General features: G+C 44.0%; 63 protein-coding genes (1 of these 63 only partly in view). 31 read left to right on the top strand and 32 right to left on the bottom strand.

Annotated features, from left to right (window positions below; all coding sequences use genetic code 11):
- Positions 1-49, bottom strand: the start of a protein-coding gene (gpmI, locus tag A3729_RS14005) for a 2,3-bisphosphoglycerate-independent phosphoglycerate mutase (RefSeq protein WP_068553192.1). 1,484 nt of this gene lie to the left of the window's left edge; 49 of the gene's 1,533 nt are visible here — the first part of the coding sequence; its start codon is at positions 47-49; its stop codon lies off the left edge, out of view.
- Between the two features lie 335 nt (positions 50-384).
- Here gpmI and A3729_RS14000 point away from each other — a divergent pair, with 335 nt between their 5' ends.
- The 4 genes from A3729_RS14000 (at position 385) to A3729_RS13985 (ending at position 2,335) form a co-directional block, all read left to right on the top strand.
- Positions 385-801 (top strand): rhodanese-like domain-containing protein, encoded by a 417-nt coding sequence (locus A3729_RS14000; RefSeq protein WP_068508189.1) that lies wholly within the window; start codon positions 385-387, stop codon positions 799-801.
- Between the two features lie 24 nt (positions 802-825).
- Positions 826-1,077: a glutaredoxin 3 gene (gene grxC, locus A3729_RS13995; protein WP_068511259.1), complete on the top strand. Its 252-nt coding sequence runs from the start codon at positions 826-828 to the stop codon at positions 1,075-1,077.
- 145 nt (positions 1,078-1,222) lie between these two features.
- Entirely contained in the window at positions 1,223-1,741 is a 519-nt protein-coding gene (secB, locus tag A3729_RS13990; RefSeq protein WP_068511257.1) for a protein-export chaperone SecB, read from the top strand.
- 105 nt (positions 1,742-1,846) lie between these two features.
- Positions 1,847-2,335 (top strand): tRNA (cytidine(34)-2'-O)-methyltransferase, encoded by a 489-nt coding sequence (locus tag A3729_RS13985; RefSeq protein ID WP_068511345.1) that lies wholly within the window; start codon positions 1,847-1,849, stop codon positions 2,333-2,335.
- On the opposite strand, the gene A3729_RS13980 is transcribed toward A3729_RS13985, so the two are convergent.
- Together A3729_RS13980 and traF are read right to left on the bottom strand one after the other, a co-directional pair.
- Entirely contained in the window at positions 2,305-3,552 is a 1,248-nt protein-coding gene (locus A3729_RS13980; protein ID WP_068511343.1) for a multifunctional CCA addition/repair protein, read from the bottom strand. The two genes, A3729_RS13985 and A3729_RS13980, sit on opposite strands and share 31 nt — an antisense overlap.
- Before the next feature lie 28 nt (positions 3,553-3,580).
- Positions 3,581-4,897: a conjugal transfer protein TraF gene (gene traF / locus A3729_RS13975; protein WP_068553194.1), complete on the bottom strand. Its 1,317-nt coding sequence runs from the start codon at positions 4,895-4,897 to the stop codon at positions 3,581-3,583.
- A gap of 430 nt (positions 4,898-5,327) precedes the next feature.
- On the opposite strand from traF, the gene A3729_RS13970 reads away from it, so the two are divergent.
- Positions 5,328-5,900, top strand: coding sequence for an LPP20 family lipoprotein (locus A3729_RS13970; RefSeq protein WP_068511254.1), 573 nt, complete (start codon positions 5,328-5,330; stop codon positions 5,898-5,900).
- Positions 5,901-5,907: 7 nt separating this feature from the next.
- A complete protein-coding gene (locus A3729_RS13965; RefSeq protein WP_068553171.1) occupies positions 5,908-7,110 on the top strand; it encodes a flagellar assembly protein T N-terminal domain-containing protein in 1,203 nt (400 codons plus the stop codon).
- A 3-nt stretch (positions 7,111-7,113) separates the two neighbouring features.
- Here the strand turns inward: A3729_RS13965 and A3729_RS13960 are convergent, their stop codons facing one another.
- From A3729_RS13960 to A3729_RS13945, 4 genes are all read right to left on the bottom strand, one after another.
- Positions 7,114-8,247, bottom strand: a complete 1,134-nt coding sequence (locus A3729_RS13960) for a phosphatidylserine/phosphatidylglycerophosphate/cardiolipin synthase family protein (protein WP_068511250.1) — start codon at positions 8,245-8,247, stop codon at positions 7,114-7,116.
- Positions 8,248-8,430: 183 nt separating this feature from the next.
- Positions 8,431-8,862: a CCXG family PEP-CTERM protein gene (locus A3729_RS33100; protein WP_255375148.1), complete on the bottom strand. Its 432-nt coding sequence runs from the start codon at positions 8,860-8,862 to the stop codon at positions 8,431-8,433.
- Positions 8,863-9,243: 381 nt separating this feature from the next.
- Positions 9,244-10,434, bottom strand: a complete 1,191-nt coding sequence (gene nhaA / locus A3729_RS13950) for a Na+/H+ antiporter NhaA (protein ID WP_068511248.1) — start codon at positions 10,432-10,434, stop codon at positions 9,244-9,246.
- A 55-nt stretch (positions 10,435-10,489) separates the two neighbouring features.
- The gene (locus A3729_RS13945) at positions 10,490-10,870 is read right to left on the bottom strand and encodes an acyl-CoA thioesterase (RefSeq protein ID WP_197475850.1); all 381 of its coding nucleotides are present in this window, start codon (positions 10,868-10,870) and stop codon (positions 10,490-10,492) included.
- 80 nt (positions 10,871-10,950) lie between these two features.
- Here A3729_RS13945 and A3729_RS13940 point away from each other — a divergent pair, with 80 nt between their 5' ends.
- Both A3729_RS13940 and A3729_RS13935 read left to right on the top strand, forming a co-directional pair.
- Positions 10,951-11,616: an SDR family oxidoreductase gene (locus A3729_RS13940; RefSeq protein WP_068511247.1), complete on the top strand. Its 666-nt coding sequence runs from the start codon at positions 10,951-10,953 to the stop codon at positions 11,614-11,616.
- A gap of 49 nt (positions 11,617-11,665) precedes the next feature.
- The gene (locus A3729_RS13935; protein ID WP_068511245.1) at positions 11,666-11,953 is read left to right on the top strand and encodes a hypothetical protein; all 288 of its coding nucleotides are present in this window, start codon (positions 11,666-11,668) and stop codon (positions 11,951-11,953) included.
- A gap of 105 nt (positions 11,954-12,058) precedes the next feature.
- On the opposite strand, the gene A3729_RS34600 is transcribed toward A3729_RS13935, so the two are convergent.
- The 3 genes from A3729_RS34600 to A3729_RS13925 all read right to left on the bottom strand — a co-directional run bounded on the left by A3729_RS34600 (position 12,059) and on the right by A3729_RS13925 (position 13,428).
- Complete coding sequence (locus A3729_RS34600; protein ID WP_082865496.1) at positions 12,059-12,175, bottom strand: PEP-CTERM sorting domain-containing protein; 117 nt, start codon at positions 12,173-12,175, stop codon at positions 12,059-12,061.
- A 78-nt stretch (positions 12,176-12,253) separates the two neighbouring features.
- Complete coding sequence (locus A3729_RS13930; RefSeq protein ID WP_068554980.1) at positions 12,254-12,658, bottom strand: hypothetical protein; 405 nt, start codon at positions 12,656-12,658, stop codon at positions 12,254-12,256.
- Between the two features lie 182 nt (positions 12,659-12,840).
- The gene (locus A3729_RS13925; protein ID WP_068511242.1) at positions 12,841-13,428 is read right to left on the bottom strand and encodes a hypothetical protein; all 588 of its coding nucleotides are present in this window, start codon (positions 13,426-13,428) and stop codon (positions 12,841-12,843) included.
- A 385-nt stretch (positions 13,429-13,813) separates the two neighbouring features.
- Here A3729_RS13925 and A3729_RS13920 point away from each other — a divergent pair, with 385 nt between their 5' ends.
- From A3729_RS13920 to A3729_RS13900, 5 genes are all read left to right on the top strand, one after another.
- Positions 13,814-14,515 carry a DUF1538 domain-containing protein gene (locus A3729_RS13920; RefSeq protein WP_068511339.1) on the top strand — a complete coding sequence of 234 codons (702 nt, stop codon included), beginning with the start codon at positions 13,814-13,816 and terminating at the stop codon, positions 14,513-14,515.
- Positions 14,516-14,530: 15 nt separating this feature from the next.
- Complete coding sequence (locus A3729_RS13915) at positions 14,531-15,325, top strand: DUF1538 domain-containing protein (protein ID WP_068554982.1); 795 nt, start codon at positions 14,531-14,533, stop codon at positions 15,323-15,325.
- Positions 15,326-15,369: 44 nt separating this feature from the next.
- The gene (locus A3729_RS13910; RefSeq protein ID WP_068511238.1) at positions 15,370-15,720 is read left to right on the top strand and encodes a P-II family nitrogen regulator; all 351 of its coding nucleotides are present in this window, start codon (positions 15,370-15,372) and stop codon (positions 15,718-15,720) included.
- A complete protein-coding gene (locus A3729_RS13905; RefSeq protein ID WP_068511236.1) occupies positions 15,717-16,145 on the top strand; it encodes a CBS domain-containing protein in 429 nt (142 codons plus the stop codon). Before A3729_RS13910 ends, A3729_RS13905 begins: the two co-directional genes overlap by 4 nt.
- A 156-nt stretch (positions 16,146-16,301) precedes the next feature.
- The gene (locus A3729_RS13900) at positions 16,302-18,548 is read left to right on the top strand and encodes an EAL domain-containing protein (RefSeq protein ID WP_068511234.1); all 2,247 of its coding nucleotides are present in this window, start codon (positions 16,302-16,304) and stop codon (positions 18,546-18,548) included.
- Positions 18,549-18,594: 46 nt separating this feature from the next.
- On the opposite strand, the gene A3729_RS13895 is transcribed toward A3729_RS13900, so the two are convergent.
- From A3729_RS13895 to A3729_RS13835, 12 genes are all read right to left on the bottom strand, one after another.
- Positions 18,595-19,242, bottom strand: coding sequence for a thioredoxin domain-containing protein (locus A3729_RS13895; protein ID WP_082865497.1), 648 nt, complete (start codon positions 19,240-19,242; stop codon positions 18,595-18,597).
- Between the two features lie 64 nt (positions 19,243-19,306).
- Complete coding sequence (arsJ, locus tag A3729_RS13890; RefSeq protein ID WP_068511232.1) at positions 19,307-20,533, bottom strand: organoarsenical effux MFS transporter ArsJ; 1,227 nt, start codon at positions 20,531-20,533, stop codon at positions 19,307-19,309.
- Positions 20,534-20,550: 17 nt separating this feature from the next.
- A complete protein-coding gene (locus A3729_RS13885; protein ID WP_068511229.1) occupies positions 20,551-21,570 on the bottom strand; it encodes an ArsJ-associated glyceraldehyde-3-phosphate dehydrogenase in 1,020 nt (339 codons plus the stop codon).
- A 45-nt stretch (positions 21,571-21,615) separates the two neighbouring features.
- Positions 21,616-21,852 carry a thioredoxin family protein gene (locus A3729_RS13880; protein WP_068554984.1) on the bottom strand — a complete coding sequence of 79 codons (237 nt, stop codon included), beginning with the start codon at positions 21,850-21,852 and terminating at the stop codon, positions 21,616-21,618.
- Between the two features lie 11 nt (positions 21,853-21,863).
- Positions 21,864-22,856: a permease gene (locus tag A3729_RS13875; protein ID WP_068511225.1), complete on the bottom strand. Its 993-nt coding sequence runs from the start codon at positions 22,854-22,856 to the stop codon at positions 21,864-21,866.
- Between the two features lie 25 nt (positions 22,857-22,881).
- Positions 22,882-23,673, bottom strand: a complete 792-nt coding sequence (locus A3729_RS34595; RefSeq protein ID WP_068511223.1) for a metalloregulator ArsR/SmtB family transcription factor — start codon at positions 23,671-23,673, stop codon at positions 22,882-22,884.
- A gap of 286 nt (positions 23,674-23,959) precedes the next feature.
- The gene (locus A3729_RS13865; RefSeq protein ID WP_068764726.1) at positions 23,960-25,849 is read right to left on the bottom strand and encodes a methyl-accepting chemotaxis protein; all 1,890 of its coding nucleotides are present in this window, start codon (positions 25,847-25,849) and stop codon (positions 23,960-23,962) included.
- Positions 25,850-25,970: 121 nt separating this feature from the next.
- Positions 25,971-27,107, bottom strand: a complete 1,137-nt coding sequence (locus A3729_RS13855) for a DUF1513 domain-containing protein (RefSeq protein WP_068511217.1) — start codon at positions 27,105-27,107, stop codon at positions 25,971-25,973.
- Positions 27,107-28,165, bottom strand: coding sequence for an imelysin family protein (locus A3729_RS13850; RefSeq protein WP_068511215.1), 1,059 nt, complete (start codon positions 28,163-28,165; stop codon positions 27,107-27,109). The genes A3729_RS13855 and A3729_RS13850 overlap by 1 nt, the downstream gene beginning before the upstream one ends.
- Positions 28,165-29,631, bottom strand: coding sequence for a di-heme oxidoredictase family protein (locus A3729_RS13845; RefSeq protein WP_068554986.1), 1,467 nt, complete (start codon positions 29,629-29,631; stop codon positions 28,165-28,167). Before A3729_RS13845 ends, A3729_RS13850 begins: the two co-directional genes overlap by 1 nt.
- 63 nt (positions 29,632-29,694) lie before the next feature.
- Positions 29,695-30,990, bottom strand: coding sequence for an imelysin family protein (locus A3729_RS13840; RefSeq protein ID WP_068511211.1), 1,296 nt, complete (start codon positions 30,988-30,990; stop codon positions 29,695-29,697).
- Between the two features lie 97 nt (positions 30,991-31,087).
- Positions 31,088-32,218, bottom strand: coding sequence for a cytochrome-c peroxidase (locus tag A3729_RS13835; protein WP_068511209.1), 1,131 nt, complete (start codon positions 32,216-32,218; stop codon positions 31,088-31,090).
- Between the two features lie 336 nt (positions 32,219-32,554).
- Here A3729_RS13835 and A3729_RS13830 point away from each other — a divergent pair, with 336 nt between their 5' ends.
- Positions 32,555-33,043 carry a hypothetical protein gene (locus tag A3729_RS13830; protein ID WP_156490436.1) on the top strand — a complete coding sequence of 163 codons (489 nt, stop codon included), beginning with the start codon at positions 32,555-32,557 and terminating at the stop codon, positions 33,041-33,043.
- A gap of 83 nt (positions 33,044-33,126) precedes the next feature.
- Here the strand turns inward: A3729_RS13830 and A3729_RS13825 are convergent, their stop codons facing one another.
- Positions 33,127-34,224 (bottom strand): acyl-CoA desaturase, encoded by a 1,098-nt coding sequence (locus A3729_RS13825; RefSeq protein ID WP_068511207.1) that lies wholly within the window; start codon positions 34,222-34,224, stop codon positions 33,127-33,129.
- Between the two features lie 21 nt (positions 34,225-34,245).
- A complete protein-coding gene (locus A3729_RS13820; protein ID WP_068634004.1) occupies positions 34,246-35,406 on the bottom strand; it encodes a flavin reductase family protein in 1,161 nt (386 codons plus the stop codon).
- A 200-nt stretch (positions 35,407-35,606) separates the two neighbouring features.
- Here A3729_RS13820 and A3729_RS13815 point away from each other — a divergent pair, with 200 nt between their 5' ends.
- A complete protein-coding gene (locus A3729_RS13815; RefSeq protein ID WP_068634003.1) occupies positions 35,607-36,152 on the top strand; it encodes a YaeQ family protein in 546 nt (181 codons plus the stop codon).
- Between the two features lie 79 nt (positions 36,153-36,231).
- Positions 36,232-36,729: a ribonuclease E activity regulator RraA gene (rraA, locus tag A3729_RS13810; RefSeq protein WP_068511588.1), complete on the top strand. Its 498-nt coding sequence runs from the start codon at positions 36,232-36,234 to the stop codon at positions 36,727-36,729.
- An 81-nt stretch (positions 36,730-36,810) separates the two neighbouring features.
- On the opposite strand, the gene A3729_RS13805 is transcribed toward rraA, so the two are convergent.
- From A3729_RS13805 to A3729_RS13790, 4 genes are all read right to left on the bottom strand, one after another.
- Positions 36,811-37,122: a PilZ domain-containing protein gene (locus A3729_RS13805; RefSeq protein WP_068507473.1), complete on the bottom strand. Its 312-nt coding sequence runs from the start codon at positions 37,120-37,122 to the stop codon at positions 36,811-36,813.
- Positions 37,123-37,396: 274 nt separating this feature from the next.
- A complete protein-coding gene (locus A3729_RS13800; protein WP_082865232.1) occupies positions 37,397-38,077 on the bottom strand; it encodes a TIGR04211 family SH3 domain-containing protein in 681 nt (226 codons plus the stop codon).
- A 98-nt stretch (positions 38,078-38,175) separates the two neighbouring features.
- Positions 38,176-38,475: a YciI family protein gene (locus A3729_RS13795; RefSeq protein WP_068511593.1), complete on the bottom strand. Its 300-nt coding sequence runs from the start codon at positions 38,473-38,475 to the stop codon at positions 38,176-38,178.
- 54 nt (positions 38,476-38,529) lie between these two features.
- On the bottom strand, positions 38,530-39,261 hold the full coding sequence (locus A3729_RS13790; RefSeq protein ID WP_068511596.1) for a VC0807 family protein: 732 nt from the start codon (positions 39,259-39,261) through the stop codon (positions 38,530-38,532).
- Between the two features lie 167 nt (positions 39,262-39,428).
- On the opposite strand from A3729_RS13790, the gene A3729_RS13785 reads away from it, so the two are divergent.
- The 3 genes from A3729_RS13785 to A3729_RS13780 all read left to right on the top strand — a co-directional run bounded on the left by A3729_RS13785 (position 39,429) and on the right by A3729_RS13780 (position 41,446).
- On the top strand, positions 39,429-40,289 hold the full coding sequence (locus A3729_RS13785) for a PHP domain-containing protein (RefSeq protein ID WP_068553588.1): 861 nt from the start codon (positions 39,429-39,431) through the stop codon (positions 40,287-40,289).
- Positions 40,290-40,366: 77 nt separating this feature from the next.
- Positions 40,367-40,507: a hypothetical protein gene (locus tag A3729_RS33095; protein WP_197469960.1), complete on the top strand. Its 141-nt coding sequence runs from the start codon at positions 40,367-40,369 to the stop codon at positions 40,505-40,507.
- Positions 40,508-40,615: 108 nt separating this feature from the next.
- Positions 40,616-41,446, top strand: coding sequence for an FkbM family methyltransferase (locus A3729_RS13780; RefSeq protein ID WP_082865233.1), 831 nt, complete (start codon positions 40,616-40,618; stop codon positions 41,444-41,446).
- Here A3729_RS13780 and A3729_RS13775 read toward each other — a convergent pair.
- The gene (locus A3729_RS13775) at positions 41,443-42,018 is read right to left on the bottom strand and encodes a nucleoside triphosphate pyrophosphatase (protein WP_068506768.1); all 576 of its coding nucleotides are present in this window, start codon (positions 42,016-42,018) and stop codon (positions 41,443-41,445) included. The two genes, A3729_RS13780 and A3729_RS13775, sit on opposite strands and share 4 nt — an antisense overlap.
- A gap of 137 nt (positions 42,019-42,155) precedes the next feature.
- Here A3729_RS13775 and A3729_RS13770 point away from each other — a divergent pair, with 137 nt between their 5' ends.
- The 10 genes from A3729_RS13770 (at position 42,156) to tmk (ending at position 50,401) form a co-directional block, all read left to right on the top strand.
- Entirely contained in the window at positions 42,156-42,683 is a 528-nt protein-coding gene (locus A3729_RS13770; RefSeq protein WP_068506765.1) for a YceD family protein, read from the top strand.
- Positions 42,684-42,734: 51 nt separating this feature from the next.
- A complete protein-coding gene (gene rpmF, locus A3729_RS13765; RefSeq protein ID WP_068506763.1) occupies positions 42,735-42,914 on the top strand; it encodes a 50S ribosomal protein L32 in 180 nt (59 codons plus the stop codon).
- Positions 42,915-42,945: 31 nt separating this feature from the next.
- A complete protein-coding gene (plsX, locus tag A3729_RS13760; protein WP_082865234.1) occupies positions 42,946-44,004 on the top strand; it encodes a phosphate acyltransferase PlsX in 1,059 nt (352 codons plus the stop codon).
- 86 nt (positions 44,005-44,090) lie between these two features.
- Positions 44,091-45,011, top strand: a complete 921-nt coding sequence (gene fabD, locus A3729_RS13755; RefSeq protein WP_068553589.1) for an ACP S-malonyltransferase — start codon at positions 44,091-44,093, stop codon at positions 45,009-45,011.
- A gap of 61 nt (positions 45,012-45,072) precedes the next feature.
- Positions 45,073-45,819: a 3-oxoacyl-ACP reductase FabG gene (fabG, locus tag A3729_RS13750; protein ID WP_068506760.1), complete on the top strand. Its 747-nt coding sequence runs from the start codon at positions 45,073-45,075 to the stop codon at positions 45,817-45,819.
- 410 nt (positions 45,820-46,229) lie between these two features.
- Entirely contained in the window at positions 46,230-46,463 is a 234-nt protein-coding gene (acpP, locus tag A3729_RS13745; RefSeq protein ID WP_068506755.1) for an acyl carrier protein, read from the top strand.
- Between the two features lie 92 nt (positions 46,464-46,555).
- Positions 46,556-47,803: a beta-ketoacyl-ACP synthase II gene (gene fabF, locus A3729_RS13740; RefSeq protein ID WP_068506753.1), complete on the top strand. Its 1,248-nt coding sequence runs from the start codon at positions 46,556-46,558 to the stop codon at positions 47,801-47,803.
- A 2-nt stretch (positions 47,804-47,805) separates the two neighbouring features.
- A complete protein-coding gene (gene pabC / locus A3729_RS13735; RefSeq protein WP_082865126.1) occupies positions 47,806-48,663 on the top strand; it encodes an aminodeoxychorismate lyase in 858 nt (285 codons plus the stop codon).
- A gap of 25 nt (positions 48,664-48,688) precedes the next feature.
- Positions 48,689-49,735 (top strand): endolytic transglycosylase MltG, encoded by a 1,047-nt coding sequence (gene mltG / locus A3729_RS13730; RefSeq protein WP_082865125.1) that lies wholly within the window; start codon positions 48,689-48,691, stop codon positions 49,733-49,735.
- A gap of 45 nt (positions 49,736-49,780) precedes the next feature.
- The gene (gene tmk / locus A3729_RS13725) at positions 49,781-50,401 is read left to right on the top strand and encodes a dTMP kinase (protein ID WP_068506751.1); all 621 of its coding nucleotides are present in this window, start codon (positions 49,781-49,783) and stop codon (positions 50,399-50,401) included.
- 82 nt (positions 50,402-50,483) lie between these two features.
- On the opposite strand, the gene A3729_RS13720 is transcribed toward tmk, so the two are convergent.
- From A3729_RS13720 to A3729_RS13710, 3 genes are all read right to left on the bottom strand, one after another.
- The gene (locus A3729_RS13720) at positions 50,484-51,665 is read right to left on the bottom strand and encodes a permease (RefSeq protein WP_068506749.1); all 1,182 of its coding nucleotides are present in this window, start codon (positions 51,663-51,665) and stop codon (positions 50,484-50,486) included.
- On the bottom strand, positions 51,662-52,087 hold the full coding sequence (cueR, locus tag A3729_RS13715; RefSeq protein WP_068506746.1) for a Cu(I)-responsive transcriptional regulator: 426 nt from the start codon (positions 52,085-52,087) through the stop codon (positions 51,662-51,664). Before cueR ends, A3729_RS13720 begins: the two co-directional genes overlap by 4 nt.
- 234 nt (positions 52,088-52,321) lie before the next feature.
- Positions 52,322-54,460, bottom strand: a complete 2,139-nt coding sequence (locus A3729_RS13710; protein WP_068634002.1) for an FAD-dependent oxidoreductase — start codon at positions 54,458-54,460, stop codon at positions 52,322-52,324.
- Between the two features lie 247 nt (positions 54,461-54,707).
- On the opposite strand from A3729_RS13710, the gene A3729_RS13705 reads away from it, so the two are divergent.
- Together A3729_RS13705 and A3729_RS13700 are read left to right on the top strand one after the other, a co-directional pair.
- Positions 54,708-54,950 (top strand): (2Fe-2S)-binding protein, encoded by a 243-nt coding sequence (locus A3729_RS13705; RefSeq protein WP_082865273.1) that lies wholly within the window; start codon positions 54,708-54,710, stop codon positions 54,948-54,950.
- 190 nt (positions 54,951-55,140) lie between these two features.
- A partial coding sequence (locus A3729_RS13700) for a ferritin-like domain-containing protein (protein ID WP_304439723.1) occupies positions 55,141-55,332 on the top strand: 192 nt, incomplete at its 3' end.

The raw sequence follows: 55,332 nt of genomic DNA, 5'->3' as shown, positions 1-55,332 counted from the left end.
GGTGGCCCCAGCCATCGAGAATGATTAGTGCGGTGGTCTGTTTACCCATATTAACGTACTACCTAATGTAAAGTTTTAAACGGCGCGCAGTGAACCTCGTGAAATTACTCTCATACAAGGTTCCAATAGTGACGCGGATTTTACCGTTATTTTGGACGGTTGGCGACCTAGAGTGTCAGAATTAATTAGTGTGTCGTTGTTTAGTTGTTCTCGCTGCATTAGGTTCTAGCTATTGAGGTGCCAGGAGGGGCGTGTGTATAATGCGACTCCTTTTGCGTGAGGCTATGGAGTAGAGCGAGTGAAACAAGATTTACTGGCGCTACTCAGGGCAGAGCTTCTACTTTATCTGGCAATTTAGCCGGTTTTACTGTTGTGGACTGAGTAATGGATCGTTTATTTGAATTTATTGGTAATCATATTGAGCTTTCAGGTTTGTTTGTCGCGTTGTTGGCTGCACTATGGTTTACCGAGAGATCGCGTTCTGGAAGAGCCGTTAGTCCTCAAGAGGCGACGCTTTTACTAAATAAAGATCAGGCTGTGATCGTTGACTTACGTGACAAGAAAGACTTCTCTGAAGGTAAAATTACAGGTGCCTTGCATATTCCTTTTGCAAACTTGAAAGAGCGATCGACTGAGCTGGAAAAATATAAGGATAAGCAAATTATCCTGGTAGATAAAATGGGTCAGCACTCTGGAATGGCGGGTAAGACTTTGCAGGCAGAAGGTTTTGAGAATGTCTGCCGTATGAGTGGTGGTATTGCTGAGTGGAAAAATAGCAATATGCCTCTGGTTCGTAAATAAACACAATAGCTAAGAGTCAATAAAATGGTCGTAATGTATTCTTCAAAATTCTGCCCGTTTTGCTTTCGTGCTAAAGCGCTTCTTCAAAAAAAGAAAGTAAACTTTGATGAAATTCTAGTGGATGCAGATCCATCTATCAGGCAAAAGATGATGAAAGAATCTGGCCAGCATACAGTGCCACAAATCTGGATTGGAACAACTCACGTAGGTGGCTGTGACGACTTATTTGCTTTAGAGGCAAAGGGTGAGCTAGACGCTTTATTGGAGACCTTATAGCTTATAAGGTTATTCCTATCGCAAAAACTAAAAAAAGAGCTTGATAGGCTCGCATTTTTAACTAGCACCGCCTAGTATTTAACTTTTGGCTCGTCAGCTTAAGTTTTACGAGCTGTTATCAAATTATCAAGAATTAGGATCCATCATGTCAGAGAATGAAACGCCTGAAGTTGGCGCTCAAGAGGAACAGCAGCCACAAGTCAACTTTGCCCTACAGCGCATCTATGTAAAAGATATTTCCTTTGAGTCACCGAACTCACCCATGGTTTTCCAGAAACAATGGAAGCCAGAAGTGAAAATGGATCTCAATACTAAAAATGCTGGTTTAGGTGAAGATCACTATGAAGTAGTTGTTTCAGCTACTTTTACCGTTTCAGTCGAAGGTATGACGGCTTACATTGTTGAAGTTCAGCAAGCGGGCATCTTTAAGCTTGAAGGTCTAGAAGGTATTCAATTGGCACAAGCGCTAAATGCGTTTTGCCCAAATCTTCTATTCCCTTACATGCGTGAAACTATTGACACAGTTGTCGTTAAAGGTAGCTTCCCGGCAATGATGGTTGCACCGGTTAACTTCGATGCTATCTTTGCTCAAGCTGTAATGAAGAAGCAAAAAGAAGCGCAAGAAGCGGCTGAGAAAAAAGCGGGTAGTGAGTCTACTCACTAAGCCTCTTGTTATGAAAGAAGAAAGCAGTGCTATGTCGCACTGCTTTTTTGTTTGAGCGCATTTTTTTGTTATTTCTATTTTCCCTATTTGGTTGATATTAAATATATGTTCCATATCGCACTCTATGAACCTCAGATCGCCCCCAATACAGGTAATATAATTCGTCTGGTTGCGAACAACGGTTGTTATCTTCATTTAATCGAGCCATTGGGGTTTGATCTAGAAGAAAAGAAACTTCGACGTGCGGGTCTGGACTATCGAGATATGGCAAACGTAACGCGCCATAAGGACTATGCTTCTTTTCTTGAGGCTGTTGAAGGGCGGCGAATTATTGCATGTACAACTAAGGGGAGTGGGCCTCATGATCAGCTCACTTACCAGGAAGGTGACGTATTATTGTTTGGTTCTGAAACGGCAGGGCTGCCCGATTCAGTTTTAGCGAGTATTCAGTCAGAACACAGAATCCGCATTCCAATGATGGTCGATAGCAGAAGCCTAAACTTGTCCAATGCAGTGGCAATCATAAGTTATGAGGCTTGGCGTCAGTGCGGATTTAAAAATGCTCAGCTAGTGGGCGAGTTTTCTCCTTCATAAGTGCTTTTTATCTGCTTTATTTTTTCTTTTCGTAAACGGTCTAGCTGCTCGCCAATTTCTTTCCCTTTGTAGCCCTCGGCAACGATCTCTTTTGTGGTGATTAAGCTGAGAGTGTGTAATATCCGGCTAAAAAGATCTGCTTGTTGGTATTGCGCCTTTTCAAACCCGGTCCTACCTCGTGAGTCTGCCTTGCTGCACAGTAATATTTCTGCAAAGCGCTCAGGGCGTCTAAAGGCGTCGCACTGCTTTAAAACTTTCAGAATGGTTTCACTTCTTAACTCAAAAGCTTTATGGATGTGCGTGTGATATTCACTGCATAAACATGCCAGGTCTCGGTATTCATTCGGTACTCGATTTCGTTCACAGAGCTTCTTTATCGGCTCTAAACCTAGGCGCTCATGGCCATGATGGCTTGGCCATTTTTCAGGGGCGGTACAAGCTTTTCCCAAGTCGTGTGTAAGAGCAGCAAAGCGAACTTGTTTTGATTGGCTTAGTTGACTAGCTTGCTCCAAGGACATGAGAGCGTGGATGCCACAGTCGATTTCTGGGTGGTACTTTTCTGGCTGAGGAATGCCAAATAGCGCATCGATTTCCGGGAATACGACTTTCAGGCAGCCAACTTTTCTAAGTGCTTCAAAATAAATCCAAGGGGACTTTTCACTTAGTGCTCGTTCAGTTTCTTGCCAGATACGCTCAGGGACTAAATGATTTGCCTCACCTTTCAGAACCATTTTGCTCATGAAATCGAGTGTTTCGTCAGCTATTTTAAAGCCGAGGTGATAAAAGCGAGCAGCGAAACGAGCCACGCGTAGAATTCTTAGTGGGTCTTCTGTGAAGGCTGGCGAGACGTGCCTGAGTAGTCTGTTCTTCAGATCGTCTTGACCGCCATACGGATCAATCAGCTCACCGTCTGCGCTCATTGCCATCGCATTAATGCTTAGGTCTCTTCTGATAAGGTCTTGTTCTAAAGTGATTGATTTTGACGTGTCAAAGCTGAAGCCTTGGTAGCCCTGACCGTTTTTACGCTCTGTCCGCGCAAGAGCGTACTCTTCTCTAGTTTTGGGGTGGAGAAATACAGGGAAGTCTTGGCCGACCTGGGTAAAGCCTTGTTTAAGCATCTCGTCTGGGTTGCTACCTACTACGACCCAGTCTTTATCCTTGCTGTTAATTTCGAGCAAAGAGTCACGTACAGCACCACCCACAAGGTAGGTTTTCATCACATTCAAGCCCACGGGAGAGAAAGAGCTAGAATGCTAAACCAAATCCTATCGAACCGCCAGCTTCTACTTCACTCAGCATAAATGCAGCCTCAATATTGAAGTGGCGTGGCTGGTATAAAAAACCAGCTGTTAAGGTGTGATCTTCTTTTGAGGCCTCTTCTGTTTCAGCAATATTGAAGCGCGCACCTGCACGTAAGTGGAAGTCATCTCTCCAGTAATACTCACCACCAAAAGATATGAAGCGGGTATTGCCTTCGAAGGCGAACACTTCATCTTCGTTTAGATCAATATCAAGCGTCATCATATAGTCTTCACGGTAAGTGGCTAAACCCACTTTATAGCGTGCTTGAACTGAAGGCTTGCCTCGAGGTAATTCATCAGTGGGTACGGGAGGGGAGAATGTTGAAATGTCGGTTGGAAACATATTCATTCCAGAAATACCGAATACCCACTCGCCTTCTAGCCACCAACCATCCAGGCCGAATTCTTCACGTAAAAAGTTGTCGGTAAACAGGATTGCTAAGCCTATATCTACGTTCCATTCTAGGTTGCTATCACTAGGTCTGTCAGCCGGAGCGTTATTCACATCGTATTCATCTAGCGGCCTTGAAACTTGAGATGCATTGAACTGAATCAGTTTGGGTGTAAAACCCCACGATATGGGCATGTTATAATCAATAACATTGGTTGTAGCGACGGTTGCGCCCATTTCTTCATAGTCAAATTGAGTGCTTTCAACCGATGAACTTAATAGGTCTTCAATACCTGTGGATTCCGCAAGGCCAGTAGTTTCTACTTGTCTAACAATGTCATCAATAGTTGCTGCATCTTTATTTAGGATGGTGCTTACTTTGCGAATTTCACGGCGAGTGTAGAAATTGATAGTTAGCGGGTCAGTATCCACTAACAAGTTAAAGTTATGCATTTCATCAGAGCGATATGAGCTAAAACTTTTTTCACTTAGAGAGTCTTTTAGAAGTTTAGCGGTATCTCTGGTGTCGCTAATATCTCCGCTGTTAGCGGCGTTGATAAAGTCTTGTTCTATTGGTGAATTTTGATAGTCGAGAACGTCAGAGTTAAAAGACTCTCCGTAAAGCTGTCGCTGGCCACTATTTATTGCAAGATAGATCTTGTCGGGCTTATCGCCTCGGTTGAAGGCAATCAAAGCAGGGTTGTGAGCGGACGCGTTAAACTTTGAAGCTGAAGCAACACCGGTTCCGCCCATAGCCATGGAACGAGGGTCTAAAAATACTTTGTAGCCACTTAGTGCGGTTGAGCTATAAGCGAGACAAACTAAGCAAATGGCAAAGTTTGATAAGCTGAAGGTGGATCTGAAATTCATTATTTCCTTGTTCCTTGAGCGGGTCCTGACTAGTTAACTTATGCTGGCTAACGGTACGGTGACTGTACGTAGCTTGATCCGTAGAGGCAATTTTAACGGAAAGTCGAAAGTGACAACGACGGGCACGTCACGCTTTGTAACATAATGTCCAAATTCGTGGTAATTTTTTTGGCTTAACTGTGCTTATGTATTGAAGTCATTTAATGACTCTGTATTGCCGCCTAACAACCTTATTTGCCGCTTAGAGCTATGAAAACGGCAAGCGCTCTCCTGAATTGCTGCAAATTTTACAGTAATGACTTGGCACAGGATTTTCATAGTGATTATGAAAAACTCAGGTATTTGGCTCTTATTAACGCATTTAAGTATCTGTTGTTCGGGGTGTCTCGATGCGATCTTCGCTCACCATTTACTGGGAACCTAGTTTGATATGCTTGCTTTGAAGAATCTAGTCATTTTTTGTTTACTAACCGCTGCGCTCTGCTTTTCTCCGGCTCATGCCCATAAATATAAAGATAAGAATAGTGTGGGTACGATGAAGAAAGAGGAGAAGGAGCCGATTGAGCCTATTGTAGTCCGTGTTACGGGGTATGGCGCTTATGAAAGAAAGGAGGACTCGGAGTCAGAGTCGAAGCGTTTGATGGCGATAAGGGCCTCAAAGCTTGATGCTTACCGTACCTTGGCCGAAAGGCTTTACGGTATCGGAATCAGTGGTGGTTCCCAGGTTGATGAGTTTGTGATGAAAAGTGATCACTATGCAGCGGCTGTCGATTCTTATGTGCGAGGTGCAAGGGTAGTTTCGATTATTGAGAATAAGGGGCGCGGATTTGAGACTGTGTTGGAAATATTACTGCCAGGCGATTTTCACGACTGTATCAATAAAATGAACAATATCAAGTTCGGTATAGATTGCCACCGGCCACTGCCTATGGCTTCCAGTAGTGAGCCCCGCACTAAGCGTGCTGCATCTCAGTCAATGCAATCTGTATATTTTTTGAAGTGAGGTTGGTATGAAGTATTTTTCCTTCTTGCTCGCTCTAATGTCTTGTTTGCTATCACCAGTAAGTGCTAATGCAGAGTGGATACAAGTCACAGGGCAGGCAGATTTTGATGGTCAACGCTATGATCTGGCGAGAGATCGTGCTCGACAGGATGCGCTTAAGCAAGCTCTGCTTCAGGCGGGTGCCCGAGTAAAGAGTGATCAACGTGTTAGCAATGGAAAGATAAGTAAGGACTACTTTTCAGTTTCGGGTGAAGCGCGTATTCGTAAATCTGTACTACAAGATGAATTTGTTAAAAAAGGCATCTTGAATCTGGTGATGAACTTTGATGTTGAAGAAGTTGCCAGTTGCCCTGATTCCCAAGCAAAAAAATATCGTAAAAAAATCGCGGTGCTGGGGTTTTCGGTTCAGTCTCCTGCTCAACTGAGATTGGGGGGGTTTCATAATATTGAGCGTGGATTGGCCAGTGCACTTAATCAGTCTTTACAGCTGCAAGATAAGTTAGTTGTTTTCGAGCAGAGTGAGTTTTCTTTGCATCAGGATGTGATCAATGCGCCCAGTCACTTCACATCGCAGAGTACACTGACCAAAGCGGCTGATTACGCGAAGCAGGTTGGAGCTCAATTTGTTATCTCAGGTGTGGTGAGAGATCTGTCGCTAGAAGACCCGGAAGCTTTCTCCACATCATATTGGGCGAAACTGAAAAGGATGAGCAATAACGCCAATATCAAACGTCGCTTTGCAATGGAGCTATTTGTTCATGATGGCTATAGTGGTGCGATTATCTGGCAAAGAAGTTTTGCAGTATCTGCGCCGTGGGAAGATGATATTGATGATCTGAGTGGCTTTGGCACTGCAGAGTTCTGGAATGACGAATATGGTCTAGCAGTCGCTCAACTGGTGGATGGTGTTGCTACTTTAGTAGGAGAGCAATTGGAGTGTCAGCCCTTTATTGCACGTATATCAAGAGTTGACGGTAAAACATTACACTTCAATTCGGGTGCAAGCTCCGGTGTTCGCCCTGGAGATAAGTTTTCTTTATATCGTACCTACAATTATTACGACGCAGATATGCTAGCGGGTACTGAACTAACGAATGTCAAGACATCACTCACCGTTTCTCAGGTGCACCCTGGTTTTGCTAGTGGTAGTGTCAGTATGGACCCAGGGCGAATAAATATACAAGAGGATGACTTGCTAATCGCTTGGTAGTTTTTACACCCAGTAAGAGAAAAATATTAGTAGCAGTCCGCCCAAATACCGTTGGATAAAATGCTTTTTGTCCAGCGAGTCGCTCTTCAGTTCTTCGCTGCAGCTCAGGTCGTCACGAAAATTAATTGCCAATTGCTCTCGGCTGGCGGTAAGTTGCAGGCTGTAATCGATTTCCAAATCATGCATTAGGCTGCGGGTGTTGAGGTTACTTGAGCCGATGCAAGCCCAGTCATCAATAATCAAGGTTTTAGAGTGCATGATTCCTGCTTGGTATTCGTAGAGTCGGATGCCAGCTTCAAGTAATGTTGAATAGAAGAACGCAGAGGCCCAAGGAATGAAAAATATATCCGAACGCCCGGGGAGTAATATTCTTACATCAACCCCGCTTTTACTTGCTGTGCATAGGGCGTCTTGCAGTTCGCTATCTGGTACAAAATAAGCGTTCGCTATCCATACCGCATGCTTTGCATTTTTAATTCTCTGTAATAAGTCTTTTCTCTGTTTTCGTCTTAAGCGGCGGCTGAAGTTATAGAGAAAAGGGCTCTCAGGCAAGTACCGAGCGCTGGTGCGACATGAGTGTTTATACCAGCAGGTGTCGAAAGCTAGCCTTACGCTCTGGGTTACTTGTCCAGATATTCTGATTGCTGTGTCACTAAATTGTTGACCGCCAAGGGCCTTGGGTAAATGCGCTTTTGTAATGTTGAAACTGCCAAGAAAAACCAGCTTATCATCAATGAGTACAAGCTTGCGGTGGTCACGATTATTAATATAGCTCAGCAAGTGCCATAACTTAAAAATACCAGCAGCAGGGAAGAGGGATAAAGGCCATAGATCAAAACGCCAAGGTAATGGCCGGTATACTTTTACTTCAGCGCCGCAATTAATGAGCTGTTTGGCAACCTGCTCAAAATTATTACCTGCCCCAACTCCGTCAACCAAAACCCTGACTTGCACTCCTCTTAAAGAAGCGTTTTCAAGAGCTTGAGAGATGGCCTGACCAATAAAATCATTGTTGAAGATATATGACTCAAGTAAAACTTCTTGCTGGGCAAGATCAATTGCTTCGATAAGCTGCTCATAATAACTTTGTGCGTCGACAATGATCGATTCGCTAGTCGAAAGCTGATTGCGTGTCATGGTGTGGTCAGCGTAGCTAATAGATTGATGACACTGATTCTAATACACGGCGCTGAATTAAGGGAGCTTGTAAGGAGGTTTGGAAGCAGAAATATTCGAGAGGGCTTGTTACTAAGTTTTAAAAAAGCTTTGGGTATAAAAAATACCCAAAGCTTTACCACCAGGAGATGGAGTAGGTTAAGCTTATTTAAATCGACGTACGCCAGCTAAACCTAATAGACCAAGACCAAATAGAGCAAGAGTCGCTGGCTCAGATACAGTAGCTGCATCAATATTTGCTACAGAAAGTGACTGCCATGTGCTGCCGCCATCTGTTGTGAAACGACCGCTGCTATAACCGTTGCAGCAGTTTTCTGCCCAGTATAGGTCGATAGTGTGGCTGCCAGCAGAAATACCGGCAGTGCCAGATAGAACGTCAGAATTGTTCCAGTTGTATTGCCACCAAAGGTCATCAGTTCTATTTTCGATTAGGCTACCATCAACATATAGAGCTGCGCCGTAGCCTGCGTCCAAGCCAGCTTCGATTCCCCACGAGCCGCTTATAGCAGATGTTAGTGAGATGCTTAAGTGGCTGATCGTGTTGTTGCCAGAAAAGAAACCACTGAAATCTGAAATATTTAGTGAGTTAATCGCTTAAGTTTGATCAGTCCATGAAGTAATAAAATCCGTGTCGTCTATACCATTAGTGATACTACGAGTGTCAATAGTCATCGTCGTTGCGCTAACGTTTAAGCTCAGCGCTGCTAATACTAAAGTAAGAGCGCTTAGAGTAATTTTTTCATGTGTGTATCCTAGTTGTATTACATTGAATTTGGTGGCTGGTCAGATTAAAGCTATTTATATGCCTGTTTGAAAAAAATTATATAAAACAATATATTGAGTTTGTTTTTGTCTTGTTGTTTTTCATAGGTTGTAAAAAATATCGACACTTATATCTATGTCTGATGTGACCCCATGAAAGGCTTGCTAGCGAATATAGTCTAATTTAGCTAGCAGTTATTTCGGTAATGCTTTGTTCAGGATAAAGAAGCCGAATATACCAGATATCAGCGAACCCACGACGATACCAAGGCGTTCATCAAAGATCATGTTGACTCCGCTTTCTTCAAAGGCAAGTGAGCCAATAAACAAGCTCATTGTAAAGCCAATACCACAGAGTGCCGCTGTGCCATACAGGCTAAGCCAGTTCATGCCAGAAGGTAGTTGGGCTAGTTTAAGTTTAATGGCAAGCCAGCATAAACCGAATATCCCCACTTGCTTACCGACAAACAAGCCTAGCGCGATGCCAACGGGGACGTTATGAAGCATTTGCTCTAAACCTATACCTGATAGATTGATTCCAGCATTGGCGAAGGCGAAGACGGGGAGAATTCCAAAAGCAACGACTGAGTGAAGGTCATGCTCCAGATCTTTAAGCGGCGAGAACGAAGGGTTCTCTCTAGATTTCATAGGAATGAATATCGCTAGAACTACACCTGCAAGTGTCGCATGAACGCCCGATTTAAGCGTTGCAACCCACATAATGATACCGATAAAAATATAAGCACTTTTGGAGATGACATTTCGTTTGTTCATGATAATTAGGAAAGGGATGCAGCCTGCAACGATTATTAACGCGCTTAGCGATAATTTATCCGTGTAAAACAATGCGATGATCAGAATCGCGCCAATATCATCAAAAATTGCTAAAGAGGTAAGGAATATTTTAAGCGAGGTAGGAACTCTGGAACCAAGAAGCGTCAGGGCACCAAGGGCAAAAGCAATATCGGTTGCAGCAGGAATGGCCCAACCACTAAGGGCCTGAGGGTCTTCGTAATTAAAGTAAACATATATAAGTGCAGGAAATAGCATGCCACCCAGTGCGCCGATTCCGGGTAAGACTATATTTCGCTTGTCGGAAAGTTCGCCTTCTAATAGCTCTCTTTTTAGTTCTAATCCGACTAAAAAGAAGAATACCGCCATCAGGCCATCATTAATCCATAGCAGTAATGGCTTCGCGATTTCCAGTGCGCCAATCTTGACTTCTACAGGGGTTGATAGCAGCAATTCATAAATTGAAGATAAGGGCGTATTAGCAAACACTAAGGCAAGGACTGCTGCAAAAATTAGTAATATTCCACCGGCAGACTCAAGCTTAAAAAAGTCAGAGATAAAGTTTTGTGGATGGTTGTTTTGTAAAGAATTCATGATTAGCCTTAGACCTTACTTATGCTTATATCTTAAGTCGTAATTTACTTGGTAGTTACTCAATAGGGCATTTATTACCCAGTTCATCAATGCATACAAATGTGATTCGAGTTTCAAATAAAACTGTATCTTTGTCTTCGCGAGCGTTTCGTACTGAAATAAAATAAGTAATTGAAGAGTTTCCCTGTCGCTCAAGGTCGACCTTAAAACAAATTATTTCGCCACAGTCGATTCGATGTTTGAATTCAACATTATCGAGTGCAACGGTAACGAATCGCAGCCCTGGGTAGTGAAGGGCGGCCGTCATATAGGCGACTTCGTCTATCCACATCAGCAAGTTGCCACCAAACAAGGAGCCTTGGTGGTTCATATGCTCAGGTAATACTAACTTATGATGTTGCATGCTGCGTAAAGCTTTAGTTGCTTCGTGACTCATTGCATCTCCTTAGATAAATCGATAACGTTATATTCTATATATTATTATCGGCTTCACCAATAGATTTCGTAGGAGATATCATGTCAAAAAATATACTTGTAACCGGAGCAAATCGTGGTATTGGCTTGTCTTTCTGTCAGTACTATAAGTTTAAAGGTTACTCGGTGTATGCCGTCTGTCGTGAAGCTAGTGAAGAGTTGTTGTCGTTGGGGTGCCAGATAATCGCAGGAATCGATGTCAGCAAAGCAGAGGATGTGGCTAGACTAGGTGTTGAGCTTCAAGGTGTGAAATTAGACCTTCTTATTAATAACGCCGGAATTCTTCGAGATGAGGTATTGGGGCATATCGACTATGATCAGCTCGAAGAGCAGTTTCGCGTGAATGCATTAGGCCCCTTGCGAGTAACAGAGGCGCTTCTCGGCAATTTGGATAGTGGTGGTAAGGTTGCCATCATCACCAGTAGAATGGGATCCATAGCTGATAATAGCAGTGGCGGTCGCTATGGCTACCGCATGTCTAAGTGTGCCTTAAATATCGCCTCAGTTTCTCTCGCGATGGATCTAGAAGATCAAGGTATTGCTGTCGGAGTCTTCCACCCGGGTCTAGTGGGTACTGAAATGATAGGAGGCTATGGCGACATTACCCCTGATCAAGCTGCTGAGCGTTTAGCTCAGAGAGTAGATGAGTTGAATCTTACGAATACTGGTACGTTCTGGCATTCAAATGGGGATGTTCTGCCTTGGTAGCTAAGTGAGGTTTAACTGACACTTTTTAATCAAACCTCGTGAGGTGGAAATGCAGTTGTTGGGTGATATTCAAAATAAGTTAGAGCGAGATTTTGGCAAGCAGTGGTTGCTGGCCAAAGATGAAATTGAGGCCTTGTTTGTTAAAACAAATTGGCGTGTAACAAATCGAATTGTACGTGCGGCCATCTATGTCGCGGACGGAGACTTCGATGAGTTAAGTCGATCTATAGAGCGTGTCCTATCAGATTATAAAGATCTTTTATGGCAGGCGGAGTATGACCGGGGAGATGATCAGTTAAGGGACTTCAATAAGAGTTTCGGTGAGCTCAATCTTTAGTTTATCGTAGAGCTTGATCTGGTGATTCTCAGTGCTGGTGTCATCTATGAGGGTAAGAAGTAAGGTGTTTCTGGGTAATCAATACCCAGAACGTATTTTTTACTATTACTGCTGAGAGAGCTTTCTAGAGAAACCTAAACCTAGTAAGCCTAGAGCAAGTAAAGCTATGCTGCCTGGCTCGGGAGTCTCAACTGTGTTACCCGTGTTTCTTCCCCAAAGCATAAAGTTAGATAAGCCGCCACCATTTCCGTAGCTTTGATTGTAATCAAACGTGCCAGTTGTTGAGCTTGTTGCAATGGATCATGCGAAGAAGTCAGAAGTGTTATCTTGAGGGTTTCCGCCAACATGCATTGAGATCACTGCTTCATCAAACTGACTCCAAAATGAACTGTGAATGCCCCATATTCCGGTAACGTCGGTGCTTCCCCAAAGAGAACCTGTATTTAAACCGATTCGTAATGGGCCATCAGCTAAGCTTAGGTCAGTACCTTCAAACCCTGCGATGTCAGATACTTTTTCCCAGCTAGGTGTGTCACCATACAGATTGTTGATATCGTTAGTGTGTGGGTTTCCATTACCAGATTCACAGACGGTGGATATGGTTAACTCTGCAGTTCGCCCTTCGCTAGTACAAATCGCTGCAAAAGATTGGCTGGCAAAGCTTAGTAACGCAATACCTGATATTATTTTAAGAGTATTTTTCATGATATTCCCTGTTAATAATTTTACATAAGGGTTTTAACGCATAAATTGTACCAATGATTTGCCTCTGTCTTTAACTACAATTAATTATCATGCTTTTTAAGTGTAAAAAATAAGGTTTTGTTATGGGGGGGTAAACTAATCTGACAGTTAATTGTGTGAATGTGAACTTGCGCATATGTACATTAAGGGTGTGTTTGGCTAAAGCGTCTGGAGGCAAATAAGCCAAATAAGCCAATGATAAAGAGTGCGATATTTGCAGGTTCTTCAATGCGAATAACTTCGGTAACTCGTCCCCATAGTTTTAGGTTTGATAAACCACCTCCACCACCGGCTAGACGCTCGTAGCTGAAACTTCCTGTCGATGCTCCATCGGACAGTTTCCAAGCAAAAAAGTCGGGGTCTCCGCCTCCATTCCCTACGCGCATTGATATTACACCCTCATTGTAAGCATCCCAGAAGGCAGAATCTAAGCTCCATTCACCAGAAACATTGCTCTGTCCCCAGTTAGAGTTTGGATCCAGTGACACCCCAAACCAGCCATCGCTACCACCAGAGGTATTGTCTTCTACTGAGCTAACTCTTTGCCAGCTAGGGGGGGTGTCAAACAAGGCGTTAATAGCACTAATGCTGGGGTTTCCTAGGCCCGTTATACAGTTCGTTGCAGGACTTAGATCGGCTGTTCTGAGACTGCTTCCGCATGAAAGTGAAAGTGCTTGATTGGATGATAATATTAGAACTAAAAATAGGAAGAGACTTTTGACAATAGACATCTTATACACCTCGAAATAAGCGTCGATTAAGAATCTAGAGTCTTGATGCAATAACAATACTTTATTCAGGTCTGGTGATGTTTTTCAGTAGCTTATCGTAATGATTGGTTCTTTTTGTGATGCAAGTCACATCATAAGTGTTAAGTAATTCGACGCTTGTCGCTGCTGATTAAGTGAGTTCTTGGGCCTTGTAAAACCTACAAGTAAAGGTCTCTAAGCGCTTTCAAATTGTCTTAGGTCAATTTCACTTTGTGAGTATTGGCCTATACTCATTTCTAGAGTTTTGTTTCTAGGGCCTAAACCTTGTTTGGGCTATCAACTTCTAACTTTGTATAGATTAAGGGAACTTAGTTTGCAGCAAGGCATACTCGCTATTTTTCGTTCAATGCTAGGTAGTCTCAGAGACCTGGCGCCGATCATAATTGTTATTGCATTTTTTCAATTTGCAGTACTTCAGCAGCCGATACCTAACCTGGTCGATATGATTATTGGTGTCATATTTGTATTGCTTGGCTTGACGTTTTTCATTTTCGGTCTGGAAATGGGCTTATTTCCGATCGGTGAGTCAATGGCTCATGCCTTAGCAAAGAAGGGTAGTGTCGCTTGGCTGATTGCTTTTGCTTTTGCATTGGGCTTTGGTACGACAATAGCTGAACCTGCCTTGATAGCAGTCGCTGCAGAAGCCGCAACGGTCGCCGCAGAAGGCGGCATGATCGAAGCAACTGAAGCCGCTAAAACAAGTTATGCCAGTGGCTTACGATTTACGGTGGCTTTTTCTGTAGGCTTGGCGATCGTTCTGGGTGTGGTGCGTATTATTGCAGGCTGGTCGATCCAATGGATGATTATTGGCGGCTATATTCTAGTTGTGATTATGACGAGTTTCGCACCAAAGGAAATTATCGGGATTGCATATGACTCGGGCGGTGTGACAACCTCAACGATTACTGTTCCTCTGGTGACTGCGTTGGGCGTAGGTTTGGCTTCATCAATCAAGGGCCGAAATCCGATGATTGATGGTTTTGGATTAATCGCATTTGCGTCGCTATCTCCGATGATATTCGTGATGGCTTACGGCATGATCATATAGTGAGCTCGGCGCTTAATGGAACTTCTCAACGATATTATCGACATTACGTTCGCCACGATTAAAGACGTGATTCCTATCGCGGCTATATTGTTTGGCTTTCAATTTCTTGTGATTCGCAAGCCTATACCCAATATGAAAAGGGTGCTGTTTGGTTTCTTGTACGTGCTGATCGGGTTATCGCTATTTTTACTCGGTTTGGAAAGAGCCTTATTTCCCTTAGGTAAATTAATGGCGCAACAGTTGACTGATCCAGCTTTTATAGCAGGAGCGAGGGATATTGGTGCCGATGCACTTCAGTGGTTTGATTATTATTGGGTCTATCTGTTCGCCTTTGCCATAGGATTTAGTACCACGATAGCAGAGCCCTCTCTAATAGCTGTAGCGATCAAGGCGAATGAAGTATCGGGTGGTGCGATCGGCATTTGGGGTTTGCGTATTGCCGTCGCAATTGGTGTAGCAGTAGGTATTTCCTTAGGAACTTATCGTATCGTTACCGGAATTCCGATCCATTATTTTATTATCTCTGGTTATGTGGTCGTCGTAATTCAAACTTGTTTTGCACCCAAACTGATCGTGCCTTTGGCTTATGACTCAGGTGGTGTAACGACATCTACTGTAACTGTGCCTTTGGTTGCAGCCTTGGGTTTAGGCTTAGCTGAAACAGTACCTGGGCGAAGCACTTTGATTGATGGTTTTGGTTTAATCGCTTTTGCTAGCTTATTTCCAATAATGTCGGTGATGGCCTATGCGCAAATTACTGAGTATTTGGCTAAGCGAAACCAACAACAGGGCTTGGCACAAGCTGAATAAGCTCTGTACAGAGTTTGTAGAGAATTTCGAATAGGGGAAAGTACATGCATTTTAAATTATTGCTGGTGTTTGTAGAGGATGACAAAACCGATAAGGTCATGAAGGCTGCGCGAAAAGCTGGGGCGACTGGTGCCACAGTGATCAACCATGCCAGAGGCGAAGGGATTAAAAAGAGTAAGACTTTTTTTGGCCTGACCCTGGAGACTCAACGGGATGTCTTGCTGTTTATAGTTGAAGAGCACTTAAGCCGGCATATATTAGAGACTATTGGACAGGTAGGCGAATTCGATACCAGTCCGGGTACGGGAATTGCCGTACAGTTAGATGTTGAAGATGCTGTGGGCGTCTCGCACCAAATACAATCTATTGCAGCTAAAGTCGAGGAAGAGTTATGAGTCATACCAATAAAACGGTTGTTAAAATTAAGGATGTCATGCGGAGTAACTACGTTGAAATGGACGGCATGATGACCGTTAAAGACGCCTTGATTCAAATGAAAGAGCATAATGCTAGCTACGTGATTATCAAAAAACGTAATGAGGATGACGAGTACGGCGTTGTGATGCTGTCAGATATCGCTAAAAAGGTATTGGCAAAAGATAAGTCACCTGATCGCGTTAATGTCTATGAAATTATGTCTAAGCCCGTTGTCAGTGTCCCACCTGAAATGGATGTGCGCTATTGTGCTCGTTTATTTGATCAGTTTGGCTTGGCGAGTGCGCCAGTTATTGATGGTAAAAACGGTAAAGTAGTGGGTGTGGTAGGTTATAAATCTTTGGTTTTTGAAGGTATTTTAGTAGAGCAGCATACCTTGGATTAAAGCGTATTACAGTATTTTGGATGGCTATGGATTGTTAGGGTGAGTGACTAATTGCGAATTCTATAATAGCCATTTATTCAGACTCTCGACTATACTGATGACAGTCTTAACTGTAACAACGACAAATAACAATAATAAATGCAATAGAGGGTCGTTATGGATCAAGAGGTCCTGGAGAAATTATTACGCGCTCAGCAATCGATTACCGAAATGGTTTCGTCGGGCGCGTCTCTACCAGAGTGCTTGGAAGAAATCTGTAGTTCAATCGAGCAGGCCTTGGCAAGCAAGGCCGGCAAGAGCTCGATTCTTTTATTGAAAGGGAACAACTTACACCACGGCGCAGCACCGAGTTTGCCTAAGGCATATTGTGACGCTGTTAATGGTGTCGAAATAGGCGAAAGCGTTGGCTCTTGCGGCACGGCTGCGTTTACTAAGCGGCAGGTGATTGTTGCCGATATCGCTACAGACCCCTTGTGGGCGGACTTTAAAGGCCTTGCTTTACCTCACAACCTAGTCGCTTGTTGGTCGACGCCCATTGTCTCTTCAACAGGTGAGGTTTTGGGCACCTTTGCTATTTATTACCCCGAGATTCGCTTCCCTGAACCTGAAGACCTTAAGTTAATTGATCACTTCACTGGCTTATCTCGTATAGCAATTGAAAGAGAGTATTCAATGCAGCGTGAACAAGTCTTGAATGCCCAGCTAAAAACATCCAACGAAAAGCTCAAAGCTTTTATCTCCGTCATTCCCGATTTGGGCCTCATTCTCGATGAAGAAGGTAATTATATCGATATCTATGGTGGCAATGGTGAGCTACTGGTTGTCAATAGTTCAGAACTTATCGGTAAAAATATACGAGAAGTGATTGATTGTGATACCGCTGTTCAGCTGACTTCTGCTATTAGGCGGGCGCTCGAGTATTCAGAGCTGGAATTTCTTGAATATACTCTAGAAGTGAAGGGGGGACGCAGGGTCTTTGAAGGGCGAATCTGTCCGATCAATCATTACTTGCCTGAGCAGCCAGAAAAAAAGCATGTTCTGTGGATCGCCCGAGATATTACCGAAAAAAAGCAGGCAGAAGAAAATATTGAGAGGCTGGCTTACTATGATCCATTAACAGGCTTGCCGAACCGTAGAATGTTTAATGATTATCTTGATTGCACGGTAGATAAAATTGCTCGCTATGATTTAATCGGCGCATTGCTATTTATGGACCTGGATAATTTTAAACGAATTAACGACTCGCTGGGCCACACGGTCGGTGATCAGTTACTGGTCAAGATCGCTGACAATCTGAAACCATTCATTGGGCCCCAAACAAATTTATCGCGCCTAGGGGGTGATGAGTTTGTCGTCTTACTAGAGTCTAAGTCTAAAAATATTGATAACGTGCATCGTGAAGCAAGTAAGCTGGCTGAAAGTTTATTAGACGTGTTCTCGCAAACCTTGACTCTTCAGGACGCTCACTATGCCGTGCGTGCGAGTATTGGTATTTGTTTGATCCATGAAAAAGCAGTTTCCGCCAGTGAAATTTTGAAACGTGCTGACTCCGCGATGTATAAAGCCAAAAAGGCAGGTGGTAACCGCTACGCATTCTTTGACCCTGAGTTGCAAAGAATGGCTGACCTTCAATTAAGAATTGAGCGTGATATTGAAGCAGCGATATCAAAGAATGAGTTTGAAGCTTACTTTCAGCCCCAGTTGGATATGGGGGGAGCCTTAGTAGGAGCAGAAGCTCTGGTACGCTGGATTCACCCAGAGGAAGGGGTAATTAGCCCCGACAAATTTATTCCTATTGCTGAGCAGACCGGCGCGATCCATCGTATTCAAGAGATTGTCCTGCGCGAATCATGTGAGTTGATCGTTGCACTAAAAGAGACTGGAGCGTCTCATGATAGGTGTACGATGGCAATTAATATCAGCGCATGCCAATTCGACGTTGATTTGGAGGAACGCATTAAACTAGTGGTAGATGAGTTTTCGCTACCTACCTCGAAGTTTAAATTGGAAATCACTGAAAGTATGCTGATGGAAAACGTTGAGATGATTGTTGAAAAAATGCAGTCGCTTAAGAGCAAAGGTTTTAGATTCTCTGTCGATGATTTTGGTACTGGATATTCCTCTTTGGCTTATCTGCACTCCTTTCCAATTGATGAGTTGAAAATAGACCGAAGTTTTATCAAACAGATAGAGAGCAAAGGGACAGCGATTATTGATGCGATTGTTTCTTTGTCACAAAGCTTCGGATTGAGGGTTGTTGCCGAAGGGGTTGAGACCCGTGAGCAACTGGAAATTCTTGCCGAGAAGAATGTTTCATCCGTGCAAGGCTATTACCACGCCAAACCAATGCCTGCCCATGAGTTTATTACTTGGGTTACCAAAGCCAAGCGTTGCGAGAACTAAAATTGAGGTCAGAGTAAAAAATTATTTTTTACTCTGACCTCAATTATTATTTAGCGAGTTCCTTGGTAACTAAATCGTATAGCTCTTGTGATCCAAACTTGGGGAGCGCTTGTTCATTAACAAAAAAGGTTGGTGTCTTGCTAACTTGCAAAGCTCGAATATCGTCCTTCTCCCGTTGAAGGCGAGCGCTTATCTCATCTGAAGTCATATCGGCTTTCGCCTGTGTAATATCTAAACCCGCTGCTTCGGCAATAGGCCAAGCTTTATCCGCAACAACTTTATGGTTAACCGTCCATTCGGCTTGGGCTATGAGTAGTGCTTCAAGTACCTCTTTGAACTTGTTTTGGAGTCGCGCAGCTTCAAGCATTCTAACGATAGCTTCAGAGCCTTGGTGAAAGGTTGCATACCGAAGTACGATGCGTACATCCTTTTCATGTCTTGCTTGAATCTCTTTTACGAGAGGGTAAAAAGCTCTGCAAGCACCACATGCTGGGTCGAAAAACTCAACGATGGTGACTTTAGCCTCAGCAGGACCAAAGCTCGGAGAGTAAGGGCGTTCATATATGCTTCCTTGTTGTAGGAGCTCGTCGCTTTGCGGGCTTTCTTTGGAGTTCTGATCTTGTTGATAGGTATACCAAGTCAAAGGCAGAGATAACAAGAGACAAATAAGCGTAACACGGGTATTCATTTTCATAACAATTGTGGCCGTTCAAATAAGAAAGCGGTCTAGTTTACAGTCATGAACCGTAGGCTCAAGCTTAAGTGTTTACTGTGTTCGTTTTATGTTTGGGAAGAGCAAGTGAAATGGTCGCCGAAAGGGCGATAAATGTACTCGATACCCATAAACATGCTTCAAGGCCATAAGACTGGAAAATCCAACCTGATAGTACGGTGCCAACTAGCCTGCCCATGGCATTGGCCATATAGTAGAAACCCACATCTAAGGATACGCCATCGTCACTGGCGTAACTCACAATCAGGTAGCTGTGCAAAGAAGAATTTATAGCAAACAGGGCGCCGAAGGCGAGTAAACCTATTACGATCACCAGCTGTGCTGAAAGCGAGCTCGATAAGGCTAGTGCGATGCCCGCGGGTATCAGCATTAGAGGCAGCGCCCAGCCGAGCGCGCTATGGCCATCGGGGGCGCGCTTGGTCGAGCTTTGCGTAATCTTGGGGGCAAAGGACTGCACTAAACCATAGGCGATTACCCAGCTTGCAAGAAAGCCTCCTACAGACCAATGGTTCCAGCCGAACTCGCTCGCTAGATAAACGGGCAAGGCAACCACGAACCAAACATCTCTGGCACCAAACAGAAATAAGCGAGCTGCTGAGAGGGCGTTGATTGCCCGACTTTTAGAAAATATTTCAGTGAACTTCGGTTTGTTCTTTGCCTTGCCTAAGTCTTGTTTTAAGGCAAACATGCTACCCAGCCAAACCACAAACAAGCTTAGCGCCATAGCAAGAACGGCACCTTGAAAACCGAGAGTGGCCAGTAAAGCGCCGCCTAAAAAGAAGCCGACACCTTTCAAGGCATTCTTAGATCCGGTTAGAATTGCCACCCACTTATACAGTGTAGTTTGCGCATCTTTTGGAACCAGCAGCTTGATCGAGCTTTTCGCACTCATCTTGTTCAGGTCTTTAGCAATGCCTGAGAGAGCCTGAGCAGCCATGACCCAAGGCACTGTGAGCAAAGTGGCAGGAACGAGCAGCATTGCCAATGCGAGCACCTGCAGAGCCAGACCAATATTCATGGTTTTGTTGAGCCCCAAATGTGCGCCCAACCAGCCACCAAAAAGGTTGGTGATGACACCAAAGATCTCGTAAAACAAGAACAGCATGGCAATTTCGAGCGGGCTGTAACCCAAGCCATGAAAGTGCAATACGACTAACATCCTCAAAGCGCCATCGGTGAGCGTGAAAGCCCAATAGTTACCTGTTACGACCAGGTATTGCTTAATTTCTGGTGAGAGTTTATTGATATTCATGGTTTTCAAATATGGCCTTAGTGATTAATTTTCTGGTCGATGAGGCCGACTTTACGAACCAGCTCAGCTGTTCGATTGGCATAGCCCCATTCATTGTCATACCACACATAAAGCTTAAGTTGAGTGCCGTTAACCAGCATAGTTGAAGGCGCATCAATGATGGCTGAACGAGGATCGGTTTTGTAATCGATAGAAACCAGTGGCCGCTCTTCGTAACCGAGTATGCCTTGTAGTGCTTCTTCAGAAGCACTTTTTAATAGAGCGTTCACTTCTTCTACCGAGCTTTCTTTTTCTAGTTCGAATACACAGTCAGTGATCGATGCATTGGCTAATGGAACACGTACCGCATGACCGTTTAACTTACCTTTTAACTCTGGAAAGATATGAGTGATCGCCGTAGCTGAACCGGTGGTGGTTGGAATCAGGCTCATACCACAGGCTCGTGCACGTCGCAGATCCTTATGGGGCGCATCGAGAATGGTCTGGGTATTGGTAATATCGTGAATAGTTGTCATTGAGCCATGTTTAATACCTAGACTTTCATGGATCACTTTAACCACCGGCGCCAGGCAGTTTGTTGTGCATGATGCAGCAGTAATAATCGGGTAGACCTCTGGGTCATACAGGTCATCGTTCACACCCATCACAATATTTAGTACACCCTCTTCTTTGACCGGAGCGGTCACGACAACGCGCTTCACACCCTGATCGAGATAGGCCTGAAGTACCTGCTTGCTCTTCATTTTGCCGGACGCTTCGATAACAATATCGCAGCCTGACCAATCGGTTTCAGAGATCGTCTTATTTTGTGTGCAAGGAATCGTATGCTCACCGATAAGTATGCTTGAACCTTCACTACTTGCTTGATGAGCCCAAATACCGTGTACGGAGTCAAAATTTAACAGATGCGAGAGTGTAGCAGCGTCGCCAGCCGGGTCATTAATCTGAACAAATTCGATCTCCTTCCAATCGAATGCAGCTCTGAGTGAGAGTCTACCCATACGGCCAAAGCCGTTAATGCCTACTTTGATGGTCATAGTGATTTATCCCTTAGATAAGAATTATTTGATCAAATTTCTCTGTTAGCTTGTTAGCCACTCAGTTACTTGGTTTCGAGTTGGAATCGACCCGCTGTGAACAAGTTCCTCATTAAGAACAACGGCAGGTGTGCTCATTACCTGATAGTTCATAATTTCTTGAGGGCTGGTTTCTTTACTAACTTGAATTTGCTGGTCTAGTTCTGTCGCAATAGCCTGGATTAGGGCTGCTGTTTTTGTGCATTTAGCACAGCCTGTACCGAGTACTTTAAAAGCTTTCATTAGCTTTTCCTTTATATAAAAGGGCTAAGGCCGTTGAATAGCCAGCCTATGAGCGTGAATGATATGAGGAGCATAACGAATAGGGTGCCAAGTAATTTCCACTGCATGACTTGCTTGAGTAGGATGAATTCTGGAAAACTAGCAGCAACAGTACTCATGCAAAAGGCGAGCGTAGTACCTACAGGTAGCCCGTTGGTTATTAAGCTTTCCATAATCGGAATGACGCCCGTGGCATTAGAATAAAGTGGAATACCGAGTACTACAGCTGCAGGGACTGACCACCATTGCCCATCACCCAAGTGTGCTTCGATCCAGCCATCTGGTACGAAGCCATGTAAAGCAGCGCCGAGACCGACGCCAATAATTACCCATTTCCATACGCGGCCAAAAATCTCTGTTGCCTCACGTACTGCAAATTGATGACGTTGTTGAAAGCCAAGCGCTTGAGCTTTTGATGCTGTAGTTTGTGGCTCTTTTCCTTGTGCTTTGGAGAGGGCTTCTGCAGCAAAAGACTGTAACCATTTTTCGGCTTTGATGGTGTCTAGAAATAGGCCGCCAAGGATCCCAACCGTCATGCCCACCAATACGTAAATAAGGGTGAATTTCCAGCCTAGTAGACTTAGCAGTAACAGTATGGCCACCTCGTTAATGAGTGGTGAGGTAAGCAAAAAGGACATAGTAATTCCTACGGGAATACCCGCTGAGGTGAAACCTAGGAATACGGGAATGCTGGAGCAGGAACAAAACGGCGTGATTGCGCCAAAACTCGAACCCATTAGGTAGCCAATCCCTCGATTTTTTTGTGCCAGGTAATCTCTGACTTGTTCAATGTTGAGGGAGGCGCGTATCAGTGCAATTAAGTAGATCATAACAACGAGCAGAACAAAGATTTTGCTAACATCTTCAACAAAAAAATGCAGGGCGTCACCGAGCTTGGTTTCCGGGCTCAAACCCAATATGTCAAAAACAAACCAGGCGGCAAGATCAGTAAATATCTGAAACATGTTTATCTACCCTCGTTGAAGAATATCAATTGCATGAAAGCACTCTATCTGGACGGGTTTTCATCGTTTCTAGTCGCCTGATGTTCATACTGAATTCTGAAATATTGGCGTCGCATGTTTGTGCTAAAACTGACTTAGCCCAAGATGGTAGACTAGGGTTTATCCTATAAAATACCCATTGCCCCATGCGCCGGTCTGTCAGAATGCCTGCTTTTTTGAGTAGTGCCAGGTGCCGGGAAACTTTAGGTTGCTCATACTCCAATGCTGCCATCAGTTCACAGACGCATAGCTCACCTTCATATTGAATCAGCATTAGGCATTTAAGCCTCAGCTCATCGCTCAGACTCTTGAATAATTGTAATGGCGATAGCTCGTTTGAATGTTGAGCATCAAGTATTGCTTGATTACTTTCGATTGCAGCAAAGCTATTAATTCGACGATTTATTTCAGTTAAGCTCATATGAAAACGTTCGATGTCGCTTAGGTCATCACCCTTAGATACCTTAGGGTCACTGAAGCTCCATTCTAATTTCTTCTCTTTTGCACCGAGTGATTTACATTCTTGAGTCGCCCTGTCACAAAGGGTAACTACGTAATCAAAATGTTGCCCGGCGAGTTCGTCAATATGCTTTGATTGATGAATGTTTTCGATACCGTGAGTTTTAAGAGCTGCCAAGGTTAGCGGGTGAACTGTTTCAGGGTTTGTGCCAGCACTAAACGCTTCGAATCGATTACCGTGATGGTAATTGAGTAGGGCTTCAGCCATTTGTGAGCGAGCTGAATTACCGGTGCATAGAAATAGTACGCGCTTCTTCATAATAGATATGATTCATCTTGATGATATATTTATATATGAATAAAAGTATATATGAAAAAACATATATTTAAAATTAGAAAAACTTGATTCGCGATTCGCCATATAAAAATGGTATTGATAACAGACTCAAACTGAGGTTGAGCCTAATCGGACATAGGAATAATATTAGTGTGTAGGGAAGCAGCCGGTTAAAGAAAGAGAGCGAGACCATTAGGGTTCGCTCATTACAGATTAGTGATAATTTAATTCCATCGTATACAGGCTATTGAGTATAGCTTGCTGATGATTAGGAGACTTTGAATTGATTGACTAGTTGTTCCAGTTCAATCGCGAATTCAGCTTGTTGCTCAGACAGTACGCGAGTGGTGCCAGCATTTTCTGTGTTGACTTCAGCGTGATCCTTAATGCCAACAATTTTCTCACTCATATCTTCAGCCACAGCACTTTGTTCTTCAGCGGCTGTCGCGATTTGGGTACTCATATTATTGATTTGATTGACCATATTGGTGACATTTTCCAATGAGTGGTTGGCGGTATTGGCTTGCTCTACAGTTTCATGGACCTTAGAGAGGCTTTCTTCCATCACACCCACCGCATTTTCAGCGTTTTCTTGAAGCTTATTAACGATGATGTCAATTTCTTCGGTTGATTCTTGGGTTTTACCTGCCAATGTTCTGACTTCATCTGCGACGACCGCAAAACCCCGGCCTTGTTCACCTGCTCTCGCGGCTTCAATGGCAGCATTAAGTGCTAGAAGGTTGGTTTGTTCAGCAATACCACGAATTACTTCCATAACTTTACTGACGTCTACGCAATCCTGTCTTAGTTCATCTAGTACGGTTTTTGTATTACTGGTTGTCTGCTCTAATGACTCGACGACATTGACGGCGGTATTAACAGTTTCTTTACTAGAGATTGTCTCGTCATAGGCTTCATTGGCGCTTTCAGAGGTGCTGACGATATTTTCGGCGACTTCTGAAATAGAAGCAGCCATTTCCGTCATAGCTGTAGCGACAAGTTCAATAAGAGCTTGTTGCTCGTCGAGGCTTCTTGAATTATCTTGGCTAGCGACTGTCAGTTCAGCAGAAGACTGGCTTGTTTGACTTGCAGCCTGGTGAATCTGCTCCAATACATGCTCAAAACTGCTTAGCATTTCATCGAAGTGTTGGGATAGCTCAGCGATTTCGTGTGAGCCACTTATGTTTGAGCGAATTGTCAGGTCCTTATCATGATTAATCTTTCGCATGACATGGGTTAGCCTTTGGATAGGAGCATTGATGGATCGGAATATGGCTAAATTAATAATAAGAATAATCACAGTCAGTACGCCGGTTATCATATAGAAGGTTGACTTACTTCGTGCTTTGGTTGCCTCTAACGAACTGTTCATCATGGCAGATAACGAAGTAAGCTGTTCCTCGCTTTGATGGATGGTAGCACGTAGCTGACCGAGCAAGCCTGTTTCGGGGCTTAATCCAAGTTCTTGTGTCTTAACCGTTAGCTTTCTAAAGTCATAAGCGTAAGCGTTCAGGTTTTTTCTGACCTGGTCTTTAATTTGCGAAGGTAGCGCTCTGCTATCCAAAGTAGACATTATTGCCGCCATATCAGTATTAAACTTATCGATGTATTTTGTGTCTAGTCGCAGCATAAAGTCTTTTTCTCGACGACGTAACATAAGTGTTTCCGCAAGCAGTTGGTAGTCTTTTAGCTCAGTAATAGCGGACTCAGCACTGTGTACTGATGCTCGAAGAGTACCGTAAAGCCCGGTTTTAGGTGTTAATCCTATTTCTTTTTGAGTTTTCGATATGGTTAAAAAAGTTTGATGATAGCTTTTTATTATGTCGCCTAATTTGGTGAGATTATCTTCAGTGTCAAACCCAAGTGAGTTGTTTAATACTTTTAGTTCGCTAATTTCTTTGTTTAGCTTTGCAACATTATCAGAGAATCGTGTGACGTATTTTTCATCTTTCCTGGTGAGGAAGTCCTTTTCATTCCGTCTCAAGGTAAGCATGTTAGAGTTAAGCTTTTCAATGGACACAAGCGAAGAAGCTGACTCTGATAGTGTCTTGCTAAAATTGAGCTCGACTAAGATGATTGTAAGCATACCAACTAATGTAATAGTGCAGATTGATAAGAGCTTAGATTTAATTGATATGTTATCTAACAGTTTGGACATATTTGACCCCCTATTGCCTATTCCAGAAGCTCGTTACCTATGAAGTTGAGCTGTATCACAGATAGTATAGTTGAGTTTTGACTTTTAGGAGCTTGAAAAATGGACTTTTGTATTTGTGTGTTTAGGCGCTCAAGAGATGGTTATCCCAGGCAATTTTGAGGCCTGGGTTGGATAAGTTTTGACTAAGTTCTTTTGTTGTATTGTTGTAGTGGTAAAGGTTGCCTAAGCCGTTGGAAATAACAAATTCATTGTTTCGATAGCTGGTTAAACCGCAGCCATCTTTACAACGAAGACTGCTTAAATAGATTAATTGATCAAAGTCCCAAAAGGTAATCAAATCTCCTTTGGGTGAGGAAACCGCGGCAGTTTTTCCTATGGGGTCAAAACAAACGCTGCCACAATAATGCTTCATGGCATAATTAACATCATCGGGTGCCCAAAGAGGTTTGAGGTCTTTCCCTCGTTGGTGGTGGGCAACCAAGGGAACGCTGTCAGTTTTATCTCCTTGATACTGTAGGCCGATCACCACTTCATCTCTTTGGTTGATATCGATGTGACGAATGCTCAGCTGGTGGTATTCCTCTTTTAACTTTACTTGCTCTAGTAAGTCACCACTCGTAAGCGAGACATAAGTTAGTGAAGGGGACATGGTATCGAGGTTCAGCTTTACACGACCTTTATCCGGGTGTGTGAGAATACCTCCATTGGCAATAACTAAAGTATCCGTGTCGCTGCAGAGCTTTATTTCATGTGGACCAATACCATGGCTTGAGAGCTGGGCGTGTACGCGATAATCGTTGAGCACATCTCTCACAAAAAGCCTTCCTTGACCCGAATCTATGTGATTTTCAGTGCTGACCAAATAACGTCCATCAGGTGTGTAAAGAGCATGCCCGTAGAAGTGGAAACCCTGTTCAGGCTGAATATGTTTTATCACTCTGCCTGATTTGATTGAAGATACGATTATGTATTGACCAGGACGCCGCCCAATGACTGCTATTTCTTCTTTATGAGGGTGCTTGATCACCTGGTGAGCTCTGGCGGGAAGCTTAAGCCGACTGACAGGTTCGCCATTTCCTTGTAAGCAAATTACCCAATGCTGACCGTGTCTATCCCTAGCTGCACTAATGAGCAATTCTGAGTCGTTTTCCTTGGCGAAGGCATTGAATGGGCTGAGTAAGCTGCTTGCGACTATAGATCCAAGGAGCTGTCTTCGGCTTAGCCTTGTGTTTTCTAATGTCGAGAGTTTGTCAGTCATTAATCACCATCTCGACTGTTAAAGCCAAGGTGAATACCCAAGGCCGATACTGATGTTTCGAGCTCCTTGTGTAAGGTGCCTATTTTCTTATAGATGTCTAATGTTGCCTGGTAGCCTTCAGCTGTTCTGACTGCATTTTCCAAAGGTGTATTGATCTGCTTAATTGCATCGACCAGGGCCGTGTATTGATGGCTAATTGAATGGTATCTTTCAGGGGGGAGTATGTTGGCTAGCCCTTCAAACATAAGCTGAAGGCTAAGAATATTCAACTCAATATTGCGCAATGAGCGTTGGCTTCTCCATGATTCCAGTCGCTTATATTTTTCTTTCCCAAACGCGCTGCCAAGCGGGCGTTTAAGCTTTAAGTCTCGTATGACTTCCAAGGGTTCGATCATTGTTTTTAATAAAGCTGTGGCGGCGTCGATGTCGTCTTCGAAGTAGCCGTCTAGTTGTTTAGCGTCGGCAAACTGGCCACGCATATGCTTAAGCCACTCGCTATGTAGTGATGTACTGATCGTCGAAACATTCTGAGAGATCGTCGTTAATACATCGCAGTGGAACTTATTTGCCTTGAGTTCATTGAGCGCCGATTGTTTGAAAAGAATTCTTTCAATCGCGGGTAAGCCTTTAACGCTAATGCTGACACGCTGGAATTTATCTTCATTCAGCAATGTTTTGTCGTCACTTGCTAGAAGAACACCTAGGTGTTTGCCGATATGATTCTTCTTGTCGGGCCAGAACTGTAAGCTATGGCTGCGCATTGAAAACTCTATGGGGCCAAACGTGATATTTTGAATAGATTGCCAGGCATCCATCGTCTTGTGGAAATCACCGATGCTATTATCTAGCGCCTCTTGAGAAGGGCTTTGGCAGAGGCCTTGGGTGCTCTGCTGCAAAGCCTGAGAGGCAGCGCTAAGCGATTGATAAAACGGGATAACAAAGCTATTAACTGTCGCATGGTTGAAGTTTTTCCAGTCAGCTTCACTTGGGGCGGCATGACATACAAATGAGAGGATACAAGCTAAGAAAATACTGGAAATCGTAGAGGTTCTGTTCATTAAAGTGATTCCAAAAAAGTAAGCAGTTGTGCGCGTTGCTCTTGGGGCATTGTTTGTACGGCTTGCTTGGCAGATTCGGCCTCGCCGCCATGCCACATAATTGCTTCAAGTATACTGCGTGCGCGGCCGTCATGCAGAAGAAAATGGCTGCCATTTACGTATTTGTCTGAACCGAGCCCCCAAAGTGGAGCGGTTCTCCATTCCTGTCCGTTTGCCTTAAACTCGGGTCGATTGTCCGCCAGCCCTAGCCCCATGTCATGCAGTAATAGATCGGTGTAAGGCCAGATGGTTTGCATGTTAAGAGAAGTTTGCTCAGTATGCCCGGATGTTTGATAGCTTGGAGTATGGCACGCGGCACAGCCAGCGGAGTGAAAGACGGCTTTTCCTTTATTGACCATTTCTGCATTGTCTATTTTTCGAATGGGTACCGCGATATTTCTTGTATACAGCAATAAAGCATCGGTCATCGCCTTTGGCGCTTCCATGTGGTTGATATCCGGGGCTTGGCGGGTGCGGTTTCCATGGGCTTGTTTTCGGCAGCTTGTTTGTGAAGGAGTGCAGTCGCCCCAATGTTGTGGAAATAACGGTGTACTAATGCCGAGATCCCCCTTGAACGCGCTAGCGTTTTGTTGACGAAGGTTGGGGGTGCCTGCTTTCCAGCCAAAACGGCCAAGTGCCGGTGCTTGTTTTTGCTGATCCCAAACCCAATTGGCTTTGCCTGAAATACCATCTTGGTTACTGTCGTCTGGGTCGGTTTTAGAAAGAATGTCCTGTTCATTTATCGCTTCGATAAGACCCAATCCGATCATGGGCGAGGAAATACGTGGCGAAATCATCAAATCTTCATCCATTGGGCCATACTGAGGCGCTATGATTTGGTAATCCGGCTTTCTTAGGCTAACCATTTCGCCTTCGCTTAGCTGAATTTTTTGTTCTGTATAGCTGACTCGTAGCTGTGCCTCAGCTTGTCCACCCGGGTAGGCAAAGGTCTGTAGCTGAGTGCCATAAGTAGGCTCTGGTATTAGCCCTATGAGGCCACTTTCCAGTGCTCGTTTTTGCTCGGCAGTTTTGGCTGGAGTGCTAAGCCGAAGAAATAGTGCAGGGGAGGTTTTACCTTCTTCTTTTAATATGCCTCGACCATTCTTCTCGTGGCAACGGGAGCAGGATCTTGCATTGTAGAGTGGGCCTAAGCCATCACTTGCGGTCGTACTTGAGGGGGCAAATACCCAAATTTTTTCAAAGATGGCCCGGCCGATTTTAAAGTCGAGCTTTGTCTCCATATCCAGAAGGGGGGAGGGATGATCAAAACTGTTTCGTTGTTTGCTTTGGCCAGCACTATGTTGACCTGATGGGTAGAGTTCTCTGGCACTATGGAGTTTGCTATTTGAAGCGAGGGTCGAGTCAGCATTTATGTAGAGTAAAAAGCTGACCGCTAAAAGAGGAAGTGCGAAGATGGTTTTATTCATAGCTACCAAAACGCCCGCTTGTTAGGCGGGCGTAAATAAACAGGTGCGTCACCTAGTTGTTAATTACTCTGCTACAGCAGAAGGGTTGTCCAGGCTGTCAGAACCTTCAAAATCAATATTGCTGAGGCCTAAGACCTGAATGACCTTTTCAGTTGTTTTGGCTTGAGCAACGAGTGCATCAACAAAGTTCTGAACGATTTGGTTGCCCGCAGTATTACCTTCACCGATCAATACATCAAAAGCTTGGCCTTTAGCCGCCGCGTCAACCATTGCTTGAGCCGTCGCTTGAGTAGCATTAAGCTTACCCAGCATTTCAGCATCCAGTGCTGGGTCTGCTTGCTTCACTAAGTCAGAAAGGCTTGCACCATCTACTGAGTTGTTGTTGATGCTCTCATACTGACCCATATAGACATTCTTGATGCCCAAGGCGTCATAGTAGTGGGAGTTATGAGTGTTATCCGAGAAGCAGTCATGTTCTTCTTCAGGATCGTGTAGCATCAAGCCAAGCTTAGTCCGCTCGCCAGCTAGCTCGCCATACGCAAGGCTACCCATGCCTGTCAGCATGGTTGCCAAGGCACCTGCTTCGCTTTTAGCGGTTAGCTCAGCAACTGATGCTCCGCCTTCTTTCCAGTTATTGGCCATGTCTTCTAGGTCTGAAATCAATAAGCTTGTTGCTGCTTGAAGGTACTGACGACGGCGCTCACAGTTGCCACCGGTACACTTATCAAGTGAGAAATCGCTTGCTGGGCGAGAGCCAGCACCAGGGTTGTTACCGTTTAAGTCTTGGCCCCACAGCAAAAATTCGATGACGTGATAACCCGTTGCAACGTTAGACTCAACTTCGTCAATTTCATGCAGAGTGTTTGCAAGTAGTTCTGGTGTAATTTGGCTAGCATCTACTTTCTTGCCGCCAATCATTGGTGCAGGGTTGGCAATGATGTTAGCAGCATAGAATGGGTTTTCATCAGACTCAGCACCATATGAAGCATCAACATAGTCGATCAAACCTTCATCAAGAGGCCATGCGTTGACTTTACCTTCCCAATCATCAACCGATGCGTTGCCAAAACGGTAGACTTCTGTCTGTTGGTAAGGCGCGCGTGCCGCAATCCAAGCGTCTTTAGTTTTTTGCAAATTGGCTTCGTTAGGATTAGCTAGAAATTCATTGACTTGAGCTTGCAGTGCTTGAGCGGCGCTTAGCGAGTCCTGATAGTTTTCTTTAGCGATATCAATATAAGTATCGATAACTGAAGCTTGGCTAGTTTCTTTTGTTTCCATCATTCCGCAGCCGGATAGGCCCATAGCGGCGACTGAGCCTGTGAGGACAAAGTTTCTAATGGATGATTTTAGAGAAAGCATGGATAACCCCTGAAAGTTAATTTTAAAAATGACCTAATGGACCAATATGGCGAAGATGATATTCTAAATGATAAGTATTATCAATAAGATTTATAGTCTAGTCAGTGATTAGGCTTTCATATCGTTTATCTGTCAGTAGTTTTAAAAATGCGACTAGCGCATCAATACGCTTGTCATCTAGCGCAGGGCCTGATTGAAGTTCCTCAAAAGAGATTGTTTCGTGGAATTCTGGCTTATCCCAGCTTTCGCCCGTTTCTGGGTTTATCTGACGCTTGGCGCTTTTGGAGTTATATTTGTTATAGAAGTCGATAACTGTTCGAAGCTCTTTAAAAACACCGTTGTGCATGTAAGGGCTGGTGACGGCGACATTTCGAAGCGTTGGTGTTTTGAATTTTCCTTTATGCTTTTCATCGTGGACTTGAGCGTTCGCGAGTAGACCTATATCGACATAGTCTTCGTCGAGCTTGTTTTGTTTTCGAACAGCAAGGTTTGTCGGTATACCAATGTTGTGATACTCATAATTGCTGAAGGTTTCATCCGGCGCGGTTGGGCTGCTTCGTAATTGGTGGCATTGGTTACAGTTGGTGAATTGCTGCGAGAAGAATAAGGTCATTCCAAGTTCTTCTTGCTTACTAAGTTCATATTCGCCTCTTAAATAGCGGTCATACTTTGAGTCGAAGGGAGAGAAAAAATCGGTTTTTTCAAAGGCTGCGATGCTTTCGGCCATGGCGTCATAGAGCTTCCCCGGTTTACTTAATATGTCTTTTCCAAATAGGCTAGAGAAGGCTTGTTTATAGACCTCCGATTCAAGTAGACGTGCTTGCATACTTTCTTTGTTAGGTATACCCATTTCGATACCTGCGAGTGGAGGACCTTTCGCTTGGTCAGCCAGTGTTGCTGCTCGGCCATCCCAGAACTGTCCTCCAACATGCTTTCCTTTCTTATTAACATGAAAGATAGGAATCTGGTTCGCATAGCTGCTGGTTGGTGCGCTACGGTCACCAAAAGATTGTTGATCGTCACCTAACGAAACCATTCCTTCAAGGTGAGTATGCCTTGTGTCATGTGTGCGCTTATCGACAAACCCTGTCGCAGGGTTATGGCAGCTAGAGCAAGATTGAGTCCGGTTTAATGAAAGGTTTGGGTCGAAGTAGAGTAGTTCACCTAGGGCTTCTTTAGAGTTTATTTGTGCAAGGGCAATGTGGCTGGAACAGATTGCTATCAACATGAATAGACTTAACGCTAGCTTGGAATGGCCTTTCCGGTATGTGAAAAAGACTGGCAGGGGGCGGGCTGTGTTCATAGTTAGAGATTCCGGTCTAAGCTGGTAATGTGGGTATTAGATATATAAATGATAATTAATACAAGGTGAGAATAATTCCTGTTACCATTTGTTGATCCAAGTCAATTCTGTAAGTTTGTGTGAGTGTAAGTGGTGAGATGTAAGTTCAGTATTAGCTAATGTAGCCTTGTGCGCTAAGGCACAAGCTTTATAACGACTGACACGCGGTGCGTAGGCGGTAGATAGGGTAAGCTTAAAACATATCAAATTTAGGAGTTTCTTGTGTCTTCCATACCTTCAAAATTACTTATGCTGAAAACCCTTAGTGAAGTGCCGCGTAGTGAGTATTCTGATGTTCGAGTACCTAAGAATTTAAATAATACGAAGGAAAGGTTGGGCTTTTTAAAGATGCTTAGGCAAAAGCCGAGTGCGCAACAAAAGGTTAGTAGCGCCAAACCCAGGTTGTTAACCTTTAATGCGGCGGTTTGGTTGAGTTTGGCGCAAGCAGCGAAAAAACCGGTATCTCTTTGGTTAAGCTACAAAGATGCACAGGGAGAGAATACGATCTTGGTTGACGAGCAGTGTATGGGAGAATCTAAGTCTGCAATGTTATCTGGTAATGTGAGCTTTAAGGTGAGTGGAAATCTAGAATACCTGAGGGCTTGCTGTGGAGGGGTAGATGAAAAGCAGAGTCTGGTTGTCGAAGAGCTGCATGTAAGACGCTTAAAGCAAGAGATAACTTATCCTGGCCAGCTGGCGCAAACAGCTTAGCGTTTTACAACAAAAAAACGCAACTAACAATTGGGGTCATTAGCTGCGTTAAAGGGTAAAAGGAAAAGAAACTTAGCTTAGTATTAAGCCATAGCTTCTTGTGCAGTAGGCTTGGAATATTTAAGTACCCGTCCTACAACAGTTTTATACTGGCTTGAAAAGCTTCCCGTATTGTAAGGGATCTGATATTTCTCACAGATCTTCTGAACTTCAACAGCCATTGCTGGGTAATGACGTGCTGGCACATCTGGATATAAATGGTGTTCGATTTGGCAGCTCAAGTGACCTGTCATAATATGGAATAACTTGTTGCCCTCTAGATTTGAAGAACCCAGTATCTGACGGAAATACCATTCACCTTGTGACTCTCCCTGAATTTCTTCTTCAGTAAAGGTATGAGCGTCTTCGGTAAAGTGACCGCAAAAGATAATGGTAGAGGTCCAAAGGTTTCTAAGGATATTGGCAATTAAGTTACCGAGTAATACTTGCCCGGCCACAGGCCAGCATAGTAAAGGAAAGAATATGTAATCCTTGAAGGTTTGACGGCCGATTTTGCTAAAGAAATCTTTCTTTAATTGCTTGCGGCTAATTGGCAGGGAACTTGTTTCGCGGCGCTTGCCCATAAAGATTCTTTCTGCAGCGACTTCGTGGTAAGCAATCCCTGCTTCAAAGAAGGTGCTAAGCCCTAGGTAGCTGAATATCTGCCAGCGGTTTTTTGGCCGCCAAGGCAGGTCATCGCTAAGACGGAATATGCCATAGCCAAAGTCACGGTCTTTGCCGATAACATTTGTATAAGTGTGATGCTCGTGGTTGTGATAGCGCTTCCAAGAGCCCGAGTCTCCCGCAATATCCCACTCGAATTTTCTGGAGTTAATGTTAGGGTCATTCATCCAGTCATATTGCCCGTGCAGTACATTGTGGCCAATTTCCATATTGTCCAGAATCTTTGCTAAGGCCAACAGTAAAACTGCCAACACCCATAATAGGGGGCTTACAAAGCCCATTACCATTAGGATTCGGCCAGCAATTTCACTGCCGCGTTGAATTGCGATTAAACGTCGAATGTATTTTGCATCACTTGCGCCCACTTTCTTAAGGGTGTCTGCGCGAACTTTGTCCAGCTCTTCTGCAAAGCCGTCTAAGATTTCTCGGGATGGCTTCTGAGTATTGTTCGGATTCATAATGTCTTCCTGATTAATCTCTTAAAGTTCAAGTTCTACTTTGCCAACCGGCACCGAAACACAAAGCTGTATTTCTTCTTCTCCGGTATCCGAATATTGTTGGGTTCGCGTATTGAAGACTCGCCCGGTCTTCTTTTTACAAATACACTGGTGACACACGCCCATTCGACAACCCGCAACGGGTTTTAAACCTTGGTTCTCTGAGATTTCCAGCAGGGTAGCTTTGTCAGACTCGATAAACTGCTGAGGGTCAAAGGTGACTTGCTTTCGAGAGTCCAGGTAATCGACTTGAATCAGTTCATCGGCATCGTCTGCATTCATTCCCTCAAGAGATAAAGGCTGTTGGCCGAAGTATTCAAAGTGGATATCTGCTTCAGGAACCGTATTGGACGTTAGAAGCGATTGGGTAATTTCAATCATTTTCCCAGGCCCACATACGTAAAATTCTTTTTCGCTGATGTCTTCTACAAACATTTCCAGCTGCTGCTGATCTATTCTACCTTGGTGGTCACTATAGATAGTTGTTACCTGCAAACCCTTCGCTTCAAGGTGAGAAAGTTGCTCGGAAAAGAATAGGGATTGGCTATTATTTACATAAAAGAGCAACTGAGCCTGCTTATACCAAGCGTTGCTCTGGTATTCGTTCAGCATTGAAAATATGGGGGTTAGTCCGCTTCCGCCTGCAATAAATACTTTGTCTTTTACTGAGTTGCTTAGTTGGAAATCACCTTGGGCTTCGGATAAGTAAACAGTGTCACCACTTTTCAAAGCTTGGTTGAGCCATGGCGTTACAGCACCTTCTTCATTTGCGCGTATGGTTAAGGTGATTTCACCTGTGCGAAGAAAGTGTTTAGGCGAGCAGGAAAGACTAAAGGTACGTGTTAGCATTGCGCCATCTTTTTCAACGCTTAGCTGTACATATTGTCCGGCACTAAAACCAGCCCATTTTTTTTCTGGCCTTAAAGTCAGCGTGTAGATGTCATCTGTTTCATTTTTTATGAAGAGTACTTGAGCACTAGTTCTTCCGTGACGCCAATTTGGGCGAAACACCTGAATAATGGGCTCTAAAAAGACACCAAAGCTATCGGTATTGGTAAGTTGGCGGCTTAAGAAGCCAATAGCTTTCTGAGCGATTGTTTGCGATTCTGCTATAGGGCTTTCGCTGTTCATCCCTTTAGACATAGTGACCTCCTACTAAGTTCGAGGTACAGTTGTACGCTTTTTGTTCTATTATGTCTAGAATTGTCAGTCGCATGAGTATGATCATCTAATTTAGGTGGCCGAATTTTTTGGTAGTGGAGATTGTAGCAATTTAATTTGTGCGGAATATTTCATATCTGTGTAGTATGCCCATTTATTTATTAACGAATCTTGGGGATACCATGGCGCTGAAGTCCACGATCTATAAAGTTACTTTGCAACTAAGTGACTTTGATCGAGATCATTACCAAAGCTACTCGCTTAATGTTGCACTTCACCCGTCTGAAACCATTGAACGTATGTTGCTTCGTTTGCTTGCTTTTTCATTGTATGCAGATGAAGCGCTAAGTTTTACCAAGGGTTTATCGACTGATGATGAGCCGGATATCTGGCTCAAGTCTTTATCCGACGAAATAGAGTTGTGGGTCGACTTGGGCTTACCTGATTTAAAACGTATCCGTAAAGCTTCAGGTCGCTCAGATAAAGTTGTTGTATTGGCTTATGGCGGACATAAGGTTGCCCCGTGGTTCGACGCGTTAGCAAAGGATTTGAAGCGTATAGCTAATTTGTCTGTCTTGCGTGCAGAGATGGCTGATATCGAGCCACTGCTTGCGCATGTCGAAAGAACGATGGAGCTCGTTGTGTTGATTCAGGATGGAAGTTTGAATGTAAGCTTGGGGGAGAGTGTTGTTGACTTGAATATCGAGCGGCTGCTTGGCGAGGAATAATTGTCTTTTGCGATGGACGAATATAGCTGCAATCGGTTAATCTCCGTGTATCTAATGTATTGAAACGAGGAGAAAAACATTGAGCAATACAAAAATCATTACGCCAGACTTGTGCGACGAGTACCCGGATTTAGTTCAGGTCTTGGAACCGATGATGAACAATTACGGTGCAATCGATGCCTTTGGTGGCGAAATTGTTACGGTAAAGTGTTTTGAAGATAACTCTATCGTCAAAGAACAGGTGGGTTTACCTGGCGAAGGGCGAGTGATGGTTGTTGATGGCGGTGGTTCAATGCGTAATGCCTTGTTAGGTGATATGTTGGCTGAGAAAGCAGCTGCGAACGGCTGGTCTGGTTTGGTTATTTACGGCTGCATTCGTGATGTTGATGTGATCGGGCAGACGCAGCTAGGTGTTCAGGCAATGAACACTAATCCGCGTAAAACTGAAAAGCGTGGTATTGGTGATCTGAATGTTCCGGTCACCTTTGGTGGCGTAACCTTTACACCAGGTCACTACGTTTATGCCGATAATAATGGTGTTATTGTTTCGCCTGAAAAGTTGGAAATGCCAGCCTAGTAGAGACTTTAGCGAACACATAAAAAAGCCCGTGAGAAAAACGCTCACGGGCTTTTTTATGTGCTTATGAAATTGCTTCGCCTAACTCGCGATTTCTACAATTTCTGCGCCTACTTGAAAAGTATTTTCGTCGACCTGTGTGCAGCGTAGTACTTTTACGGTTGCATCCAGAGCGGGAAACGCATCGTTGCTTGAAGGAAGCGATGTCCGGCAAGTTGCTCCTGCTGTTAGTTCTTCTTCTACTTCTATTAACATGCCTGCGCCACTAAGGTCACGGCAATAACCATTTACTTTGATGTCCGAGTTATCAACGGCTAGAGTGATTTCAGTATCGACTCTCATTCTGATGAAATCGCGTTTTTCATCCCAGGTACGGCTATACAGGTTATTCATCTATTCAACACCTCTTATGGATAAATGTCTCACCTTCATTTATATGTCTAAATATGGTTGCTGTCAAAGAGCAAAACCACAAGATATTCGACTATTAGCAATTGGTAAGATTCTAGTAATAAGTTGATGCGGATGAAATTCACCCCAGCGCATCAAGCTTGATGATACCGCTGGGGCAAAAGTTTTTCTATGGTGTGTTGCTCATTTTTAGAACGAAATGGGCAAATAATAGACTAAGTGTTTGTTTTTAAAGCAGCCTAAAAAATAAGCTTTTTTACGCCCAGCTATCATTTTTCTTAGAAGGTTTAATGATAGGAATTAATAAAGTTAGAATTACACCAAGTGTTACCAGGCCACCCCCGATTAACATCATGTTAGAATCTGACTTATCTTTTAATCTAAGATTCTCGGTTTGGATCAGTTCTAATTCGTTTCTAAGCTGCTCATTACTTTCTCTAAGCTCACGATTTCGCTTATCTAGATTAAGGGCATTGGCCGAAATAGACTTAATGTTCTTTAGCTCTTTGCTATTAGCATTAAGCTCTGAAGTGGTTTGAGTATGTTCTTTGCTAAGACTCTGGTGCTTCTTTTTCAAGTTGGCCAGTTGAGTTTGAGTTTCTTCGTAGTTAGCTTTTAGTTTAGCTAACTCCTGATTAGCTTGGGCTAGCTTAACTTTAGCAATAGGCTGCGCCGTTAGATATCTAGAAGGCAGATAGCCTTCTATGCCGCTTGGCGTTTTAACGTGTGCGTAGCCAGAGCTCAGCTTTTCAATAATTTCCAGCTTGGTGCCGCTCTTAAGTCCTTTGTGGACAATCCTAAACCCGACTCCTTCGCCGCTGCGTAAGGGAACTAAAAGGGTGTCGTCTATGTACATAGTTTCAGCTGATGCAGAGCTGATAGCCAACGCGAGTAAGCATATAGAGGCCGCGATCTTTGAAAGGAATGATGTTTTCACGATTTGTATCCTGTATTTCGTAGTAAGCCCGTTTTAAACAACGAGTCGTAAAGTCAGTAGCGTTAGCCCCGGTTTAGGTCGCTTGATAAGTGTTCTAACTAAGGTAGAACTTTCTTAAATGGTTTAACCGTAACGTTTTCATAAACGCCGGCTGCAACGTAAGGGTCTTGGTCTGCCCATGCTTGGGCTTCGTTTAAAGAACCAAACTCTGCTATTACCAAACTTCCTGTAAAACCTGCTTCACCTGGATCTTCCGAGTCAGTCGCAGGGTGTGGGCCGGCAACAAATAAGCGGCCTTGTTGTTTTAGTTCTTCTAGTCTTGCCAAATGAGCAGGTCTTGCAGATTTGCGCTTTTCTAAACTATTTTCGATATCCTGGGAGATAATTGCGTAGTACATGTGTTTCTCTATTGTTTCAATGTTTGGTCGTAGACTAATTAAAGCATTCTAAGGCTATTGATGGATGATGTCTTCAAAATCCAAGCCCGTTAATCGTTTTATGTGCTTAAAGAGGTAGAGCATTGCGTATATCATCACGATGACGCAGGGTATTGTAATAACCGGGTAGCTAAGCAGGTTCATTGTACCAAGCTCGTCATTGAACTCGGCAGTTCCCGAAGGGCTGACGACTATGTACTTTGCCAATGCATAGTTTAGAGCAGCGGAAAGCATGAAAGAGCCCGCTAGTATATAAGTGGCTGTTTTTAAGACACGTTCAAAAGCGCCTTGGTTATTACTTTTGTCGAGAGCTTCATCGACCTTATCAATTTGCAGAATCTTGTCGTTATAAATAAATGTTTTGACCAAGGGGTACTTGGTTTTTAGTGAAACAATCGTACCTATAGCAATGATCAATGGTATGCTGGCTTCTTTGATTGCAATATATTTTGCATCGAGTTCCAATAGGCCAATGCCGCTGGTGAGTAGAATGCTAATAAAGCCTAACGCTGGGATGAATCCGAATTTTCGCTCTTTGATGAACTGGTAAATACCAAAGAGTAGTGGGAAGGAAAGGCCAAAAATTAGTGCGTATACAGGTCCCAGGCTATCATCGCCGCTCAGATATTTTAGAATAACGGTAGGTAAAATAACGCAGATTGCGAGCTCAAGTAACAAATGACTGGTTTGCTGTTTTTGTGCAGGCTTCTTTGGCTGTGTTGAGGTGTCGATAGTATTTTCGCTCATAAGGTGATTGCGTTGTTCCGTATTAAAAGGTTGTACAAATAGTACGTGAATAAGCTTACAGGTTGGTGATTATATGTGGAAACTGTGAAGGTTCAAACTTACCATCTTTACATAACATGCTTTTATTAAACCTGAATGACACCAACCTTAGATAATCGTGGAGAGTTATGAACCGTTCGCCAATAGATTTACATTGCCATAGCCTGTCATCGGATGGCAGTTTGAGCCCTACAGAGCTTATTCAAAGGGCTGCGGCAAATGGTGTGAAACTCTTGTCTCTAACTGACCACGATACCGTCGCCGGTCAGCAAGAAGCTTTTGACGCAGCAAATGTTGAAGGGATTTCAATGGTGCCCGGAATCGAGCTTTCATGTGTTTGGGGAAACTTTACCATCCACGTTCTTGCCTACAACTATGACTTGAATTCGGGCTTGATGCAGGAAATTGAAGCAAAGCAGTTACAGTCACGTCATCAACGCGCAGAGCTAATTGCAGAAAAACTAGAAAAAAAAGGCTTTCCAGGCCTGTTAGATGCTGCTCGGGCTTTGACTCAGTCAGGGATCCCTGGCCGACCTCATTTTGCACAGGCGATGATTGACCTAGCTTATGTTAGCGATCATAACGAAGCCTTTAAAAAGTATCTGGGTGCGGGGAAGGTTGGCGATGTAAAAAGTTTATGGCCAGAGCTAAAAGACATGGTAAATAGTATTGTTAACGCAAAGGGGAGTGCTGTCGTTGCCCACCCCAGAAAATACAATATGACCCTGACTAAGCTGCGCAATATGTTGGTAGAATTTAAAGCGCAGGGAGGCGAAGGCATTGAGGTAGTTACCTCAGGGCAGAAGCAAGGGGAAGTCGGGATGCTTAGTGATTTGTGTCAGCGAATGGGGTTGAAAGGTTCAATCGGTAGTGACTTTCATTCGCCTGAATATCGCTGGGCTGAACTTGGGCGTATTCCTTCATTGCCAAAAAGTGTTCTGCCGGTATGGCAGGAGTGGGAGGCTTTTCAGTCTCTCGAGCTACAGTAAGAAAAGAACAATTCAAAATTATTAAGATTCATAAGGGCTCAAGTGATTAGAGTCTATAAAAAAGATGGAGAGAGAAAATGACACTATGTCCAATCGCAATGGTTTCTGGTTGTAAGTCTTGCCCGGTATTTAAGGTATGTCCGGGTAAATCAATAATTGGTGACAGCAAAAAGGAAGAGCCGGCTAAGCCAGAAAAGGAAGGATCTAAGGAATCATAAATGTTATAAGTAGGGGCTGCTGTGCCTCGCAGAGGGGTAGCAGGGGGCGACTCTTGGCTATTCCTCCTACTTGGCGAAATGTTGAAACGAAATAATTGACCTTTTTCTATGAATAATCTCCCTTTCGGAAGGTATCGTTTACCTTCATGGTGTCAGGCTTTGCTCGGTATTTGTCACCAATTACCGGTCAATAACTGGTTTGCTAAGCGTCTAGCCTTTCTAATGCGAAAGCCTGTATTGATGCGCAAGCAATCACCTATCGATGTTCAGGTAGAAGGTTTAAAGTTCAGGTTGTTTCCCAAAGGAAACTTATCCGATAAGCGCTTATTAACTATGCCTGGCTTGCTCGATGGCCAGGAGCGACGTTTTTTGGCGTCCGTCTTGAGTGATGGGGCTACAGTTCTAGATGTAGGTGCGAATATCGGCGGTTATGGTTTGCTACTTGCGTGGGAGCGGAAAGACCTAAAGCTTGTTGCTGTAGAGGCGCACCCAGAGCTCGCTGCTCGCTTGCAGCGGCATGTCGAATTTAATCAGCTTCAATCTCGCTGTAAGTGTTTGCAGCTTGCGGCTAGCCCGCAAAACTCATTGGTTAAACTCTATCTCGATGAGGTGAACCAAGGTTGTAATTCTTTGTCGGAAGGGGTTGAGCACCCTGAGAGAGTCAGCACTTCAATTGATGTAAAGGGTTTGACTATTAGTGAGATTTTGGCGCTTGCTGATATTGACAAACTCGAGCTGCTTAAAATGGATATTGAAGGTTTCGAGTTTCCTGTGTTGGAAAGCTTCTTAAATCACGCAGAAGAAGCTGCCTGGCCCAAATACCTGCAGCTAGAGCAGCATAAAGATGCAGCACTAAGCCCAGCGGTTTCTATGGCGCTATCGAAGGGTTATATAAAGGTGCTGCAAACCCGAATGAATGTGATTCTTGAAAAGCGCTAAAGGATAGATACGCCTTCTTTAGCGAGCATGTCGATTAGCCTAATCAAAGGTAGTCCAATCAGTATGTTTGGATCTTTGCCCTCAATAGACTCAAATAACGATATGCCCAAGCCTTCCATTTTAAAGCCTCCCGCACAATCATAGGCTTGTTCGCGTTCTATATAATTGATTAGCTGCTGCTCATTTAGCTTACGAAATTTGGTGGCGTAGCTTTCAACAGCGCTTTGATATTTGCCGGTCTTCGTATTGAGCAGGCACAAGCCTGTATAAAAGTATGCAGTTTTGCCTTGGCAGAGTGTTAGCTGCTCAAGATTGCGTTCTTTATTTAGGGGTTTTCTAAGTATTTGCTCGCCCAAGCATGCGACTTGATCAGAGCCAATGATTAGCGAATTAGGGTGGGATGCAGCCAGTGCTTGCGCTTTTCTTATGGATAAACGCTCGGCCATTTCCTTATAGTTTTCATTAGGGAGGTGAGACTCATCAATGTCAGGAGATGCACACTTGAAGTGCTGAATTATTTTTTCTAGAAGCGCCTTTCTATAGGTGCTGGAAGAGGCGAGTACGATGTCCATAGATATCCTTGTATTGCAGGAAGTTGCATTGCTAAAGCGCAGTGGCCAACAAAAAGCGCTTGTCTTTTTAAATCAATGTCAAAAATACACTTATTTCCTTTGACAATACAGGTCTTCGGCCCTAGAATTGCGCGCTTATGTCTGATCACTCGTTACCCAAGACGCTCGACCCCTTTAAATATGCAGACCAGAATAAGGATTTGCAGGGGCATATAGCGGTACATCTCATGTCTAGGCTGACTTCAATGTTAGTGGATTCTGAGGGTGTCGTTAATATTGACTTGGAATTTGGACGGGATGAGCAAAGGCTGCGTATATTGAAGGGCAAGCTTTCAGCTGAATTGAACTTGCTTTGCCAGCGCTGCTTACATCCGGTCAAAAAGACAATAAGTTCTGAGTTTCAGCTCGGAATTGTAATGAGTGACGAGCAAGCGCAAAACCTTCCGCGTGTTTATGAACCTTTATTGGTGGAAGATGAAAAGCTTGTTTTACTGGATGTGATAGAAGAAGAATTGATCCTGAGTTTGCCAATGTTCGCTTATCATGATGATTGCGAACCTGAAGAGTATAACGAAGGTGATATTGAAGAGAGTGTTGAAAGTGAGGTCGAAGAGACCAAAGAGAATCCTTTCAGCGTGCTTTCAGAACTGAATTTAAAGAAATAATCGGTGAGCTAAGCTCATCAATTGATTTGAAATACCCGCGGGAGAACAAATATGGCTGTTCAAAAAAGTAAGAAAACTCGTTCAAGACGTGGCATGCGTCGTTCACATGACGCGCTAGGCACTGCAACTTTATCTGTAGATCCAACTACAGGTGAGAAGCACTTGCGTCACCACGTTTCTGCTGACGGTTTCTACCGTGGCAAGAAAGTAATTGAGACATTAGAAGACTAGTACGTAAATACTAGTTTCTGAAGACGGCGAAATGTCTGTAGGAATCACCATTGCAGTTGATGCAATGAGTGGCGATGATGGCCCTCAGGTTGTTGTCCCTGCTGTTTTTGCCTATCTTGAAAAGCTTCAGTCAAATGATGCTTCTCAAGCGTCTCCGGCAGCCAGCTGCCAAAGCAAAGCCTTCAATATCATCCTTGTTGGAAAACAGGTTGAATTGGAGGCTTTGTTGCACTCCTACCCAGAAAATCCATCAATATCGATTGTTCACGCCGAAACCGTTGTCTCTATGGATGACCGTCCTTCTCGTGTGCTGCGCAGTAAGCAAGATTCCTCGATGGCTGTGGCACTCCAACTGGTCAAGTCTGGTCAAGCTCAAGCTTGTGTAAGCTCAGGAAATACCGGTGCTTTGATGTTGTTAGGGCGATCAATACTGGGAACCTTTCCCGGTATAGATAGGCCCGCGATTACTAAAATGTTTCCTTCTCAAGGTGGTGGCTGTTTCGTTCTGGACTTAGGTGCAAATGTTGATAGTTCGGCCGAACATCTTCTTCAGTTTGCAATCATGGGCCAAGTATTAGCAAAAATTACCAAAGGCGTTGAAAATCCCCGGGTGGCACTGTTAAATGTTGGCGGTGAAAGTATTAAGGGTAATGAGCAGGTTAGGTTAGCCGCTTCGTTAATAGAAGAAAGTGAAGCGCTCAACTATATCGGCTTTGCTGAAGGCGGCGATATCTTTCGTTCCTATGCAGATGTTATCGTTTGTGATGGCTTTGTTGGCAATGTGGCGCTAAAAAGTGCCGAGGGTGCTGCCAAAATTCTGCTTTCCGGTATAAAAGACTTTTTCAAAGAGTCATGGTACCGGAAGTTGCTGGGTCGTCTCATGCTGCCTTTGCTGGCAAAGACATTGAAGCAGCTAGACCCAGACACTCACAATGGGGCCATCTTCCTTGGTCTGCAAGGCGTTTTGGTTAAAAGTCACGGGCATGCTAATGCGAAGTCTTTTGAGCAAGCGATTGATCTTGCCTATAAAGAGGCGGAAGCTAATCTGCCGGAGCTGATTAATAGCGAGCTGGAAAAGGTTTTGCTATAGCGCTGGTCTTGGTGGCTATGCGTCGCTAATTATTTGAATATCCAAGTCAAACTATCTAAAAGGTGAATTTTGTGACAACTGTCTTTATGTTTCCCGGTCAAGGTTCTCAGTCAATTGGAATGATGTCAGATCTCTTGGCGCAGTCAGAATTAGCAGTAAAAACCTTTACTGAAGCGTCTGAAGCAATTGGAGAGGATCTTCAAGATATTGCGCTAAATGGGCCTGAAGATAAGATCAACCAGACGGAAATTACTCAGCCTATTGTATTAACGGCAAGTGTTGCGATGTGGCGTACCTGGATAGAAAACTCTGACATCCGTCCAGACTATGTGTGTGGGCATAGCTTGGGTGAATATACGGCCTTGATCGCTAGCGGCGTACTGGATTTTGAAGAGACGGTTAAGCTCGTTAACCTTCGTGGTAAGCTTATGCAGGGAGCGGTTCCTCTAGGTGAGGGCGGTATGGTTGCTCTTTTGGGGCTTGATGATGATAAAGCTAAAGAGGCTTGTAAAGAGGCAGCCCAAGGGCAAGTTGTTGCGCCGGCAAACTTTAACTCTCCTGGTCAGATCGTCATATCGGGTGCGACCGATGCGCTGGACCGGGCGATGGCTATCGCAAAAGAAAAAGGCGCTCGTCGTACTGCGAAGCTTCCTGTAAGTGTTCCTTGCCATTGTGACTTGTTACAGCCTGCAGGTGAAGAGTTGGCAAATGCAATGTCGAAACTGACATTTAAAGAACCCGGTATTCCTATTGTGCAAAATGTGAATGCTCAGGTAGCCACAAACCTGGAAGAGCTAAAGACAAATTTATTGGCTCATTTGCATAGCCCCGTACTTTGGTCACAATCGGTCACTAAGCTGATTGAGCTAGGTGCCGACACTTTCGTTGAATGTGGTCCTGGTAAGGTGCTAGCGGGCTTAAATAAACGAATTGATAAAACGGTTAACACGATGGCTATGTCAGACGTGAGTAGTCTTGAAAAAGTAGTTTCCGGTTTATCAGATTAAACATGCTGTATAGGGTGCGCGGTGCGCACCAAGTTAAAATACCAAAATAAAGAACAGGAAAATGGCAATGGAAAAGAAGGTGGCGTTAGTCACGGGCGCAAGCCGTGGAATAGGTCAGGCGATTGCTAAAGAGTTGGCCATGGATGAGTCCTTAACGGTTATTGGTACTGCCACAACAGAAGATGGTGCCTCGTCAATTTCGCATTATTTCTCAAAGTGGGGCTTGGACGGTGACGGCATTAAGATGGATGTGTCAGACCCAGAGTCGGTCACAGAAGGCATCAAACAGGTCACTCAAGCTTATGGTCCGCCTTTGATCGTTGTAAATAACGCCGGCATTACCCGTGATGGTTTGTTGATGCGTATGAAAGAAGAAGATTGGGATAATGTCTTGAACACCAACTTGAGCTCGATTTACAGAGTCTCAAAGGCAGCGCTCCGAGGCATGACTAAGGCGCGCTGGGGACGAATTATTAACGTTAGCTCTGTTGTTGCGCAAATGGGCAATGCAGGCCAGGCAAACTATTGTGCTGCCAAGGCAGGCATAGAGGGCTTTAGCCGCTCTTTGGCAAAAGAGATTAGTGGGCGAGGCATTACAGTTAACTCAGTGGCTCCGGGTTTCATTGAGACGAGCATGACAGAAGAGCTTTCCGATACCGTAAAAGCGAGTATGTTGGCGACAATACCGATGCAGCGCTTGGGGCAGCCCGAAGAAGTGGCTTCGGTAGTAGGGTTTTTGGCATCTCAGCAAGCAAGTTATATTACTGGTGAAACGATCCATGTAAACGGTGGGATGTTTATGGGCTAAAACGGGAATATCCCGAATTTGTCCTGTTGTTATTCCGGTAGCATCTCGAATTTGTCCTGTTGTTATTCCGGTAGTACCCCGAATCAGTCTTTTCGTCATCCCGGTAGTGTTTGAGCCGGGAGCCATAAGGTTAAGACTTGGATGGATTCCCTCTCAAAATACTGCGTGAATGAGGGTAGGGTATGGTGGTTCCCATGTATTTGGCCGAAATACTATTTTTTGGTGGCCTGATTGAGATCAAAGAGTGATGTTTTGCTGCTTGTCTCTATCATTGCTTTGATCTAGACTACATCGCCATGAATAAATGAAGCAGACAATAGCTAGGTAATTAAGTACGAAGCTGTTTTTAAACTGAAATATTTCAGAGATAGAATGCTTGTCAGCTTGATCTATATTAATGAGAGGAAATTATGAGTACTGTAGAAGAGCGTGTTAAGAAAATCGTATGTGAACAACTAGGTGTTAAAGATTCAGAAGTCCAAAATACTTCTTCTTTTGTTGAAGACTTAGGTGCAGATTCTCTTGATACTGTTGAATTGGTAATGGCTTTGGAAGAGGAATTTGAAACTGAAATTCCTGATGAAGAAGCTGAAAAGCTTTCTACAGTCCAGGAAGCTATCGACTTCATTATTGCTAACCAGTAATAGAAGTTCATAAAAAGAACCGTCCTTTGTGAAATCTCTGGGCGGTTTTTTTTTGTTTGTTTAGGTCGATATTTAAAAGTTAGAGGCAAGGTATGTCAAAAAGACGAGTGGTAGTCACAGGGATGGGGATGCTTTCTCCGCTTGGTAATAGCGTGTCTGAGTCGTGGAATGCAGCGCTTGAAGGGAAGAGCGGCATATCAAATATTTCTCGCTTTGATACTGAGAACTTTAACGTCAAAATTGGCGGGCAGATTTCGGACCTGGAAGTGAATGATTATATTGACCGTAAAGAAGCGCGTCGCATGGATATCTTCATGCAGTACGGCCTGATTGCAGGTATGCAGGCAGTAAAAGATGCATCTTTAGAAGACTTGGATTCAGATCAGAAAAAGCGGATTGGTGTTGCCTTTGGTTCTGGAATCGGAGGAATTGAAACCATTGAGACTGTACGTGATACCTACGTGAAATCAGGGCCTCGTAAAGTTTCTCCCTTTTTTGTACCCAGCTCTATTATCAATATGATTGCCGGGAATATCGCGATTAAATATGGCTTTAAAGGCCCAAATATAGCGGTAGTCACAGCTTGTACTACGGGCACTCATAACATTGGTTACGCAGCAAGAACGATTGCCTATGGTGATGCCGATGTGATGATAGCCGGTGGTGCTGAAATGGCGACAACACCAATTGCTGTTGCAGGTTTTAGCAATGCTAAGGCATTGTCTTCCAATGACCGACCTGCTGAAGAAGTCAGCCGCCCTTGGGATAAAGGTCGAGACGGGTTTGTACTATCTGATGGCGCAGGTGCACTGGTTTTGGAAGAGTTGGAGCACGCAAAAGCGCGTGGTGCAACAATCTATGCTGAGCTAACCGGCTTTGGTATGAGTGATGATGCCTTCCATATTACTTCGCCTATTGAAGATGGTTCAGGCGCAAGAACCGCTATGGAAAATGCTATCAACGATGCAGGAATAGAACCAGAATCGATTGATTATATTAATGCTCACGGCACCTCAACTCCGCTTGGTGATGTGGCAGAATGCAAAGCGATCAAAGACCTGTTTAAAGAACATTCTAGCTCTTTGCTTGTTAGTTCAACCAAGTCAATGACTGGTCACTTGTTAGGGGCTGCTGGCGCGATTGAGGCAATCTTTTCTGTAAAAGCTATCACTGATCAAGTAGCGCCACCAACGATTAACCTCGATGAGCCTGAAGAAGGGTGTGATTTGGATTTCGTGGCACATACTGCCAGGAAAGCTCCGATAAAAGCTGCTCTATCGAACTCCTTTGGTTTTGGCGGTACTAATGGCACTTTAATCTTTCAGGCCTTGGAAGATTAGAAATGAAAACGCGAGCTCACTTAACCTTAGTCAATGAGCTTGAGACCTCGGCAATCGATATCGCTGATCGGGGCCTTGCCTACGGAGATGGTTTATTTGAAACGCTTAGAGTGGTCGATGGAAAAATTCCTCTTCTAAGTTATCATCTGGAACGATTTAAACGTGGCACTAAGGCGCTTGATTTAGGTGAAACTGAAATGCTTGCTGGTAAGTTTGAGCGTTATGTTGGCTTGGCTTTGAAAGACCTGACTAAAGCCGCTCACCTTAAGCGAGCGATAATCAAAGTGATTCTTACGCGTGGACAAGGTGGTCGAGGTTATGCGCCACCCGATGAGCCGGAACTAAACTTTATCACACAAGTCTTTGAGTCTCCCGAATTTCCCGAGACAAACTCCGCCCAGGGAATTACTCTCCATTTATGTGACCATAAGCTCTCGCATCAGCCAGTTCTGGCAGGGATAAAACACCTCAATCGTCTAGATCAGGTGCTTGCTTCAAAGGATTTGGCTAAGTCAGGGTATGAAGAAGGCTTGATGTTGGACTACAAGAATAATGTGGTAGAAGGCACTAAAAGCAATCTACTCATTTTCACAGGCAAAGATATTATTACTCCGAATATATCGGGTGCCGGTGTGGCGGGTACTTTACGTCAATATCTACTCGATAACGCTGCTTTAACAGGGCTAGCGCTTCGTGAAGCGGAAATTAGTATCGAGGACTCAAAGTCTGCAGACGGTTTAGCTGTTATCAATAGTGTCTTTGGTCTTTGGCCAGTGAAAGAATTTGCTGGTAAGCGCTATGCAATACATAAAAATTGTGGAATCATTCAGTCTCATTTGAAGACTAGCTTTTCATATTAAATAACCTTTTTCGACATTAACTATCGTGCCTGCAAATCGCTCTTTTATCGCTCGTTTTATTCTGCTGCTTATTATTTTTGTGCTGATGCTCAGTGCCGGTATATATCGTTATTATCAATCTGAATTAGAGCGAGCAATAGCCTTTCCACGAGACGTTCTCGAAATAGAAATACCCAAAGGCAGTAGCTTCAACTCAGTGTTGAGGAACTTGATTGAAAAAGGGGCTGACATTAACCCCTGGGTCGCAAAGGTCTACGCAAAGCAAAATAAGCTTGCTAGTAAAATTAAAGCAGGTGAGTTCAGTCTACAAGGGCCTATGACGCTTCCTGCTATTTTTGAGTGGCTGACATCCAATAACCAGATTCGTTACCAGGTTCAGTTTATCGAAGGAACGAGCTACAGAGATGCCTTAAAGACCCTGGCGCTTCAAGAGAAGCTAAGTAAAACCTTGGAAGGGAAGAGCGATGATGAACTTATCCAGGCATTGAACTCTAAGAACGATATAAAGCACCTGGAAGGGCAGTTCTATCCTGATACTTATGCGTACCATAAAGGCGATACGGATCTATCAATCCTAAAGCGTGCTCATCAGCGTTTGCAGAACATTTTGCAAGAAGAATGGCAGGCTAGAGATAAAAGTACCGTATTGAAGGGCTCGTATGAAGCGCTTACCTTGGCTTCGATTGTGGAAAAAGAAACGGGAGCAGCACATGAGCGAACTGAAATCGCAGGTGTATTTAATAGGCGGCTGATTAAGGGAATGCGTCTACAAACGGACCCGACCGTCATCTATGGCTTAGGTGATCGCTATCAAGGCAATATCACCCGTAAGCACCTGAAAGAGCTGACGGCCTACAACACCTACCGAATAAAGGGCTTACCTCCTTCTCCTATCGCTTTAGTAGGGCGTAGTGCCATTCATGCAGCGCTGCACCCTAAAGAAGGCTCTAGCCTATATTTCGTCGCAAAAGGTGATGGCACTCATCAATTTTCAGCAACTATCGACGAGCATAACAATGCCGTTCGTAAGTACCAGTTAAGACGTCGCAAAGACTACCGTTCAAGCCAGTAAGGCTTGATTTCAGAGCAAGCTCAATTCCAAATAAGAAGGTACAGTGTGGACAAAGGTTTATTTATCACGATTGAAGGTGGCGAAGGCGTTGGCAAGTCTACCAACATCGCTTTTATTCAAGAAGCGTTAGCGTCAAAGGGAATTGAATCCATCATTACCCGAGAGCCTGGCGGAACGCATTTGGCCGAAGAGATTCGTGAAGTGCTCATTAAGAACCGGGAAGAAACAGTAGCGTCAGAAACCGAGTTACTTCTTATGTTTGCCGCACGCGCTCAGCACCTTCACCAAAAGATTTTACCTGCGTTGGAAAAAGGTGTTTGGGTGATTTCTGATCGTTTCACCGATGCAACTTATGCTTATCAATCTGGCGGGCGTGGTGTACCTTCTGAAAAAGTAGCCTTACTTGAAAACTTTGTTCAGGGAGACGTACGCCCAGACCTGACTCTTTTATTAGATGCTCCGATTGAAGTAGGCATGGCGCGTGCAAAAAATCGTGGTGCCCTAGATCGCTTTGAGGAAGAACAGGCAGAGTTTTTTAATAATGTTAGAGATAACTATTTAGCGCGTGCAGAAGCTGAGCCAAAGCGATTTAAAATAGTTGACGCAACACAAAGTTTGGAAGAGGTACAATCAAGTATTTCAGTCGTGCTTGAGAATATCCTGTAGGCAGAGCCTTCCATGGCTCGCAGGCGGGTTAGCACGGTGTAGATTCATATAAGGGATGGAACCCTCTGCCTACGTTCGATTGTTAAACACTATTCAATATCATTGCAACCACGATCACCTGTGGTACGGTTAGCAAAGGTAAATATAGTGCTGTCTTCCAAGACTTCATTGTGTCTTTTATTACCATCACTTCAGTGTAATCGGTCGCTACGCCTGTCATTAAAAATGCAAAGCTATTACCGGGGGCATTGGCTCGATTCATCAAGTCGGCCGCTATAGGGGTCGAGCCTTCGGAGCATACTTCAATGATTGTTGCTGCGATCAAGGTTGCTCCTAGACCAAGCAGCGTTGGCCCGAAGTAATTTTGGAAGTCCTCCAACGAAACGAAGCCTCTAATCGCTGACGCTAATAGAACACCAAATAACAACCAGCGGATCACCATTCTAGAACCGTTTAAGCCGCGCTTGCCGATATCAAGGGCTAGCGCTTGTGTCCATTCTACCGATGCAAATTTGGATTTAGCTTCACGCCAAAATTGAAAGTCTTCAGGCAAGTCATTCGCAACGCTATTTTGCGGAAGAGAGCCTTTCTGTTCTAGTCGATCAAACAACCAGCCGGTGGTAATTGCCAATACCATCGACAGGGCAATAAACAAGAGGGTCCATGGCAGCCCTATGAGTGCCACCATGATTATCGTCAGTGATAGTGAGTTCCAAGGGCTGGCAATAAGAAATGCCATGACTTGGCCGAGACTGGCACCTTTGCGCCTTAGCTCCATGCCGACCATTAGTATTCCGTGACTACATAAATCGAGTAGTACGCCTGCCAATGTCGCGCGCCACAGACCTTTGACGGTGCCTCCTTTTCCCAGAATCGAGATGATAAATTCCTGGGGTATACGACTTAACACACCGACAAAAGCAATGGCGAGCAGTATGCTCCACCACATAGTGTTTAGCAGTTCTTGAACGCTGTGGGCAATGACACCATACCAGTTGTCATGAGAGGGTTCGCTGAGTGCCAACACATAGAAGATAATTGAAAGCGTTAAGCTCCCCCAGAGTAACCAGTCTCGCTTTTCTGGAGAGTCTTCACAGCAACTGTTAGTTGCGGGCTCGCTCGTTGCCTTACTACTGCTGGAGCAGCATGACGTAGTATGTACGGGCTGTTTTTCTTTGCTGCAACAACTTGAACTACTTTCAGGCTTTTCAGGGTTATTTTTTTCAGAACTAGAGCCGCAGCAGCTTGATTTCGTTTCTTTCATAGCTTTACCCCTCCCTGTGTCGTTAGTTGCTCTGGTGCCTCGCTAAGCTTATCAAGAATAGCGCAGTGAGGGTCATTGTTAGATTGGCATTGGCTAGCGAGGTCTAGCAGGCACTGGTGCATCAGCCTAAGCTCAGCTATTTGCTCTTCAACTAATTTTGCTTTGTCCAAGACGAGGGATTTAACCTCGTGACTTTGTCGGCCTTTATTATTGAAAAGATCAAGCAAGTGGCGACACTCATCAATATTGAAGCCTGTCTTTCGGGCGCGCTGGATAAACTGGAGCTGTTCCAGATCTTGTTCTGAATATTGTCGATAGCCGTTGGCAGAGCGCGAGCTAGGATGAACCAGGTCGATCTCTTCGTAGTAGCGAATGGTTTTAGAATTAAGGCCTGTTAGCTTTGATATCGCGCCGATATTCATCGTGCTACTCCTATATAAATTGATCTAATATGGAATAGCATAAACCTTACAGCTACGGTAAGGTCAATACAAATTTATTGAATTCGAAATTTATGACGAAAGTGGTCAGTGTAGGTGGGTATGACCATAGTCAAAATAACTCAAGTAGACAGAGCCTTCCATGGCTCGCTGGCGGCTTAGGGCTGGTTGGTTTCATGTGAGGAATGGCGTTCTCAGCCTAAGAATGAATAAGCCTCAACCACGACGCCATGCATGAAATTTCTCAAGAAACTGCAATACCTTCTCAGGCGCGTTGGCTTTTTTCCAGTTACCAGCGACAAACTTATTGGTTTCCGCCAGGGTTGGGTAGATATGAATCGTGCCCAGGATCTTATTCAGACCTAAGCCATGCTTCATTGCCGTCACGTATTCAGCAATAATATCCCCGGCATGATGACCGACAATCGTTACCCCAAGAATTTTATCTTTCCCGGGGACGGTTAGCACCTTGATAAAACCATGAGCCTCACCATCGGCAATAGCTCGGTCTAAATCATCAATATCATAACGGCTTACATCATAAGCAATACCTTGTGCTTTGGCTTCCTGTTCGTTGATGCCGACACGGGCCACTTCCGGGTCTGAAAAAGTCGCCCAGGGAATGACGCGATAGTCTGCCTTGAACTTCTTGAATAAACCGAATAAACCGTTCACAGCGGTATACCAGGCTTGGTGAGAGGCCGTGTGCGTGAACTGATAAGGCCCGGCCACATCGCCGCACGCATAGATATTGGGGAAGCGCGTTTGAAGGAATTCGTTCACCTCTATCGTGCCTTTATCCGTTAAGGGGATATTCAATTTATCTAAACCAAAGCCCTCTGTATTCGCTTTACGTCCGACTGCCAATAGCAACACATCATATTCAATTCGCTGTTCAGTGCCGTCAATGTCGGTGCACAACAGAACTTTTTGGCCATTATCAGTAATAAACTCTGTTGGCTGATGGTTTAATCTAAGATCAATGCCTTCCTCAATAAAGCGCTTTTGAACCTCTGCGCTCACGTCTTCATCTTCTCGTGGCATGATGCGGGCAGAGCGGTCCACTTGAATCACCTGCACTCCAAGGCGCTGGAAGCTCTGGGCCATTTCACAGCCGATAGGCCCACCACCGATGATCAGCATGCGGCCTGGTTTCTCTCTAAGTTCCCATATCGTATCGGAAGTCAAATAACCTGTATCTTCAATGCCCTTAATCGCAGGAACAAAAGGCCGCGCTCCCGTGGAGATAACGATGTTACGCGTGGTGATCGTTTCACCATTAACTTTTACTCTAAAAGGGTCAATGATTTCTGCGCTGCCGGTAATGCAGTCAACACCGAGTCCCGTGAATCGCTCGATAGAGTCGTGAGGCTCAATGGTTTTAATAATCGATTGAATGCGTTCCATTACCGCAGGAAAGTCGACCTCGATATTTTCATTTGATAGACCAAATTCCTCAGCACGCTCATGGTACTTTGCCATTTTAGCCGAACGAATGAGTGCTTTACTGGGGACACAACCGGTATTTAAGCAGTCGCCGCCCATTTTATGACGCTCAATAAGAGAGACTTTTGCTTTGGTTGCTGCAGCGATCAATGAAGTAACCAGTCCTGCTGAACCTGCACCGATAACGACCATATTGGTGTCAAATTTAGACGGCTTGTCATAGTTAGCGAAAACCTTTTTAGCTTGTATGCTTTCCATTAACTTCTTGGCCAAAATAGGGAATAGGCCGAGTAGAGCAAAAGCAAACAATAAACCGGGTGATAGGATGCCTGATAGAGAATCAATCTGACCAAGCTGAGTACCGGTATAAACGTAAACAAGGGTGCCTGGGAGCATGCCGAGCTGGCTGATCAAAAAGAATTGGCGAGTCTTGATTGGCGTTAAACCCATCACTAAGTTAATAACGAAAAACGGGAATAAAGGCACAAGGCGTAAGCCAAACAGATAAAACGCGCCTTCTTTTTCAATGCCTGCATTAATTGACTTAAGGGAGTCAGCAAACTTTTTTTGTACACTTTCTTTCAGTAGTGTTCGAGAAACTAGAAAGGCTAGTGTTGCACCGATTGTACTGGCAAAGGACACCAGAATCGTTCCCTGTAACAAACCGAAGATTGCACCGCCTGCAAGTGTCATTACTGCGGCGCCAGGAAAGGAGAGAGCAGTCACAGCAATATAGATCATGACGAATATGCCAGCACTGAGTATTGCATTTTGCGAATGAAAGTCACTGATAGCCTGTTGTTGAGACTTAAAGTAGTCGAGGCTCAAGTACTGGGCAAGGTCGAAGAAAAAAAAGCAGCCAATGAGAATAACGAGCGCGACAATAAGAAGTCTTTTCTTTTTATCCATAAATCTGTATCTACCTTCAAAATGGTGGTTATTTGAATGAAGTCTAATAAGGAGTGCGTTTGTTCAGACTGCAGCTATGTCTTAAGAGTTCAATTTAATAAGTAACTATATGTTAAGAAGGGCTAGTCTACCGAGATATTTACATTGTGTGCAATATAAATATCTCCATCGGGAGATAGCTCCTCAATTGATCTATGTCAGTTGATGGTAACTTTAATTATTTGAAAATGATTCCTATTAAGGTATAATGCTCGCAACTCTAGCAAGTGGTGATCATATGTTGGTTTGTGTTTGTAATGGTATTAGCGATAAAGATATTGATTCTGCTATTCATGAGGGTGCGACAGAATGTAAGGTGATCAGGGACTCGCTAGGTATTGGCAAGTGCTGTGGTCAATGTACCACTTATGCTAAAGACTTAATCAGTGAAAAAATGACCAGTATGCAAAATACTGCGGCTATGCAGCTTGCCTTAGAGGTTCGTGTTTAAGCAGTCTTTCTCCTTTCCTTTCCTTTCCTTTCCCTTCGATTCTATCTAGCCTATCCAGTATCAAACCTTAAAAACTTAATGATAACTATTTAGTTTATTAAGTCTGTGATTATTAAAGCAATTACGTGCCTTTTGAATTTAAAAAGTAATATACTCATCGCACCACACTGATAAAAAAGGGGGCGTGATAATGCAAGGCGACAAACAAGTTATTCAACACCTTAATAAAATCCTGGGCAATGAGCTTATAGCGATTAATCAATACTTTTTGCATGCTCGTATGTTTAAAAACTGGGGCCTCGAAGGCCTAGATAAAAAAGAATATAAAAAATCTATCAAAGATATGAAGCAGGCAGATGAGCTGATTGAGCGCATTCTGTTT

It is taken from the genome of Oleiphilus sp. HI0043, from assembly GCF_001634935.1.
This window is presented reverse-complemented; position numbering and strand designations above follow the sequence as displayed.

Coding starts and splice junctions, on each gene's coding strand:
- A3729_RS14000 (WP_068508189.1), top strand. CDS start 385: ATGGATCGTTTATTTGAATTTATTGGTAATCATATTGAGCTTTCAGGT.
- grxC (WP_068511259.1), top strand. CDS start 826: ATGGTCGTAATGTATTCTTCAAAATTCTGCCCGTTTTGCTTTCGTGCT.
- secB (WP_068511257.1), top strand. CDS start 1,223: ATGTCAGAGAATGAAACGCCTGAAGTTGGCGCTCAAGAGGAACAGCAG.
- A3729_RS13985 (WP_068511345.1), top strand. CDS start 1,847: ATGTTCCATATCGCACTCTATGAACCTCAGATCGCCCCCAATACAGGT.
- A3729_RS13980 (WP_068511343.1), bottom strand. CDS start 3,552: ATGAAAACCTACCTTGTGGGTGGTGCTGTACGTGACTCTTTGCTCGAA.
- traF (WP_068553194.1), bottom strand. CDS start 4,897: ATGAATTTCAGATCCACCTTCAGCTTATCAAACTTTGCCATTTGCTTA.
- A3729_RS13970 (WP_068511254.1), top strand. CDS start 5,328: ATGCTTGCTTTGAAGAATCTAGTCATTTTTTGTTTACTAACCGCTGCG.
- A3729_RS13965 (WP_068553171.1), top strand. CDS start 5,908: ATGAAGTATTTTTCCTTCTTGCTCGCTCTAATGTCTTGTTTGCTATCA.
- A3729_RS13960 (WP_068511250.1), bottom strand. CDS start 8,247: ATGACACGCAATCAGCTTTCGACTAGCGAATCGATCATTGTCGACGCA.
- nhaA (WP_068511248.1), bottom strand. CDS start 10,434: ATGAATTCTTTACAAAACAACCATCCACAAAACTTTATCTCTGACTTT.
- A3729_RS13945 (WP_197475850.1), bottom strand. CDS start 10,870: ATGAGTCACGAAGCAACTAAAGCTTTACGCAGCATGCAACATCATAAG.
- A3729_RS13940 (WP_068511247.1), top strand. CDS start 10,951: ATGTCAAAAAATATACTTGTAACCGGAGCAAATCGTGGTATTGGCTTG.
- A3729_RS13935 (WP_068511245.1), top strand. CDS start 11,666: ATGCAGTTGTTGGGTGATATTCAAAATAAGTTAGAGCGAGATTTTGGC.
- A3729_RS34600 (WP_082865496.1), bottom strand. CDS start 12,175: ATGCTTTGGGGAAGAAACACGGGTAACACAGTTGAGACTCCCGAGCCA.
- A3729_RS13930 (WP_068554980.1), bottom strand. CDS start 12,658: ATGAAAAATACTCTTAAAATAATATCAGGTATTGCGTTACTAAGCTTT.
- A3729_RS13925 (WP_068511242.1), bottom strand. CDS start 13,428: ATGTCTATTGTCAAAAGTCTCTTCCTATTTTTAGTTCTAATATTATCA.
- A3729_RS13920 (WP_068511339.1), top strand. CDS start 13,814: ATGCTAGGTAGTCTCAGAGACCTGGCGCCGATCATAATTGTTATTGCA.
- A3729_RS13915 (WP_068554982.1), top strand. CDS start 14,531: ATGGAACTTCTCAACGATATTATCGACATTACGTTCGCCACGATTAAA.
- A3729_RS13910 (WP_068511238.1), top strand. CDS start 15,370: ATGCATTTTAAATTATTGCTGGTGTTTGTAGAGGATGACAAAACCGAT.
- A3729_RS13905 (WP_068511236.1), top strand. CDS start 15,717: ATGAGTCATACCAATAAAACGGTTGTTAAAATTAAGGATGTCATGCGG.
- A3729_RS13900 (WP_068511234.1), top strand. CDS start 16,302: ATGGATCAAGAGGTCCTGGAGAAATTATTACGCGCTCAGCAATCGATT.
- A3729_RS13895 (WP_082865497.1), bottom strand. CDS start 19,242: ATGAAAATGAATACCCGTGTTACGCTTATTTGTCTCTTGTTATCTCTG.
- arsJ (WP_068511232.1), bottom strand. CDS start 20,533: ATGAATATCAATAAACTCTCACCAGAAATTAAGCAATACCTGGTCGTA.
- A3729_RS13885 (WP_068511229.1), bottom strand. CDS start 21,570: ATGACCATCAAAGTAGGCATTAACGGCTTTGGCCGTATGGGTAGACTC.
- A3729_RS13880 (WP_068554984.1), bottom strand. CDS start 21,852: ATGAAAGCTTTTAAAGTACTCGGTACAGGCTGTGCTAAATGCACAAAA.
- A3729_RS13875 (WP_068511225.1), bottom strand. CDS start 22,856: ATGTTTCAGATATTTACTGATCTTGCCGCCTGGTTTGTTTTTGACATA.
- A3729_RS34595 (WP_068511223.1), bottom strand. CDS start 23,673: ATGAAGAAGCGCGTACTATTTCTATGCACCGGTAATTCAGCTCGCTCA.
- A3729_RS13865 (WP_068764726.1), bottom strand. CDS start 25,849: ATGTCCAAACTGTTAGATAACATATCAATTAAATCTAAGCTCTTATCA.
- A3729_RS13855 (WP_068511217.1), bottom strand. CDS start 27,107: ATGACTGACAAACTCTCGACATTAGAAAACACAAGGCTAAGCCGAAGA.
- A3729_RS13850 (WP_068511215.1), bottom strand. CDS start 28,165: ATGAACAGAACCTCTACGATTTCCAGTATTTTCTTAGCTTGTATCCTC.
- A3729_RS13845 (WP_068554986.1), bottom strand. CDS start 29,631: ATGAATAAAACCATCTTCGCACTTCCTCTTTTAGCGGTCAGCTTTTTA.
- A3729_RS13840 (WP_068511211.1), bottom strand. CDS start 30,990: ATGCTTTCTCTAAAATCATCCATTAGAAACTTTGTCCTCACAGGCTCA.
- A3729_RS13835 (WP_068511209.1), bottom strand. CDS start 32,218: ATGTTGATAGCAATCTGTTCCAGCCACATTGCCCTTGCACAAATAAAC.
- A3729_RS13825 (WP_068511207.1), bottom strand. CDS start 34,224: ATGAATCCGAACAATACTCAGAAGCCATCCCGAGAAATCTTAGACGGC.
- A3729_RS13820 (WP_068634004.1), bottom strand. CDS start 35,406: ATGTCTAAAGGGATGAACAGCGAAAGCCCTATAGCAGAATCGCAAACA.
- A3729_RS13815 (WP_068634003.1), top strand. CDS start 35,607: ATGGCGCTGAAGTCCACGATCTATAAAGTTACTTTGCAACTAAGTGAC.
- A3729_RS13805 (WP_068507473.1), bottom strand. CDS start 37,122: ATGAATAACCTGTATAGCCGTACCTGGGATGAAAAACGCGATTTCATC.
- A3729_RS13795 (WP_068511593.1), bottom strand. CDS start 38,475: ATGTACTACGCAATTATCTCCCAGGATATCGAAAATAGTTTAGAAAAG.
- A3729_RS13790 (WP_068511596.1), bottom strand. CDS start 39,261: ATGAGCGAAAATACTATCGACACCTCAACACAGCCAAAGAAGCCTGCA.
- A3729_RS13785 (WP_068553588.1), top strand. CDS start 39,429: ATGAACCGTTCGCCAATAGATTTACATTGCCATAGCCTGTCATCGGAT.
- A3729_RS33095 (WP_197469960.1), top strand. CDS start 40,367: ATGACACTATGTCCAATCGCAATGGTTTCTGGTTGTAAGTCTTGCCCG.
- A3729_RS13780 (WP_082865233.1), top strand. CDS start 40,616: ATGAATAATCTCCCTTTCGGAAGGTATCGTTTACCTTCATGGTGTCAG.
- A3729_RS13775 (WP_068506768.1), bottom strand. CDS start 42,018: ATGGACATCGTACTCGCCTCTTCCAGCACCTATAGAAAGGCGCTTCTA.
- A3729_RS13770 (WP_068506765.1), top strand. CDS start 42,156: ATGTCTGATCACTCGTTACCCAAGACGCTCGACCCCTTTAAATATGCA.
- rpmF (WP_068506763.1), top strand. CDS start 42,735: ATGGCTGTTCAAAAAAGTAAGAAAACTCGTTCAAGACGTGGCATGCGT.
- plsX (WP_082865234.1), top strand. CDS start 42,946: ATGTCTGTAGGAATCACCATTGCAGTTGATGCAATGAGTGGCGATGAT.
- fabD (WP_068553589.1), top strand. CDS start 44,091: ATGTTTCCCGGTCAAGGTTCTCAGTCAATTGGAATGATGTCAGATCTC.
- fabG (WP_068506760.1), top strand. CDS start 45,073: ATGGCAATGGAAAAGAAGGTGGCGTTAGTCACGGGCGCAAGCCGTGGA.
- acpP (WP_068506755.1), top strand. CDS start 46,230: ATGAGTACTGTAGAAGAGCGTGTTAAGAAAATCGTATGTGAACAACTA.
- fabF (WP_068506753.1), top strand. CDS start 46,556: ATGTCAAAAAGACGAGTGGTAGTCACAGGGATGGGGATGCTTTCTCCG.
- pabC (WP_082865126.1), top strand. CDS start 47,806: ATGAAAACGCGAGCTCACTTAACCTTAGTCAATGAGCTTGAGACCTCG.
- A3729_RS13720 (WP_068506749.1), bottom strand. CDS start 51,665: ATGAAAGAAACGAAATCAAGCTGCTGCGGCTCTAGTTCTGAAAAAAAT.
- cueR (WP_068506746.1), bottom strand. CDS start 52,087: ATGAATATCGGCGCGATATCAAAGCTAACAGGCCTTAATTCTAAAACC.
- A3729_RS13710 (WP_068634002.1), bottom strand. CDS start 54,460: ATGGATAAAAAGAAAAGACTTCTTATTGTCGCGCTCGTTATTCTCATT.
- A3729_RS13705 (WP_082865273.1), top strand. CDS start 54,708: ATGCTCGCAACTCTAGCAAGTGGTGATCATATGTTGGTTTGTGTTTGT.